Origin of the sequence: Pseudomonas sp. DWP3-1-3b3, from assembly GCF_049896305.1 — a bacterium.
Classification (GTDB): Bacteria; Pseudomonadota; Gammaproteobacteria; order Pseudomonadales; family Pseudomonadaceae; genus Aquipseudomonas; species Aquipseudomonas azotoformans_A.
In genome coordinates this window covers 111008-166333 of the sequence record NZ_JAFCUA010000009.1, presented here as the reverse complement: position 1 = coordinate 166333, position 55326 = coordinate 111008, and the positions used below count along the sequence as shown (strand labels likewise).

56 protein-coding genes (2 of these 56 only partly in view) are annotated in these 55326 nt (G+C 60.6%); 35 read left to right on the top strand and 21 right to left on the bottom strand.

The window, feature by feature from the left end; genetic code table 11:
- On the top strand, nucleotides 1-63 hold the 3' end of the coding sequence (gene rluB, locus ACP7BX_RS24810) for a 23S rRNA pseudouridine(2605) synthase RluB (RefSeq protein ID WP_010208149.1). The gene continues 1149 nt to the left of window position 1, outside the view; only the last 63 of its 1212 coding nucleotides appear in the window; its start codon lies off the left edge, out of view; its stop codon occupies nucleotides 61-63.
- Nucleotides 64-123: 60 nt separating this feature from the next.
- Here rluB and ACP7BX_RS24805 read toward each other — a convergent pair whose 3' ends face one another.
- Nucleotides 124-1083, bottom strand: a complete 960-nt coding sequence (locus tag ACP7BX_RS24805; protein WP_177053466.1) for a leucyl aminopeptidase — start codon at nucleotides 1081-1083, stop codon at nucleotides 124-126.
- Between the two features lie 73 nt (nucleotides 1084-1156).
- The gene (locus ACP7BX_RS24800) at nucleotides 1157-1294 is read right to left on the bottom strand and encodes a hypothetical protein (protein WP_003175756.1); all 138 of its coding nucleotides are present in this window, start codon (nucleotides 1292-1294) and stop codon (nucleotides 1157-1159) included.
- Between the two features lie 638 nt (nucleotides 1295-1932).
- On the opposite strand from ACP7BX_RS24800, the gene ACP7BX_RS24795 reads away from it, so the two are divergent.
- From ACP7BX_RS24795 to arfB, 4 genes are all read left to right on the top strand, one after another.
- On the top strand, nucleotides 1933-3354 hold the full coding sequence (locus ACP7BX_RS24795; protein ID WP_033896340.1) for an amino acid permease: 1422 nt from the start codon (nucleotides 1933-1935) through the stop codon (nucleotides 3352-3354).
- A gap of 100 nt (nucleotides 3355-3454) precedes the next feature.
- On the top strand, nucleotides 3455-4138 hold the full coding sequence (locus ACP7BX_RS24790; protein ID WP_177111162.1) for a pentapeptide repeat-containing protein: 684 nt from the start codon (nucleotides 3455-3457) through the stop codon (nucleotides 4136-4138).
- 108 nt (nucleotides 4139-4246) lie between these two features.
- Entirely contained in the window at nucleotides 4247-5401 is a 1155-nt protein-coding gene (locus tag ACP7BX_RS24785) for a hypothetical protein (protein WP_426130903.1), read from the top strand.
- Nucleotides 5402-5463: 62 nt separating this feature from the next.
- The gene (arfB, locus tag ACP7BX_RS24780; protein ID WP_017737978.1) at nucleotides 5464-5877 is read left to right on the top strand and encodes an alternative ribosome rescue aminoacyl-tRNA hydrolase ArfB; all 414 of its coding nucleotides are present in this window, start codon (nucleotides 5464-5466) and stop codon (nucleotides 5875-5877) included.
- Here arfB and ACP7BX_RS24775 read toward each other — a convergent pair.
- The 3 genes from ACP7BX_RS24775 to ACP7BX_RS24765 form a co-directional block, all read right to left on the bottom strand.
- The gene (locus ACP7BX_RS24775) at nucleotides 5874-7070 is read right to left on the bottom strand and encodes an MFS transporter (RefSeq protein WP_178954480.1); all 1197 of its coding nucleotides are present in this window, start codon (nucleotides 7068-7070) and stop codon (nucleotides 5874-5876) included. The genes arfB and ACP7BX_RS24775 overlap by 4 nt on opposite strands.
- Before the next feature lie 104 nt (nucleotides 7071-7174).
- Entirely contained in the window at nucleotides 7175-7357 is a 183-nt protein-coding gene (locus tag ACP7BX_RS24770; RefSeq protein WP_095017413.1) for a hypothetical protein, read from the bottom strand.
- Between the two features lie 350 nt (nucleotides 7358-7707).
- Nucleotides 7708-8019 carry a DUF962 domain-containing protein gene (locus ACP7BX_RS24765; RefSeq protein WP_038851615.1) on the bottom strand — a complete coding sequence of 104 codons (312 nt, stop codon included), beginning with the start codon at nucleotides 8017-8019 and terminating at the stop codon, nucleotides 7708-7710.
- A 160-nt stretch (nucleotides 8020-8179) separates the two neighbouring features.
- On the opposite strand from ACP7BX_RS24765, the gene ACP7BX_RS24760 reads away from it, so the two are divergent.
- A complete protein-coding gene (locus tag ACP7BX_RS24760; RefSeq protein ID WP_426130906.1) occupies nucleotides 8180-9238 on the top strand; it encodes an AraC family transcriptional regulator in 1059 nt (352 codons plus the stop codon).
- Here ACP7BX_RS24760 and ACP7BX_RS24755 read toward each other — a convergent pair.
- The 7 genes from ACP7BX_RS24755 to ACP7BX_RS24725 all read right to left on the bottom strand — a co-directional run bounded on the left by ACP7BX_RS24755 (nucleotide 9195) and on the right by ACP7BX_RS24725 (nucleotide 16594).
- On the bottom strand, nucleotides 9195-10649 hold the full coding sequence (locus ACP7BX_RS24755) for a TrkH family potassium uptake protein (protein WP_028617711.1): 1455 nt from the start codon (nucleotides 10647-10649) through the stop codon (nucleotides 9195-9197). The two genes, ACP7BX_RS24760 and ACP7BX_RS24755, sit on opposite strands and share 44 nt — an antisense overlap.
- Nucleotides 10650-10758: 109 nt before the next feature.
- Nucleotides 10759-12102 (bottom strand): imelysin family protein, encoded by a 1344-nt coding sequence (locus ACP7BX_RS24750; RefSeq protein ID WP_028617710.1) that lies wholly within the window; start codon nucleotides 12100-12102, stop codon nucleotides 10759-10761.
- Between the two features lie 127 nt (nucleotides 12103-12229).
- Entirely contained in the window at nucleotides 12230-14281 is a 2052-nt protein-coding gene (locus ACP7BX_RS24745) for a putative bifunctional diguanylate cyclase/phosphodiesterase (RefSeq protein WP_426130908.1), read from the bottom strand.
- Nucleotides 14282-14474: 193 nt separating this feature from the next.
- Complete coding sequence (locus ACP7BX_RS24740; protein ID WP_055725970.1) at nucleotides 14475-14660, bottom strand: hypothetical protein; 186 nt, start codon at nucleotides 14658-14660, stop codon at nucleotides 14475-14477.
- Between the two features lie 152 nt (nucleotides 14661-14812).
- Nucleotides 14813-15409, bottom strand: coding sequence for a superoxide dismutase (locus ACP7BX_RS24735; RefSeq protein ID WP_033896332.1), 597 nt, complete (start codon nucleotides 15407-15409; stop codon nucleotides 14813-14815).
- 178 nt (nucleotides 15410-15587) lie between these two features.
- Entirely contained in the window at nucleotides 15588-16187 is a 600-nt protein-coding gene (locus tag ACP7BX_RS24730; protein ID WP_426130911.1) for a LysE/ArgO family amino acid transporter, read from the bottom strand.
- Nucleotides 16188-16192: 5 nt separating this feature from the next.
- Nucleotides 16193-16594 (bottom strand): ACT domain-containing protein, encoded by a 402-nt coding sequence (locus tag ACP7BX_RS24725; RefSeq protein ID WP_177111155.1) that lies wholly within the window; start codon nucleotides 16592-16594, stop codon nucleotides 16193-16195.
- A gap of 98 nt (nucleotides 16595-16692) precedes the next feature.
- Between ACP7BX_RS24725 and ACP7BX_RS24720 the strand changes: the two genes are divergently transcribed.
- From ACP7BX_RS24720 to ACP7BX_RS24675, 10 genes are all read left to right on the top strand, one after another.
- Nucleotides 16693-17586, top strand: a complete 894-nt coding sequence (locus ACP7BX_RS24720) for a LysR family transcriptional regulator ArgP (protein ID WP_426130913.1) — start codon at nucleotides 16693-16695, stop codon at nucleotides 17584-17586.
- 52 nt (nucleotides 17587-17638) lie between these two features.
- On the top strand, nucleotides 17639-18637 hold the full coding sequence (locus ACP7BX_RS24715) for an NAD-dependent epimerase/dehydratase family protein (RefSeq protein ID WP_314531207.1): 999 nt from the start codon (nucleotides 17639-17641) through the stop codon (nucleotides 18635-18637).
- Between the two features lie 114 nt (nucleotides 18638-18751).
- The gene (locus ACP7BX_RS24710) at nucleotides 18752-19597 is read left to right on the top strand and encodes an ATPase (protein WP_426130916.1); all 846 of its coding nucleotides are present in this window, start codon (nucleotides 18752-18754) and stop codon (nucleotides 19595-19597) included.
- 115 nt (nucleotides 19598-19712) lie between these two features.
- Nucleotides 19713-20972 (top strand): AGE family epimerase/isomerase, encoded by a 1260-nt coding sequence (locus ACP7BX_RS24705; RefSeq protein ID WP_426130918.1) that lies wholly within the window; start codon nucleotides 19713-19715, stop codon nucleotides 20970-20972.
- A gap of 104 nt (nucleotides 20973-21076) precedes the next feature.
- Complete coding sequence (locus ACP7BX_RS24700) at nucleotides 21077-22363, top strand: ABC transporter substrate-binding protein (protein ID WP_061449338.1); 1287 nt, start codon at nucleotides 21077-21079, stop codon at nucleotides 22361-22363.
- 79 nt (nucleotides 22364-22442) lie between these two features.
- Entirely contained in the window at nucleotides 22443-23351 is a 909-nt protein-coding gene (locus ACP7BX_RS24695) for a carbohydrate ABC transporter permease (RefSeq protein ID WP_033896325.1), read from the top strand.
- Nucleotides 23344-24189 (top strand): carbohydrate ABC transporter permease, encoded by an 846-nt coding sequence (locus ACP7BX_RS24690; protein ID WP_016975397.1) that lies wholly within the window; start codon nucleotides 23344-23346, stop codon nucleotides 24187-24189. Before ACP7BX_RS24695 ends, ACP7BX_RS24690 begins: the two co-directional genes overlap by 8 nt.
- Before the next feature lie 2 nt (nucleotides 24190-24191).
- Entirely contained in the window at nucleotides 24192-25352 is a 1161-nt protein-coding gene (locus ACP7BX_RS24685) for an ABC transporter ATP-binding protein (protein WP_426130920.1), read from the top strand.
- A gap of 85 nt (nucleotides 25353-25437) precedes the next feature.
- On the top strand, nucleotides 25438-26784 hold the full coding sequence (locus tag ACP7BX_RS24680) for a carbohydrate porin (protein WP_016975394.1): 1347 nt from the start codon (nucleotides 25438-25440) through the stop codon (nucleotides 26782-26784).
- A gap of 102 nt (nucleotides 26785-26886) precedes the next feature.
- Entirely contained in the window at nucleotides 26887-27732 is an 846-nt protein-coding gene (locus ACP7BX_RS24675) for a D-hexose-6-phosphate mutarotase (protein WP_314531227.1), read from the top strand.
- A gap of 163 nt (nucleotides 27733-27895) precedes the next feature.
- On the opposite strand, the gene ACP7BX_RS24670 is transcribed toward ACP7BX_RS24675, so the two are convergent.
- A complete protein-coding gene (locus ACP7BX_RS24670) occupies nucleotides 27896-28756 on the bottom strand; it encodes a MurR/RpiR family transcriptional regulator (RefSeq protein ID WP_174555598.1) in 861 nt (286 codons plus the stop codon).
- Nucleotides 28757-28976: 220 nt separating this feature from the next.
- Here ACP7BX_RS24670 and zwf point away from each other — a divergent pair, with 220 nt between their 5' ends.
- The 3 genes from zwf to ACP7BX_RS24655 are packed head-to-tail and all read left to right on the top strand — an operon-like array spanning nucleotide 28977 to nucleotide 31826.
- Nucleotides 28977-30443 carry a glucose-6-phosphate dehydrogenase gene (gene zwf / locus ACP7BX_RS24665; protein WP_033896321.1) on the top strand — a complete coding sequence of 489 codons (1467 nt, stop codon included), beginning with the start codon at nucleotides 28977-28979 and terminating at the stop codon, nucleotides 30441-30443.
- Nucleotides 30430-31143, top strand: a complete 714-nt coding sequence (gene pgl / locus ACP7BX_RS24660) for a 6-phosphogluconolactonase (RefSeq protein ID WP_426130923.1) — start codon at nucleotides 30430-30432, stop codon at nucleotides 31141-31143. Before zwf ends, pgl begins: the two co-directional genes overlap by 14 nt.
- Nucleotides 31144-31160: 17 nt before the next feature.
- Nucleotides 31161-31826 carry a bifunctional 4-hydroxy-2-oxoglutarate aldolase/2-dehydro-3-deoxy-phosphogluconate aldolase gene (locus ACP7BX_RS24655; protein ID WP_025858441.1) on the top strand — a complete coding sequence of 222 codons (666 nt, stop codon included), beginning with the start codon at nucleotides 31161-31163 and terminating at the stop codon, nucleotides 31824-31826.
- Between the two features lie 203 nt (nucleotides 31827-32029).
- Here the strand turns inward: ACP7BX_RS24655 and ACP7BX_RS24650 are convergent, their stop codons facing one another.
- The gene (locus tag ACP7BX_RS24650) at nucleotides 32030-33205 is read right to left on the bottom strand and encodes an aminotransferase class V-fold PLP-dependent enzyme (protein ID WP_426130925.1); all 1176 of its coding nucleotides are present in this window, start codon (nucleotides 33203-33205) and stop codon (nucleotides 32030-32032) included.
- 11 nt (nucleotides 33206-33216) lie between these two features.
- Nucleotides 33217-33453, bottom strand: a complete 237-nt coding sequence (locus ACP7BX_RS24645; protein WP_010208204.1) for a DUF3820 family protein — start codon at nucleotides 33451-33453, stop codon at nucleotides 33217-33219.
- Between the two features lie 205 nt (nucleotides 33454-33658).
- Here ACP7BX_RS24645 and ACP7BX_RS24640 point away from each other — a divergent pair, with 205 nt between their 5' ends.
- Nucleotides 33659-34126 (top strand): ferritin-like domain-containing protein, encoded by a 468-nt coding sequence (locus ACP7BX_RS24640; protein WP_010208206.1) that lies wholly within the window; start codon nucleotides 33659-33661, stop codon nucleotides 34124-34126.
- Nucleotides 34127-34250: 124 nt separating this feature from the next.
- Here the strand turns inward: ACP7BX_RS24640 and ACP7BX_RS24635 are convergent, their stop codons facing one another.
- The gene (locus ACP7BX_RS24635; RefSeq protein WP_010208208.1) at nucleotides 34251-34721 is read right to left on the bottom strand and encodes a MaoC family dehydratase; all 471 of its coding nucleotides are present in this window, start codon (nucleotides 34719-34721) and stop codon (nucleotides 34251-34253) included.
- Between the two features lie 57 nt (nucleotides 34722-34778).
- Entirely contained in the window at nucleotides 34779-35723 is a 945-nt protein-coding gene (locus tag ACP7BX_RS24630) for a lysophospholipase (protein ID WP_426130928.1), read from the bottom strand.
- A gap of 210 nt (nucleotides 35724-35933) precedes the next feature.
- Between ACP7BX_RS24630 and fadD2 the strand changes: the two genes are divergently transcribed.
- Together fadD2 and fadD1 are read left to right on the top strand one after the other, a co-directional pair.
- Nucleotides 35934-37622, top strand: coding sequence for a long-chain-fatty-acid--CoA ligase FadD2 (gene fadD2 / locus ACP7BX_RS24625; RefSeq protein WP_426130930.1), 1689 nt, complete (start codon nucleotides 35934-35936; stop codon nucleotides 37620-37622).
- A 432-nt stretch (nucleotides 37623-38054) separates the two neighbouring features.
- Nucleotides 38055-39746 carry a long-chain-fatty-acid--CoA ligase FadD1 gene (gene fadD1, locus ACP7BX_RS24620; protein ID WP_314535002.1) on the top strand — a complete coding sequence of 564 codons (1692 nt, stop codon included), beginning with the start codon at nucleotides 38055-38057 and terminating at the stop codon, nucleotides 39744-39746.
- A 44-nt stretch (nucleotides 39747-39790) separates the two neighbouring features.
- On the opposite strand, the gene ACP7BX_RS24615 is transcribed toward fadD1, so the two are convergent.
- Complete coding sequence (locus ACP7BX_RS24615; RefSeq protein WP_033896314.1) at nucleotides 39791-40168, bottom strand: hypothetical protein; 378 nt, start codon at nucleotides 40166-40168, stop codon at nucleotides 39791-39793.
- A 199-nt stretch (nucleotides 40169-40367) separates the two neighbouring features.
- Here ACP7BX_RS24615 and ACP7BX_RS24610 point away from each other — a divergent pair, with 199 nt between their 5' ends.
- The 3 genes from ACP7BX_RS24610 (at nucleotide 40368) to def (ending at nucleotide 42217) form a co-directional block, all read left to right on the top strand.
- Nucleotides 40368-40553: a CsbD family protein gene (locus ACP7BX_RS24610; RefSeq protein WP_028617689.1), complete on the top strand. Its 186-nt coding sequence runs from the start codon at nucleotides 40368-40370 to the stop codon at nucleotides 40551-40553.
- A 170-nt stretch (nucleotides 40554-40723) separates the two neighbouring features.
- The gene (locus ACP7BX_RS24605) at nucleotides 40724-41674 is read left to right on the top strand and encodes a YihY/virulence factor BrkB family protein (RefSeq protein WP_426130932.1); all 951 of its coding nucleotides are present in this window, start codon (nucleotides 40724-40726) and stop codon (nucleotides 41672-41674) included.
- A gap of 3 nt (nucleotides 41675-41677) precedes the next feature.
- Nucleotides 41678-42217 (top strand): peptide deformylase, encoded by a 540-nt coding sequence (def, locus tag ACP7BX_RS24600; protein ID WP_016975972.1) that lies wholly within the window; start codon nucleotides 41678-41680, stop codon nucleotides 42215-42217.
- 66 nt (nucleotides 42218-42283) lie between these two features.
- Here the strand turns inward: def and ACP7BX_RS24595 are convergent, their stop codons facing one another.
- Together ACP7BX_RS24595 and ACP7BX_RS24590 are read right to left on the bottom strand one after the other, a co-directional pair.
- Nucleotides 42284-43102 (bottom strand): class I SAM-dependent methyltransferase, encoded by an 819-nt coding sequence (locus ACP7BX_RS24595; protein ID WP_426130934.1) that lies wholly within the window; start codon nucleotides 43100-43102, stop codon nucleotides 42284-42286.
- Nucleotides 43103-43161: 59 nt separating this feature from the next.
- A complete protein-coding gene (locus ACP7BX_RS24590) occupies nucleotides 43162-43599 on the bottom strand; it encodes a GNAT family N-acetyltransferase (protein ID WP_426130936.1) in 438 nt (145 codons plus the stop codon).
- Between the two features lie 301 nt (nucleotides 43600-43900).
- Between ACP7BX_RS24590 and ACP7BX_RS24585 the strand changes: the two genes are divergently transcribed.
- From ACP7BX_RS24585 to ACP7BX_RS24545, 9 genes are all read left to right on the top strand, one after another.
- Nucleotides 43901-44830 carry a fatty acid desaturase gene (locus ACP7BX_RS24585; protein WP_426130938.1) on the top strand — a complete coding sequence of 310 codons (930 nt, stop codon included), beginning with the start codon at nucleotides 43901-43903 and terminating at the stop codon, nucleotides 44828-44830.
- A 9-nt stretch (nucleotides 44831-44839) separates the two neighbouring features.
- Nucleotides 44840-45631 carry a phosphate/phosphite/phosphonate ABC transporter substrate-binding protein gene (locus tag ACP7BX_RS24580; protein ID WP_426130940.1) on the top strand — a complete coding sequence of 264 codons (792 nt, stop codon included), beginning with the start codon at nucleotides 44840-44842 and terminating at the stop codon, nucleotides 45629-45631.
- A 108-nt stretch (nucleotides 45632-45739) separates the two neighbouring features.
- Nucleotides 45740-46249: a sigma-70 family RNA polymerase sigma factor gene (locus ACP7BX_RS24575; protein WP_016975977.1), complete on the top strand. Its 510-nt coding sequence runs from the start codon at nucleotides 45740-45742 to the stop codon at nucleotides 46247-46249.
- Nucleotides 46246-47190, top strand: a complete 945-nt coding sequence (locus ACP7BX_RS24570; RefSeq protein WP_426130942.1) for a FecR domain-containing protein — start codon at nucleotides 46246-46248, stop codon at nucleotides 47188-47190. The genes ACP7BX_RS24575 and ACP7BX_RS24570 overlap by 4 nt, the downstream gene beginning before the upstream one ends.
- Nucleotides 47191-47305: 115 nt before the next feature.
- Nucleotides 47306-49942: a TonB-dependent receptor domain-containing protein gene (locus tag ACP7BX_RS24565; RefSeq protein WP_426130944.1), complete on the top strand. Its 2637-nt coding sequence runs from the start codon at nucleotides 47306-47308 to the stop codon at nucleotides 49940-49942.
- Nucleotides 49943-49973: 31 nt separating this feature from the next.
- The gene (locus tag ACP7BX_RS24560; protein WP_038850570.1) at nucleotides 49974-50987 is read left to right on the top strand and encodes an ABC transporter substrate-binding protein; all 1014 of its coding nucleotides are present in this window, start codon (nucleotides 49974-49976) and stop codon (nucleotides 50985-50987) included.
- Entirely contained in the window at nucleotides 50987-51913 is a 927-nt protein-coding gene (locus ACP7BX_RS24555) for an aliphatic sulfonate ABC transporter substrate-binding protein (RefSeq protein WP_426130946.1), read from the top strand. Before ACP7BX_RS24560 ends, ACP7BX_RS24555 begins: the two co-directional genes overlap by 1 nt.
- Before the next feature lie 213 nt (nucleotides 51914-52126).
- Nucleotides 52127-53131, top strand: a complete 1005-nt coding sequence (locus tag ACP7BX_RS24550; protein WP_426130948.1) for an ornithine cyclodeaminase family protein — start codon at nucleotides 52127-52129, stop codon at nucleotides 53129-53131.
- Nucleotides 53128-54558, top strand: a complete 1431-nt coding sequence (locus tag ACP7BX_RS24545) for an aromatic amino acid lyase (protein WP_426130950.1) — start codon at nucleotides 53128-53130, stop codon at nucleotides 54556-54558. Before ACP7BX_RS24550 ends, ACP7BX_RS24545 begins: the two co-directional genes overlap by 4 nt.
- On the opposite strand, the gene gstA is transcribed toward ACP7BX_RS24545, so the two are convergent.
- Entirely contained in the window at nucleotides 54498-55100 is a 603-nt protein-coding gene (gene gstA, locus ACP7BX_RS24540) for a glutathione transferase GstA (RefSeq protein WP_426130952.1), read from the bottom strand. The genes ACP7BX_RS24545 and gstA overlap by 61 nt on opposite strands.
- Nucleotides 55101-55196: 96 nt before the next feature.
- Here gstA and ACP7BX_RS24535 point away from each other — a divergent pair, with 96 nt between their 5' ends.
- Nucleotides 55197-55326: the 5' end (the start) of a LysR family transcriptional regulator gene (locus tag ACP7BX_RS24535; RefSeq protein ID WP_426130954.1), read on the top strand. It continues 740 nt past the right edge of the window; the window shows 130 of its 870 coding nt (coding positions 1-130); its start codon is at nucleotides 55197-55199; the stop codon falls past the right edge of the window.

Sequence of the window (55326 nt, the reverse complement as noted above, 5' to 3'; positions counted from 1 at the left end):
CGCCGTGGCGCCCCGGCCGGTTCGGGTCAGCGTCCTGGTTTTGGCCGCAAGAAGCCGCAGTGATGTAAGGGCTGCACAAAAACGCCAACCCTCGGGTTGGCGTTTTTTTATGCACGGCATTTGTCAGAACGCAAAAGTCCCATCAAACACTGGCTTGTCATCCAACGCCAACACCCCGCTGGCAAAGATCAAATCCAGGTGATGGCTGCCTTTCTGCCCGCCGCCCAAACCCAGGTGCAGCCCACAGTGGCGCTCCTCAAACCCGGCGTTGCGCGCATACAGATCCTTCACGCCTTCATTGGTGCCAATCCCCAGTTCCTCGACGCGGCGGTTCGACGGGTTGGCATTCAGGTACTTGTTGAAATCATCTGCCAGCCCCGGCACATCACTGGCCACGCTGCAGATGGTCGAGTTCTCGATCCACAACTCCAGCGGTGACGCCAGCACGCCATATTTACGCGCAAACGGGATGGTGCTGAGAAAGGTGCCGACAAACCTCACTTGGCCATTGATGGCTTCACTGTGGGTGGCGATCTCGCCGGGGGCCAGGTCGTGGTTGCCGATGCCGTTGATATTGGTCCACTTCTTGATACTGCTCATCGGCGCTTCCAGGCGTGAGCCGTGCTTGTCGGTAAAGCTCAGCACCGTGGCCTGCGACATGCGCCGGATCAGCGTGGCGTTGAGGTCGGCAATGCGCTGGGGCTCGACACTGAAGGTGTCGTAGAAGTAGTCGCCGTAATCCTTGAACAGCAGGGATTTTTTCCAGTGCTCGGCCATCACACCCTGCAGGGCGCGGATAAAGTCCGGGCCTTCGGCGCGAGGGTTGGGCAGGGTGGAAGAGTCGTAGAGAAACAGGTAGAGGTCGCAGGCTTCGATGGCCTCAGCCAGGGTGTCGCTGGCGGCGAGGTCCAGGCGCTGCACCTGGAAGTTGAAGCGGGCGGCGCTGCTGTGGGTGATCGCCTGGGCGATGGCGTCGTAGCGCTCGGTATGGCCCAGCAGCACGGTGGGGCGACTCAGGCCATTCAGGGCCGGGTGGTGCGCGAGGTAGTAGAGAAAGTGTTCGACGGCGCGGGCCTTGTCCATGACGTGTTTCCTTCTGTGCCTTGGGTAAGGAGGCAGATGCCGTGCACAGCACCTGCCGGATGCCTGCCGATATTTAGAATGGCCACATCGCGGTGCCGAACGGCACAACGGCATCGGCTTGCATCATTTCAACGGCGGCCTCATGGGTCGGCGCTTCAAACCAATCGTCGAGTTGCAGTTCGGTTTCCAGGTCGTTTTCCAGTGCTTGCATGGTGTATCTCCTAGAGGACGTTGTTTGAGAACGGCTTGCCAACGGGCTTCGCTGGCAAGTGGAAAGAACCTAGAAGAGAGTGTTTCAGAATGCAAAAAATTTATTGACACGGTTTCATTTGGATTTTTTGTTCTGTTTTTTCGCTTTGATTTTTTCTTGAGGAAATTCAGGGAGCTGGCGCGGCTAAATTGTGGGAATTTTCCTAGCGACAAATTTTCTTCAGATTGCGGCTGTAACGTTAATTTTCCGTGCTGTAACGATTAATTTACGAGTAAATGGCGACATTATTGGTTGATCCTGCCCTGTAAGGATTACCTGACAGATCGTCGCACTCGTCTCTCGAGGGCGCCCCCAAGCGGGCGAGCGGTGTACAATCCGCCGCGTTTTACTGTGACCCCCTTGCGTAACCACGCAACAGGCCAAGACCTCAGGGTTTACCCGCCCTGATCACTCCGCCTGGCCACGAGCCGGACGGGTTCGATTTCGTCACAGATAAAAACAAACAGGTGACGCATGACCGTTAGAAAGACGCTGTACTCCTGGTGCCTGCGCTGGGGTTTGAGCGGCGCTGCTTGAGTCGGTAATTCAAGGCAGCAACCTGCATTCAACATCATCAAACCTTGCGTGAGAGCCTTTTCATGAGTGTTCCCCCTTCCTCTTCAGGCGAGCTGAAACGCGGCCTGAAAAACCGGCATATCCAGTTGATCGCCCTCGGTGGCGCCATCGGCACCGGCTTGTTCCTCGGCTCGGCCGGGGTGCTCAAATCCGCCGGCCCGTCGATGATCCTGGGCTATGCCATTTGCGGCTTCATTGCCTTCATGATCATGCGCCAGCTCGGCGAAATGATCGTCGAAGAACCGGTCGCCGGTTCCTTCAGCCACTTTGCCCACAAGTACTGGGGCGGTTTCGCCGGGTTTCTGTCGGGCTGGAACTGCTGGATCCTGTACATTCTGGTGGGCATGTCGGAGCTGACGGCGGTCGGCAAATATGTGCACTACTGGTGGCCGGAGATCCCGACCTGGGTCTCGGCCGCCGCCTTCTTTGTGCTGATCAACCTGATCAACCTGGCCAACGTCAAAGTTTTCGGTGAGGCAGAGTTCTGGTTCGCCATCATCAAGGTGGTGGCCATCGTCGGCATGATCGCCCTGGGCAGCTATTTGCTGGTCAGCGGCAGCGGCGGGCCACAGGCCTCGGTGACCAACCTGTGGGAGCACGGCGGTTTCTTCCCCCATGGCGTCGGCGGGTTGGTGATGGCCATGGCAATCATCATGTTCTCCTTCGGCGGCCTGGAAATGCTCGGCTTCACCGCCGCTGAAGCGGACCAGCCACGCACCGTGATCCCGAAAGCGATCAACCAAGTGATCTATCGCATCCTGATCTTCTACATCGGCGCGCTGGTCGTACTGCTGTCGCTGACCCCATGGGACAGCCTGCTCACCACCCTCAACGCCTCCGGCGACGCCTACAGCGGCAGCCCGTTCGTGCAGGTGTTCTCGATGCTGGGCAGCAACACCGCTGCGCATATCCTCAACTTTGTGGTCCTGACCGCCGCACTGTCGGTGTACAACAGCGGCACCTACTGCAACAGCCGCATGCTGTTGGGCATGGCCGAGCAGGGCGATGCGCCCAAGGCCTTGGCGAAGATCGACAAGCGCGGCGTACCGGTACGCTCAATCCTCGCGTCGGCGGCGATCACCCTGGTGGCGGTGCTGATGAACTACCTGATCCCGCAACACGCGCTGGAACTGCTGATGTCGCTGGTAGTGGCCACGCTGGTGATCAACTGGGCGATGATCAGCTTCTCCCACTTCAAGTTCCGCCAGCACATGAACCGCACCGGCCAGGTGCCGCTGTTCAAGGCGCTGTGGTACCCGTACGGCAACTATGTGTGCCTGGCATTCGTGGTGTTTATCCTGGTGATCATGCTGATGATTCCGGGGATCCAGGTGTCGGTGTACGCGATCCCGGTGTGGGTGGCGTTTATGGCGGTGTGTTACTGGGTCAAGAACAAGCGCAGTGCCCGCGCAGCCATGGGCACAACGGGGACGGTTCTGGAGTAGGACCTTTCCTCAAACAGAAAACCCGGCGCCGTGCCGGGTTTTTTGTGTGCAGGGGCAGGTTAGAATCGCCCCTCGTTTTTTCAGCGTGCCTGGAGGCCCCATGCAACACACCGACATCGACGGCGGCGCCTTGCAGCGCGATGAGCTGGAAGACCTGATCGACCAGCATGGTGGCCCCTTGCGCCTGATCGGAGTGGATTTGAGCGGCGCCGATCTGTCGCGCATGGCCTTGGATCATTGGGTGTTCGAGCGCTGCAGCCTGGTCCAGACCTCCTTTCTCGGTTCGCGCCTGGAAGGCACCCAATGGAAAAGCTGCCGCGCCAGCCTCGCCATTTTCGAAGCGGCGAACCTGTTGGAAGCGCACTTCCACAGCTGCGACCTGAACAACACCCGTTGGCAGCGCAGCAAGCTGTCCCAGGCGAGTTTTGAACACTGCAAGTTGACCGGCGCCAACTTCACCCATTGCGCCTCGTTGGGCTTGAGCTTCAGCGAAACGCGGTTGAACAGCGCCTTCTTGTCCGGGCTGTCGTTTGCCCGCACCGTGCTGAATAACCTGGATTTCTCCGACAGCGATTTGTCGGATGCCGACTTTCGCAAGGCCGAACTGATCGATTGCAGCCTGGCCCACGCCCGTATCAACGGCGCCAATTTTGCCGGCGCCGACTTGCGGGGGGCGGATTTAAGCGGGTTTCGCCTGAATGATGCCAAACTGTTCAAAGGCGCCGTGATTTCCAAAGCCCAGGCGTCGATGTTGTTGTCCGAGTTGGGCTTGTCCGTTGCCTGAATAAGCGGCTTGTTACAGCCAGTAACTCGTCACTGGGAACGCTATGTCGTGCTCTCCCAATAATTGGATGTTGGTTTCTAACAATATCTGAGTATTCGAGGCTTTCGTATGCGAGATCTGACTTCTACCAGCACGCAACCTTTCAACCCCCCCTTTAATCTCGAACCCGATTTTGATGCCGGGCACGATGCTACAAAACGCGCCATTCAGCCCTTCACACCCCACACCGGAGTATCTATCGCAGGGGAAAACTATTCCCCAGCTGAAAAAGATTTTCTGGTGAATGCCTTCGTCAAAGACACGTTGCAAAACTCTAACTATGAGAACAAAGGCAGCCTTGAGCGCCGGGCGAAGAATTTTTTCCGGCACATAGAATCGGAGATGGCTATTGGGTTGGGTGTTGAGAAAGATCTACAACGCAACGACTCTCCAGTATCACAGCTCTCATCGCACATGGCACATCTTGTTCGCGGCCTATGGACCCATTCGAAAAGCGATCCATCGTTCCGTGATGCGCTGCACAAGGAATTGCTGGCGCCGAGCAATGATCCTGGCAATGTTCTATTGGCGGGTGAGGGCAAAGGCGGTCTGTATTTAGGTATGAAAAATCTGCACGCCATGCTGGTTCGTGGTGAGCAGGGACCCTTAACCCGCGACGCAGCGCAGCAAGGCGCAGAAATGGCCTTTGGCATCAAGGCGATTGCGGAGGCGCTTAAAGAACATGACCCGATGCTCAGTGGCGTCGAGGCCTACACCTTCCAGCATCGTGTGGGGTCGAACCGGGTGGTGGAGGGTGTGAAGACCCATCATTTCACCAGCCTGCATGGCACGGACCTGCGCAACGACCTCGGCACTAAAGTGCGCGATGAGTTAGGCGTGCCTGTCATGCTGGGGACCTCGGGTGGCGCATCGGATGTCGCCTCGACCATTCGCCATGCCGCCCAATCGCAAAATCAATCAATGTGGCCAAGTGGCATGGATGAGAAAAACGGTCGGGAAGCTATGATGGGGTTGGTGTTCCATCTGATGCGTAACCAGGTCACGGACAATGCCCAAGGCTTCTACGACAAGATGCGCGATGAGTTGCACGGCTTACCGCCTAAAAAAGTCGACCCCGCGCTGATCTTTTCTCATTCCTACCCTGAAGTGGTGACAGGGGTCGAGATGACGCTGAACAATGAAAAAACAACGGATCGCCAAGCCATGATCCGGTCGACACAGATGGCCAAGACCCTGTTGGACAAGGCCTTTGCCAACCGCTAGCAGTGAGCAGGGCACGGTGCGGTTCGGGTATGCTGGACGCCCTGAACCGCGGATCTGCCTCAATGCTGGTGATTTCCAACAATGTGCAGCTGCCCGACGCCGAGATCGAGCTGACCGCCATTCGCGCCCAGGGCGCTGGTGGACAGAACGTCAACAAGGTGTCGAGTGCCGTGCACCTGCGATTTGATATCCCGGCGTCGTCGCTGCCGGAGTTCTACAAGGAGCGCTTGCTGGCGCTGCGCGACAGCCGCATCACCAGTGAAGGCGTGCTGGTACTCAAGGCCCAGCAATACCGGACCCAGGAGCAGAACCGCGCGGATGCGTTGGAGCGTCTGGTGGAATTGATCCTCAGCGCCACCAAGGTGGAGAAAAAACGCCGCCCGACCAAGCCGACCCTGGGCTCGAAAAAGCGCCGGCTTGAGTCCAAGACCAAGCGTGGCAGCATCAAGGCCGGGCGCGGCAAGGTCGACTTCTAGTCGCCACGTGCCTCACGGGCCTTGGGTGCCTGACGGTACAGGTACAGGCTCAGCAGCAAACCACCCAGGGCTGCAAGGGCGGCGAAGAGGAAGATCGACGCAAAGCCGAAGCCGGCTGCCACGGCCCCGGCGAGCGGTCCGGTGATGCCCAGTGACAGGTCGATAAACAGCGAGTAGGCGCCTACCGCCGAGCCGCGGCTGGAGGCCGGCACCAGGTTGACGGCCTCCACCCCGAGCGCCGGGAACACCAGGGAAAAGCCAAAGCCGCTCAACGCGGCGCCAGCCAGGGCCAGGTTGGCGTCCGGGGCCAGCCATAACAGCAGCAAGCCGAGGATCTCCACCGACAGGCAGGCAATCGCCACGCGAAAGCCGCCGATCCGGTTGATCAGGTTGCCGAACAACAACCGGGCGCCGATAAAGCTGGCGCCGAACAGGCTCAGGGCCCACACCGCGTTATCCCAGTGCTGGGTGGTGTAATACAAGGTGATGAAGGTGGCGATGGTGCCAAAGCCGATGGAACCCAGCGCCAAGGCACAGCCATGGGGCAATACGCGGCCGAGCACATTCATGAAGGGCAGGCGCACGCCGGCAACAATCGGTGCGGCGACTTTGTTCCAGGCCAGCAGCAGGCCGACGATGGCCAGCAAGATAATGCTGACGCCCATGCTCCACAGCCCGAAATTTCTTACCAGCAACACGCCCAGTGGTGCGCCGACGGCCAGCGCACCGTAGCTGGCGATGCCGTTCCAGGAAATCACCTTGGCGGTGTTCTGCGCGCCGACGCGGCCGATGCCCCAGCCGATGGCGCCCGAACCCACCAGGCTTTCCGCGCTGCCAAGGACCAGGCGGCCGATCAACAGGCTGCCCAGGCTCAAGGCCGGCAGGCTGGAAAACCACGCCGCGAGCAGCATGAACACACCGCTCAGGCCGCAGCCCACCAGGCCGATCAGCACGGCGCGCTTGCTGCCCAGGTTATCGATGATTTTGCCCGCGTACGGGCGGCTGAGCAGGGTGGCCAGGTATTGCACGCTGATCACCAGGCCGGCAATCACCGCGCCATAACCCAGCTCACTGTGGACATAACCCGGCAACACGGCCAAGGGAATGCCGATATTCAGGTAGCCAATGAAGGTGAACAACACGATGGAAACAACTTGCAGCGTGACCGCCATGGGGCGCTGGGTATCGGGCATGGGAAAGGTCCACTGTCGCGGCAGGTAAAGATAGGCTGCTAATGATACCGGTGGTTTGGCTTGCGCAGGGCGGTAAAACGCAAAAACCTCAGCTCAGAAAGACATCAGGCTTGGGTAGGGGCGAGCAGTTGGGTGGTGACCAGGGCGGCCAGGGCGTTTTCCTGGGTGCCGAAGCGCTTGAGCAGCAGCGCTTGTTTGTCGGCGCTGAGGCGGTTCCAGATCTCGACCATCTGCAAGGCAGCGTCGAGTACGGCGGTGTCCGGGTTGTCGGGGAGGGTATCGGTCATGGCGGGCGTCTCGATGGGTTCAGGCAGTGTGGAAAGCGCTCAAAGCTGCGCTTTCCACACGGTCTGGTACGGCGTCAGTCCTGGCTTTCGCTGTCGACTGGTTTTGCTTCTTTGGCCTCAGGCTGTTTATCACTGGCCTGCTGCGGTGTTGGCTGCTCTGTAGGGTGCAGGCTTGGGAAGGGGAGATTAGGTATCTCGTGCATCGTCGTCGCTCCTCGCAAGGTCTGTTTTTTCAATCGCAGGTGATTCCGCGCTCTCAAAAAGCCTTGGCAGGATACAGCACTGCAAATGACAAAAAGATTTTAATGTCGGCAGATGGATGAACTTTCATCGTTTAAACGGTCGTTCGGCTAGAACGGCACCTTGCCCAGGATCATGTCGCGGTACATCACAAAATCCCCCAACAGGCTGTAGAACGGGTGTTGAAAGGTCGCTGGGCGGTTCTTTTCGAAGAAGAAGTGGCCGATCCAGGCAAAGCTGTAACCGGCAATCGGCAAGGCGATTAACAGGAGAAGCGAACCTCTGCCGATGGCGTACGCCAGAATACCGATCACCAGCGTGGTGCCGATAAAGTGCAGGCGCCGGCACGTGCTGTTGGCGTGCTCAGCCAGGTAATAAGGGTAAAACTCAGCAAAGCTGTTGAATCGCTTGACGTTTTCCACGGTGACCGGCCCTTTGCTTGTTGTGCCGCCCAACAGATGTTCGGCGGGGAGCTTATTTGAGTCTAGAGTGATCAGTGGTAACAGCCAGTGACAATAGATGCCACTTTAGTATCCTTGGCTTCCTGGCTGCCGTTTGAGCCTGCTTTATTAAGAAGACGCCATGAGCGAACGAACAACTTCTGCAAGCTGGGCGATGGGGATAGTCAAGGCATTGGAAATGGACGGCCTGGATTGCCGCGCCTTGTTCAAGCAGCTCGGCCTCGACTATGCCGCCCTGAGCGATCCCGATGCGCGGTTTCCGCAGGACTCCATGACCCGCCTGTGGCAGCGGGCGGTGGAGCTGTCGGGTAACCCGGCAATCGGCCTGAACATGGGCAAAGTGGTGCGTCCGGCGTCATTTCATGTGGCCGGTTATGCATTGATGTCCAGTAACACCCTGGCCGAAGGTTTTATGCGGCTGGTGCGCTACCAGCGGATTATCGCTGAAAGTGCCGACCTGAGTTTCCGACTGATCCCCGAAGGTTATGCGCTGATTCTGACGGTACACGGTGACCACCTGCCGCCTACCCGGCAAAGCGCCGAAGCCTCGCTGGCCAGTGCCTTGGCCCTGTGCGGCTGGCTGACCGGCCGCACGCTGCAGCCGCGCAAAGTGGTGCTGCAAGGCGAGCAGCCGGCGGACCTGGCCCCTTACAAACAAGCCTTCCATGCGCCGCTGGAGTTCAATGCACCCTACGACGCGCTGATTTTCGAGCGGGCCGACATGGACGCGCCGCTGCCCACGGCCAACGAGGCCATTGCCTTGCTGCATGACCGCTTTGCCGGTGAATACCTGGCGCGCTTCTCGGAAAGCCGCGTGACCCACAAGGCGCGGCAGGTGTTGTGCCGCCTGTTGCCCCAGGGCGAGCCCAAGCGTGAAGTGGTGGCCCAGACGTTGCACTTGTCCCAGCGCACCTTGCAGCGGCGTTTGCAGGAGGAGGGCACGAGCTTCCAGACCCTGCTCGATGACACCCGCCGTGAACTGGCCGAGCAATACCTGGCGCAACCCAGCATGACCCTGCTGGAAATTGCCTACCTGTTGGGCTTTGCCGATCCGAGCAACTTCTTCCGCGCGTTTCGTCGCTGGTTCGATGTCACGCCCGGCGAATACCGGGCGCGGTTGTTGGACGCGTCGAGCGTCAGTGGCGCCAAAACGCCGGAATACACAGAACAAAGACCGTAATGATCTCCAGCCGGCCGAGCAGCATGCCCAGTGACAGGATCCACTTGGCCGCATCCGGCAGGCTGGCGAAATTGCCCGCCGGGCCAATGGTTTCGCCCAGGCCCGGGCCCACGCCCGAAACGGTACTCGCGGCGCCGGTCAAGGCGGTCATCCAGTCCAGGCCAAGCAGCGACAAGGCCAGGGCGATGGCGCAGATGGTGATGGCGAAGAAGAACGAAAAGGTCAGGATCGACCTTACGATTTCTTCGTCGAGACGGTGGCCGTTGTACTTCTGCTTGATCACCGCGCGCGGGTGGATCAGTTGGTTCAAGTTGGCCTTGAGCAGGATATACGCAACCTGGAAGCGGAAGATCTTGATCCCGCCGGCCGTCGAGCCCGAACAGCCGCCGATAAAGCCGAGGTAGAAGAACAGCATCAGTGAGAAATTGCCCCAGAGACTGTAGTCCCCCAGTGCAAACCCAGTGGTCGTCACCACCGACGTGACGTTCAGCGCCACATGACGCAGCGCGTCCAGCCAATGCAGGTTGGTGGTCCACCAGTACCAGGTGCCGAGCACCAGCCAGGTCACGATCAGCAAGCCGAGCAGGCCTTGCACTTGTTGGTCCTTGATCAATGCCCTGCGGTTGCCCCGCAGGGTGGCTACATACAGGGTAAACGGCAAGCTGCCGAGGATCATCACCACCACGGCTACCCAGTGCACCGCCGGCTGTTTCCAGTGCGCCAGGGATTCATCGGAGGTGGAGAACCCGCCGGTGGAAATCGCTGACATTGCATGGTTGATCGCATCGAACAGGCCCATGCCGGCCCACCAGAACGCCAGGCTGCCGAGGATGGTGATGCCCACGTAGGCCGCCACGATCAGCCGCGCCACCATGTGCGAACGGGGCATGACCTTTTCCGAGCGGTCCGAGGATTCGGTCTGGAACAGGCGCATGCCACCGATGCGCAGCAGCGGCAGGATCGCTACCGCCATGCCGATAAAGCCGATACCGCCCAGCCAGTGCAGCAGCGAACGCCACATCAAGATACCCGGCGACATCGCGTCCAGCCCGCTCAACACCGTGGAGCCCGTGGCGGTAATGCCGGACATGCTTTCAAAAAACGAGTCGGTGTAGCTGATGTGCTGGGTCAGCAGGAACGGCAGCGCGGCAAAGATACACACCACCACCCAACTGGTGACGGTGAGCAGGTACATGTCCCGCGGGCGCAGGTGCACATGCTCTGGGCGACCGGGAATCACCAGCGCCAGGCCTGCGATAAAGGTGATCATGCTGGCCCACAGGAAGGAGGGCAGGTCGCTGGTGCGTTCGAAGATCACCAGGGTTGCCATGGGCACGACCATCGCGATCGCGAGGGTGATCAGGAAGATGCCGATGATGAAACCGATGATGCGCAGGGTCGGCAACGCCATGAAATTCGCTCGAGATAGGGCAGAGGCGCCATTCTACCTGGGGTGCAGGGCATGTAAACCGCCCATGAAAAAGGCGACCCGAAGGTCGCCTCATTCAACTGCGCATTGATCAGAACTCGTGATCAGCGCTGTCCGGGTTCAGGTCGCTGATGCCCAGCTTACCCGCCGCCGCTTCGATCGAACCGGTCTGCTTGACCAGGGCGGCGATGGCGTCACGGACGATCTGGTTGCCCGCATCGTTACCGGCCGCGATCAGCTGGTCGTAGTGCTCACCCTTGTTGGCATGGTCAACCATGACCTGGATCTTCGCTTCGGTAGCCGCCAGGTCCGCTTTCAGCGCGGTGTCGGCTGCCGGGTCGGCCTTGGCCACCAGGGACGACAGGCTGGCGCCGGTCATTTTGGTGCCGTCGACGCGGGTGTACTCGCCCAGGTAGACGTTGCGGATGCCCTTGGCGTCGTAGAAGTGCGAGTTGTGAGTGTTGTCGCTGAAGCAGTCTTGCTCATCTTCCGGCGAGTTGGCTTCCAGGGAAACCTTCATGCGCTCACCGGCCAGTTCGCCCAGGGACAGGCTGCCCATGCCGAACAGCATTTTGCGCAGGCCGTCGGTGGCAGGTTCTGCCTCCAGGGTGGCGCGGTAGTTGTCTTCAACGTTGGGTTTCCAGTTGCCGACCATTTCTTCCAGGTCGCTGACCAGCAGTTGGGTCACGGCGCTCAGGTAGGCGCGGCGACGCTCGTTGTGGCCGCCAGTGGCGCCGTCGCCGGTCAGGTAGTCCGACGCAGGACGGTTGCCAGCGCCTGGGCCGGTACCGTTCAGGTCCTGGCCCCAGAGCAGGAATTCGATGGCGTGGTAGCCGGTGGCGACGTTGGCCTCGGAACCGCCCAGCTCGTTGAGGCTGGCGAGTTTTTCCGGGGTGATGTCTTTAACGTCGACCTTGTCTTCGCCGACCTGGATTTCGTTGTTGGCGATGATATTGGCAGTGGCGCCTGGGTTACCCAGGGCGTGTTCGTAGGACTTGTCGACATAGTCGATCAGGCCTTCGTCCAGCGGCCATGCGTTCACCTGGCCTTCCCAGTCGTCGATGATGGTGTTGCCGAAGCGGAACACTTCACTTTGCAGGTAAGGAACGCGGGCGGCGATCCAGGCGGTGCGCGCGGCTTTCAGGGTTTCGTCGTTCGGCTTGGCGAGGAACGCGTCGATAGCGGTTTGCAGGGTTTTCGCGGTGGACTCGGCATCGCTGTAGACCGCGAACACCATGTCTGCGTAATGCGCGACCACGGCCTTGGCAGCGGCTTCGTCGACCTGGCCGGCAGGGGTGGCAGCCGCTGGAGCGGTAGTGCTGGCAGCCGGGGTCGGCGCCTGAGGCGCGGCGGCCTTGTCTTTACCTTCGCCGCAACCGGCGAGAGAAATGGCAATGGCCAGCAGACTGGCGGTGGCCAGGGGCATACGAATCATGGCGAACATCCTGCTTCGGTTGTTGATGGGGCGCGCGGGGGAGCGCAAAAACTGCGACATAATGCGAAAGATTTGCATTTTGTGTAAAGGGTTATACGCGGGAAATATTCAGTATCGTTTTGCTGCATCAGAGAATCGCGGCGTTATTGCGCTCCGACTGCTTTAAAAAAGCCGCCAACTCCCGCGCCGGCAAGGGTTTGCTGTAGTGATAACCCTGACCTTCATGGCAGCCTTCGGAGATGATGTAGGCCTCCTGCTCGGCGGTTTCCACGCCTTCGGCGATCACCTGCATACCGAGGCTTTTGCCCAGTTGGATGATCGCCCGCACGATGGTGGCGTCGTCGTCATCATCCAGCAGGTCCTGCACGAAGCTCTTGTCGATCTTGATCTTGTCCAGCGGCAGGCTTTTCAAGTAGCTGAGGGATGAGTAGCCGGTGCCGAAGTCATCAATCGCAATCAATGCCCCGGAACGGCGCAGGCTCAGCAGGTGCTGGGCGGCGGTGCTGATGTCTTCCATCAGGCCGGTCTCGGTGACTTCCAGTTCCAGGCTGCGCGGCGGCAGGCGGTAGATCTGCATCAGGTTGTTGACCACCCGCGGCAACTCGGTGTGGTGCAATTGCACGGTGGACAGGTTGACCGCCATGCGCAACTCGGTGAAGCCCAGGTCGTGCCATTCACGCAATTGCCTGCAGGCCTGGTCGAGCACCCATTCGCCAATCGGGATGATGGTGCCGTTCTGTTCGGCCAGCGGAATGAACAGGTCCGGCGGCACCAGGCCATGTTCCGGGTGCTGCCAGCGGATCAGCGCTTCCACGCCGACCACATGGTGATCGCGGTAGCTGATCTGCGGCTGGTACACCAAGTGGAATTGGTCGCGGCTCAGGGCATCGCGCAGGTCTTTTTCCAGCTCGCGGCGACGGCGCATTTCGCTGTCGACGCTGGCGATATAGAACTGGTAACGGTTGCGCGACCGGGTCTTGGCCAGGGTCATGGTCTGTTCGGCTTTCTGCAGCAGCTTTTCGGTGCTGTCGCCGTCTTCCGGGAACAGGGTGATGCCGATGGTGGCGCGTAGGCGGATGCCTTCGTGGTCGAGGGCAAATTCCGCTTCCAGGTCATCGAGGATGCTTTGCGCCAGTTCGGCGGCCTCATAGGGCTGGTCGATATCGGCTTGTACCAGGGCGAACTGGTCGCCGCCCAGCCGGGCCAGGGCGCCGAGGCGGCCGCTGTGGGCGCGCAAACGGTCGGCCAGGGCCAGTAGCAGTTTGTCGCCGGCCTGGTAGGTGAACTGTTCGTTGACGCTCTTGAAGTCATCCAACCCCACGCACAACACGGCCACGCGCCGTTGGCGGCGACCGGCGTCGATGAGGATCTTGTCCAGTTGCTCCTGCAGTTTCTGGCGGTTCGGCAAGCCCGTCAGGAAGTCGTACTGGGCCATGCGCAGCAGACTGCTTTCCGCCTCATGGCGCAGATGGGTATTGCGTTCGATGGATTCGAGCAACTGGTTGGCGGTGTTGATCCACAGCCCCAATTCGTTGCGCTCGTGGCCCTTGAGTTGCGGGATCTTGTGTTCGCTGGGCCGGTCCGGGTTGATCGAGGTCAGGTGCTCAATAATCCGCGACAGCGGCTTGGTCAGCAGCCAGTGATACACCAGGTACAGCACCAAGCCCATCGCCAGGGCGCGCAAGACCCCGGAAATAAAGATGATCACTGAACTGACAATAAACCCCTTGCCGTAGGTGGCCGTGTCGAGGGTGATGCTCAGATCGCCGTAATACTCGCTGTAGGGGCCTTTGCCGACCAATGCGGTGGTGAATGTGCGTTCCTGGCCGAGTATCAGGTCGGTCAACCAGCGGCTGGGCGATTGCTGCAATGCGCGGCTTTTCTCGGCGAGCATGGTTTCGTTGGGATGGCCGATGGACGCCATGCGCACCGCGTCATCCTGGAACAGGCCCTCAATCACTTGCATGCCCATCTCGCGGTCCAGGCTGTAGACGGCCTGGGTCGAGGGGTCGCGGAACATGTCGAGGATGCGCTGGGCATCGCCGGCCACGGCCTGGCGCGTCTTGTAGGCATCGAAAACGATCTGCGCCACGCTCAGCGCTACGCCCACGATCAATGCCGACAGCAGCACAACCCGTAGCAACTTCACCGACAAGCTGTTCTTGAGTTCCAGCTTCAAAGGGGCATTCCTTGTCTCATGCGGGTGGCCTTCAATATGCCATGAGTATTGGCAATCCCGTGAGGGCAGTCAAAGGAACATTAGGGCCGCAGGCGTCTTGAGGCTGGATGCACAGAAAAAAACAGAAAAAAACGGCGGATTTGCTCCGCCGTCTGGGTACTCGACTGGCCTGTGGTCAGGCTAAGCCTTTGCATCACTGATAGGCGGAAACCTCGATCTTCGACGGCGCCGGCGGCATCATGTCCTCACCGGGCTTGCTGGGTGCACTGGCACCGCCGCCTTCGCTACCGCCACCTGCGCCACCGGCGAGGCCTTTCATAAGGCCGCTGATGAGTTGCATCGCCATCTGCCCGCCTGCTTTTCCGATTTCTTCCATCATTGATTCTCCAGCAGAGTGTGAAAGGGTTATTCCTCTCACTGCGTGGGTGGCAGATTCCCTTCTGCGGGTTCCACTATTCCGGTCCGGCCAGCGTTGTGGAGCGCCCACAAAAAAGCCCGGCAATGCCGGGCTTTTTCTACTGCAAGCGTTGCTTAGGCGGTGAAGGTCTTACCTTCGAACTGCTCAGCCACGAACTTCCAGTTGACCAGGTTCCAGAACGCTTCCACATACTTTGGACGCACGTTGCGGTAGTCGATGTAGTAGGCGTGTTCCCAGACGTCGCAGGTCAGCAGCGGGGTGTCGCCGTTGGTCAGCGGGTTGCCGGCGCCGATGGTGCTGGCCAGGGCCAGGGAACCGTCAGCCTTTTTCACCAGCCAGCCCCAACCGGAACCGAAGGTGCCGACGGAGGTCTTGGTGAACTCTTCCTTGAACTTGTCGAACGAACCGAACGCAGCGTTGATGGCATCAGCCAGTGCGCCGGTCGGTTGGCCACCGGCGTTTGGCGCCAGGCAGTTCCAGTAGAAGGTGTGGTTCCAGACCTGAGCGGCGTTGTTGAAGATGCCGCCCGAAGAGGATTTGACGATCTCTTCCAGGGTCTTGCCTTCGAACTCGGTGCCTGGCACCAGGTTGTTCAGGTTCACGACGTAGGTGTTGTGGTGCTTGTCGTGGTGGAATTCCAAGGTTTCCTTGGAGATGTGCGGCTGCAGGGCATCGTGTGCGTAGGGCAGCGGCGGCAATTCGAAAGCCATGATGATTCTCCTAATCAGGTCAGTTGCGGTGAGCGCAAGGCCGATCACGGGCGGCCAAACAAGCGCCGGGGAGTTTGTACTCTTTGCGGCGCAGGGTCCGGATCATAGCACCGGGGGTGCGGCAAAACCACGCAACAACTGTGTGGGATAGAGGTTCCAGAGCGTTTTGGAATATTCCCTAAGCCGCGATCAATTGATAGGCCACGCTGAACATCATCACCGCCACCAACAGGTCCAGCAGGCGCCAGGTTGCGGGGCGCGCCAGCCAGGGTGCCAGCCACGCCGCGCCGAGTGCCAGGGTGGCGAACCACAGGAACGACGCGCTGGCGGCACCGGCCACGTAGGCGCCGGGCTCGGTTTGTTGGGCGCCGAGTGAGCCGATCAGCAGCACGGTGTCCAGATAGACGTGGGGGTTGAGCAGTGTCACGGCCAACGCGCTCAGCATCACCGCGCGCAGTGAGCGCACCTTGAGGTTGTCGCCTTGGTCCAGGCTTTGTTTGGAACACGCTCGGCGTAGTGCACACGCGCCATACCAGATCAGGAACGCCGCGCCGCCCCAGCGCGCCACCGCCAGCAGCACCGGGCTTTGTGCCAGCACTGTCGCCAGGCCGAACACCCCGGCGGCCACCAACAGCGCATCACACACCACGCACAACGCGGCCACGGGCAAGTGATGTTCACGGCGCAGGCTTTGCGCCAGTACAAAGGCATTCTGAGTGCCGATGGCCATGATCAGGCCCAGCGCCACCAGCAAACCATTCAGATAACTCTGCCACATAGCATTTACTCCGCGTCTGCTGCCAGTTGCCGCAACACCTGCAGGGCGCGCTCGGCATCGGCACGCCCGACGAACAGGTGGTCGTGGTAATAACCGGCAATCACGTTGCAACTGATGCCGGCCTTGCCCAGCGCACTGGCGAAGGCGGCGGTGAGGCCCACGGCTTCCAGGGCCGAATGCACATTCAAGGTGATCCACGCGGCGACGTAATCAAAAGCCAGGCCGGCCTGTTCCGCTTGTTGGCGTTCGACGATCAGGGTCAAGCCTTCCTGCTCGCGAAAGCTGCCGATCACCTCGCAGCCAACAGGGATGCGGTTGTCGGGCACGGTGCAGAACACATAGTCGCCGTCATTGAGCTGGGGGCTCATGCTGCGCAGCAGGGTTGCCAGGGCGGTTTCGCCAGCCATGGGAGGTTCCTTATAAAGAGAAGAGCGATGCTGGCTATTCTCAGGGTGCAGGCTGTATAAGAAAAACCAATATTCCTGATCGCTCATTAGAGAAACTGATGTTCGACTATAAATTGCTTTCTGCCCTGGCGGCGGTGGTGGAACAGGCGGGCTTCGAGCGTGCCGCTCAGGTGCTGGGGCTGTCGCAGTCGGCCATCTCCCAGCGCATCAAGTTGCTGGAGGGACGTATTGGCCAGCCGGTACTGGTGCGGGCCACGCCGCCGACGCCCACTGATATCGGCCGTCGCCTGCTCAACCATGTGCAACAGGTGCGCTTACTGGAGCGTGACCTGCAAAGCCAGGTGCCGGCGCTGGATGAAGAGGGCATGCCCGAACGCCTGCGCATCGCGTTGAACGCCGACAGCCTTGCCACGTGGTGGGCCGAGGCCGTCAGCGGGTTTTGCGCCGAGCAGCATTTGCTGCTGGATCTGGTGGTCGAAGACCAGACTGTCGGCCTCAAACGCATGCGCGCGGGTGAGGTGGCGGCCTGTATCTGCGCCAGCGAGCGTCCGGTGGCGGGCGCGCGCAGCCTGTTGCTGGGCGCCATGCGGTATCGGGCGTTGGCCAGCCCGGCGTTTATCGCCCGGCATTTTCCCCAGGGCGTACGCGCCGATCAACTGGCGCGCACCCCGGCACTGGTGTTCGGGCCGGATGATTTCCTGCAGCACCGCTACCTGGCTTCTCTCGGCGTGGACGGTGGTTTTGAGCACCATTTGTGTCCATCGTCTGAAGGCTTCATCCGCCTCACCGAGGCGGGCCTGGGCTGGGGGCTGGTGCCGGAATTGCAGGTTCGCGACCAGCTGGAAAAGGGCATATTGGTCGAGTTATTGCCAGATAAGCCCATCGATGTGCCGTTGTACTGGCATCATTGGCGCAGTGGCGGGCAACTGTTGGGCTTGCTGACCGACCATCTGGCCCAGGCCTGTGGTCAATGGTTGGTGCCGTTGGAGTGATGGCGTGCGTCAAGGCAACAGCGATGAAAAACGTAAGAACATGGGGTAATACATGAAGATTCTGGTCACCGGCGCAAGCGGCTTCATTGGCGGGCGCTTTGCGCGTTTCGCCCTGGAGCAGGGCCTGGACGTGCGGGTCAACGGGCGACGTGCCGAAGGTGTGGAGCACCTGGTCAGGCGCGGCGCCGAGTTTATCCAGGGTGATCTGAATGACGCCGACCTGGTGCGACACCTGTGCCGCGATGTCGAGGCCGTGGTGCACTGCGCCGGCGCCGTCGGCTTGTGGGGCAAGTATCAGGACTTTTACCAAGGCAACGTGCAGGTCACCGAGAACGTCGTCGAGGCCTGCCTCAAGCAGCATGTCGGGCGTTTGGTGCATCTGTCGTCGCCCTCCATTTACTTCGACGGTCGCGACCACCTGGGCCTGACCGAAGAGCAAGTGCCCAAGCGCTTCAAGCACCCTTATGCGGCCACCAAATACCTGGCCGAGCAGAAGGTGTTCGGAGCCCAGGAGTTCGGCCTTGAAGTGATTGCCCTGCGCCCGCGATTCGTCACGGGGGCCGGTGACATGAGTATCTTCCCGCGCCTATTGAACATGCAGCGCAAGAACCGCCTGGCCATCGTCGGCGACGGCCTTAACAAGGTCGACTTCACCAGTGTGCACAACCTCAACGAAGCCTTGCTCGGCAGTTTGCTCGCGCCAGGCTCCGCGTTGGGCCGGGCCTACAACATCAGCAACGGCACGCCAGTTCCGGTGTGGGATGTGGTGAACTACGTGATGCGTCAAATGCAATTGCCCCAGGTGACGCGTTACCGGTCCTACGGTTTGTCCTACAGCGTAGCGGCGCTCAACGAAGCGTTTTGCGCGATGTGGCCCGGGCGCCCGGAGCCGTCACTGTCGCGCCTGGGCATGCAAGTGATGAACAAAGATTTCACCCTCGACATCAGCCGCGCCAGGCATTATCTGGACTACGAGCCCAAAGTCAGCCTGTGGACCGCCCTCGACGAGTTCTGCAGTTGGTGGAAAGCCCAGGATCCGGGGTTCAAGTAAGCACACAAGCGGCAACACTTCGGGAACCGAATCTGGCGTTCCGGGTCGATCAGTGCGCCGGGAACGCGGTTTATACTCCCGTCGCTCGCCACTTCACCGATTCAGGGTTGATACATGCGCAACGATGCTAAAGACGACTTCGACAACGTTCCCAGCCTGCGGGCCGATGTCGGGGATGACGATGATTTCGAACCGACCCCGGCCACCTCGGTGCGCTCGCGCAACACCAAAGTGGTCAAGGTTAGGAGTGCCAGCACCGGGCCGTTATGGGCCTTGATCGGTGCGCTGCTGATCGCCTTTGCGGGCCTGGCCTGGTGGAGCTTCCAGCAGATTTCTCTGATGGGCCAGCAGTTGGTGGCCACCCAGGAAAGCTTCGCGCGCATCAGCGAGGAAGCAGCGGGGCGGCTGCAGGACATTTCCGGCAAGGTCGTGGCCAGCGAGGCCAGCGTCAACAACGGCAGCGAAGCGCTGAAACTGCAGATCAAGCAGCTTGAAAGCCAGTTGCTGGAGCAGGGCAAGCAGCAGGTGGGCGTGGCCGGGCAAGCCACCGAGTTGGATAAGCGCCTGGCGCAAATGACCGCCAGCACCACCGACCTGTCCAACGCCAACAGCAAATTGCAGGGCCAAGTGCAGGCGTTGACCGACGCCGTGGCGACGCTCAAGGCGGCGCAGGGCGATGCCGGCAAGCGTGATACTGAAATCAAGGAACTCACTGCGGACGTGGCCGCCTTGAAGAAACAAGGCAATCCAAGCGCTGCCATCGCCCGAATCGAGCAGGACCTTGTGGTGCTCAAGAGCGCCCAGGACAACCAGCCGGCCAACAGCGATGCGCCGACCAATAAAGAGTTCGACGTGTTCCGTATCCAGACCACACGCAATATCACTACGCTGCAAAGCCAGGTTCAGAACCTGAACCAGCAACTTAACGCACCGGCGAAGATCACTCCGCTCGGGCAATAAAGTGGGTGATGGAAATGTCACTGCTTGGTGACATTTCCCATCCCCTTCGTTACTTGCCGTCGCCGCGCCCTTGTTTAGACTCCGGTCATCCCACAAAAAACAATAAGGGCCACCCATGACCACGCAACCACTGCCTGCCAGCAGTTGGCTGAACGCGCCTGCCCACCACGCCTGGCTTGCGGCCGAGGGACAGCGCCTGCTGGCCTTCGCCAAGGCGTCGCGACTGCCCGACGGCTTTGGCAACCTGGACGACAAAGGCCAGTTACCGGCCGACGCCCACGCCGAAACCATGAACACTGCCCGCATGACCCACAGCTTCGCCATGGCTCACGCCCTAGGCCTGCCGGGGTATGCGGAGCTGGTTGCGCATGGCGTTGCAGCCCTCAGTGGCCCGCTGCGTGACAGTGAACACGGAGGCTGGTTTGCCACGCCCCACCCCCTCGATGGCAACCGTGGCAAGGCCGCTTATCTGCACGCGTTTGTTGCCCTGGCCGCCAGCTCGGCGGTGGTGGCGGGTGCGCCCGGTGCACAAAACCTTCTGACTGACGCCGTCCATATCATCGACCAGTTTTTCTGGAGCGAGGAGGAGGGCGTGATGCTTGAATCCTTTGCCCAGGACTGGAGCGGCGTCGAAGCCTATCGCGGTGCCAACAGCAACATGCACGCCACTGAAGCCTTCCTCGCGTTGGCCGATGTCACCGGCGATACGCGCTGGCTGGACCGCGCCTTGCGCATTGTCGAGCGGGTTATCCACACCCACGCGGCGGGCAACCAGTTCATGGTGATCGAACATTTCGACACACACTGGCAACCTTTGCTCGGTTACAACGAAGACAACCCCGCCGACGGCTTCCGCCCCTACGGCATCACTCCCGGCCACGGTTTTGAATGGGCGCGGCTGGTGCTGCACCTGGAAGCCGCGCGCCTGCACGCCGGGCTTGCCACGCCCGAATGGCTGGTGACCGATGCCAAGGGCCTGTTCGCCAGCGCCTGCGAATACGCCTGGTCGGTGGATGGCGCCCCCGGCATCGTCTACACCCTGGACTGGAACCAGCGCCCGGTGGTGCGCGAACGCCTGCACTGGACCCACGCCGAAGCCAGCGCCGCAGCCCAGGCCTTGCTCAAACGCACCGGTGAGTTGCATTACGAAACCTGGTACCGGCGTTTCTGGGAGTTTTGCGAAACCCACTTCATCGACCGTATTCGCGGCAGCTGGCACCACGAACTCAGCCCGCACAACCAACCCAGCAGCGTCATCTGGGGTGGCAAGCCCGACCTGTACCATGCCTGGCAAGCGGTATTGCTGCCTGCGCTGCCGTTGGCGCCAAGCATGGCCAGTGCCATCGGGGCTGGGCGCTATGTCACCGGTTGGTGACATTTGTCCATCCCTTTGTTACCTGCGCCTGAAAAATCCATGTTTAAACTCCGTGCAGCGCAAGCCTAAGACTTGCATGCATAACAACAAGAAAAGGTACTCAGATGAACGCGATTAATCGCCTCGCCGTTGCTATTTCCATTGCCTCGTTGTTTCCCCTCTCTGCATTTGCCGCCGACTCGAAAGGGACGGTTGAAGTTGTGCATTGGTGGACCTCGGGCGGTGAAAAGGCGGCCGTAGATGTCCTGAAGGCCCAAGTTGAGAAAGATGGTTTCGTCTGGAAAGACGGCGCCGTCGCAGGTGGCGGTGGCGCCACCGCCATGACCGTGCTGAAAAGCCGCGCGGTTGCTGGCAACCCGCCAGGCGTTGCCCAGATCAAAGGCCCCGACATCCAGGAATGGGCGTCCACTGGCCTGCTCGACACCGACGTGCTCAAAGACGTCGCCAAAGAAGAGAAGTGGGACTCCCTGCTCGACAAGAAAGTCTCCGACACCGTGAAGTACGAAGGTGACTACGTCGCCGTACCGGTCAACATCCACCGCGTTAACTGGCTGTGGATCAACCCGGAGGTCTTCAAAAAAGCCGGTATCACCAAGAACCCGACCACCCTCGAAGAATTCTACGCAGCCGGCGACAAGCTGAAAGCCGCGGGCTTCATTCCGCTCGCCCACGGTGGCCAGCCTTGGCAGGACAGCACCGTGTTCGAAGCGGTCGTTCTGTCGGTGATGGGTGCCGATGGCTACAAGAAAGCCCTGGTCGACCTGGATAACGGCGCGCTGACCGGTCCGGAAATGGTCAAGGCCCTGACCGAACTGAAGAAAGTCGCGACCTACATGGACGTCGACGGTAAAGGCCAGGACTGGAACCTCGAAGCGGGCAAGGTCATCAACGGCAAGGCCGGCATGCAGATCATGGGTGACTGGGCCAAGTCCGAATGGACTGCGGCCAAGAAAGTCGCTGGCAAGGACTACGAGTGCGTAGCCTTCCCAGGCACCGACAAAGCCTTCACCTACAACATCGACTCCCTGGCGGTGTTCAAGCAGAAAGACAAAGGCACCGCTGCTGGCCAGCAGGACATTGCCAAAGTCGTGCTGGGTGAGAACTTCCAGAAAGTGTTCAGCATCAACAAGGGTTCGATCCCTGTTCGCAACGACATGCTGAACAAAATGGATTCCTACGGCTTCGACTCCTGCGCCCAGACCGCTGCCAAGGACTTCCTGGCAGACGCCAAGACCGGCGGCCTGCAGCCAAGCATGGCGCACAACATGGCCACTACCCTGGCGGTGCAAGGTGCGTTCTTTGATGTCGTGACCAACTACATCAACGACCCGAAAGCCGACCCTGCCGACACCGCCAAGAAATTGGGCGCTGCGATCAAGTCTGCCAAGTAACGGTTGACCTTGTGGGGGACTCCCTAGCCCCCCACAAGGCTTGTTCCTGTAGTCCTTTTTCCCTGTACTGGATTTCCCCATGAGTTCTGTTGCTGTGTTCAGCAAAGCCTCGCCGTTCGATGCACTGCAGCGCTGGCTACCCAAACTGGTGCTGGCGCCCAGCATGTTCATCGTGCTGGTGGGCTTCTACGGCTACATCCTGTGGACGTTTGTGCTGTCGTTCACCAATTCCACGTTCCTGCCGACCTACAAATGGGCGGGCCTTGCGCAATACGCGCGGTTGTTCGACAACGACCGCTGGTGGGTAGCGAGCAAGAACCTCGCGGTGTTTGGCGGGATGTTCATCGGTATCACCCTGGTCATCGGAGTGACGCTGGCAATCTTCCTCGACCAGAAAATCCGTCGTGAAGGCTTCATTCGCACCATTTACCTGTACCCGATGGCGCTCTCGATGATCGTCACCGGTACCGCCTGGAAATGGCTGCTCAACCCAGGCATGGGCCTGGACAAACTCCTGCGTGACTGGGGCTGGGAAGGCTTCCGTCTCGACTGGCTGATCGACCCGGACCGCGTGGTCTACTGCCTGGTGATCGCCGCCGTCTGGCAAGCCTCGGGTTTCATCATGGCGATGTTCCTCGCTGGCCTGCGCGGTGTCGATCAATCGATCGTGCGCGCTGCACAGATCGATGGCGCGAGCCTGCCGCGCATCTACTGGAGCGTGGTGCTGCCCAGCCTGCGTCCGGTGTTCTTCAGTGCGGTGATGATCCTGGCGCACATTGCGATCAAGAGCTTCGACCTGGTAGCGGCGATGACCGCCGGCGGCCCAGGCTACTCGTCCGACCTGCCTGCGATGTTCATGTACTCGTTCACCTTCAGCCGTGGCCAGATGGGCATGGGTTCGGCCAGTGCCATCCTGATGCTCGGTGCGATCCTCGCGATCATCGTGCCTTACCTCTACTCCGAGCTGAGGACCAAGCGTAATGACTAGTCTCGCCTCCAAATCACCCATCAGCCTGAGTCGCATCGCGATCTACGCGGTGCTGATCCTCGCCGTGCTGCTGTACCTGGTGCCGCTGGTGGTGATGCTGCTCACCAGCTTCAAGACCCCGGAAGACATCAGCTCCGGCAACCTGCTGAGCTGGCCGACCGTGGTCACCGGCATCGGCTGGGTCAAGGCCTGGGCCACGGTAGACGGTTACTTCTGGAACTCGATCAAGATCACCGTTCCGGCCGTACTGATCTCCACCGCCATCGGTGCATTGAACGGTTATGTGCTGTCGTTCTGGCGCTTCAAAGGATCGCAGCTGTTCTTCGGCCTGCTGTTGTTCGGCTGCTTCCTGCCGTTCCAGACCGTGCTGCTGCCGGCGTCGTTCACCTTGGGCAAGATGGGCCTTGCCAGCACCACCACCGGCCTGGTGTTCGTGCACGTGGTCTACGGCCTGGCGTTCACCACGCTGTTCTTCCGTAACTACTACGTGAGCATTCCGGATGCGCTGATCAAGGCCGCGCGTTTGGACGGTGCAGGTTTCTTCACCATCTTCCGTCAGATCATTCTGCCGATGTCCACCCCGATCATCATGGTCTGCCTGATCTGGCAGTTCACCCAGATCTGGAACGACTTCCTGTTCGGCGTGGTGTTCTCCAGTGGTGACTCCCAGCCCATCACCGTGGCGCTGAACAACCTGGTCAACACCAGCACCGGGGCCAAGGAATATAACGTGGATATGGCGGCGGCGATGATCGCCGGGCTGCCGACCCTGCTGGTCTATGTGATCGCAGGCAAGTATTTCGTGCGCGGCCTCACGGCCGGCGCGGTCAAGGGGTAATCATGGCTACGCTTGAACTTCGCAATGTAAACAAGACCTATGGCGCCGGCCTGCCCGACACCTTGAAGAACATCGAACTGTCGATCAAGGAAGGCGAATTCCTGATCCTGGTCGGCCCTTCGGGGTGCGGCAAGTCCACGCTGATGAACTGCATCGCCGGCCTGGAAACCATCACCGGTGGCGCCATCATGATCGGCGACCAGGATGTGAGCGGCATGAGCCCCAAGGACCGTGACATCGCCATGGTGTTCCAGTCCTACGCGCTGTACCCGACCATGAGCGTGCGCGAGAACATCGAGTTCGGCCTCAAGATCCGCAAGATGCCCCAGGCCGATATCGACGCCGAAGTGGCGCGTGTGGCCAAGCTGCTGCAGATCGAACACCTGCTCAACCGCAAGCCGGGACAACTGTCCGGCGGCCAGCAACAGCGGGTGGCCATGGGCCGTGCCCTGGCGCGTCGGCCGAAGATCTACCTGTTCGACGAACCGCTGTCCAACCTCGACGCCAAGCTGCGCGTCGAGATGCGCACCGAAATGAAGCTGATGCACCAGCGCCTCAAGACCACCACGGTCTACGTGACCCACGACCAGATCGAAGCAATGACCCTGGGCGACAAGGTCGCGGTAATGAAGGACGGCATCATCCAGCAGTTCGGCACGCCGAAAGAGATCTACAACAACCCGGCCAACCAGTTCGTGGCGAGCTTTATCGGTTCGCCGCCGATGAACTTCGTGCCGTTGCGCCTGCAACGCAAGGACGGTCGCCTGGTGGCCCTGCTCGACAGCGGCCAGGCCCGTTGCGAGCTGGCGCTGAACACCACCGATGCCGGCCTTGAGGACCGCGACGTGATCCTGGGCTTGCGTCCGGAGCAGATCATGTTGGCGTCGGGCGAGGGAGACAGTGCGTCGAGCATCCGTGCCGAAGTCCAGGTCACCGAGCCGACCGGCCCGGACACCCTGGTGTTCGTGCAACTCAATGACACCAAGGTCTGCTGCCGCCTGTCGCCCGACGTGGCACCGCAGGTGGGCGAGACCCTGACCCTGCAATTCGATCCTTCCAAGGTATTGCTGTTCGACGCCAACACCGGCGAACGACTGGGCACTGCTTCTTCATTGCCCGCACAGGGGCATGCTGACAATGTGGCCCAATTCAAAGGCCGTTGAAGCAGATAAGTTGTTGTTTTAGATAAAAAAAGTAAACCGCGTTAGATAAAAACAGTTTAATAACAATAAAGACGAGGATGTAGGGATGAAAAAGCAACACAACAACACTCGGCTGATCTGCCAAATGTCAGCTGCGGCAGCCCTGGTATTGTCCGCCAATGCGATGGCGGCCGATGCATTCAGTGCTGATTCGAAATGGATGACCGGCGATTGGGGCGGTGAGCGTACCAAGCTGATCGAGCAAGGTATCGACATCAAGGCTGACTACGTTGGGGAGATGGGCTACAACGCCAAAGGTGGTTACAACAACGACAAGACCGGTCGTTACTCCGATCAATTCGGTCTGGGCGTAGCACTGGACCTGCAAAAGTTGTGGGGTTGGGATAACACCCAAGCCAAGATCCAGTTGACCAACCGTAATGGCCAGAATATCTCCAATGACCGTATTGGCGACCCGCGTGCCGGCACCTTGAGTTCGTCTCAGGAAGTCTACGGGCGTGGCCACATGGTGCGTCTGACCCAGTTCTGGATCCAGCACCAGATGTTCGACAACAAGCTGGACGTGAAACTCGGTTACTTCGGTGAAGGCGAAGACTTCAACACCTTCCCGTGCGACTTCCAGAACCTGTCGTTCTGCGGCTCGCAAGTGGGTAACTACGTAAACACCTGGTACAACTGGCCGGTCAGCCAGGCGGCGATCCGCGTGAAGTACAACATCACGCCTGAGCTGTATGCGCAAATCGGTGCGTACAACCAGAACCCGTCGCAGCTGGAGCACGGCAACGGCTTCAAACTCAGCGGCAGCGGCACCAAGGGCACCGTGATTCCGGTGGAATTGGTCTGGTCGCCGAAGGTCAACAACCTGCCGGGCGAATACCGTGTGGGTTACTACAAAAGTGCCGCCGATGCTTCGGACGTTCGTGAAGACATCAACGGCAACGATGCAGCGACCACTGGCGCGGCTTACCGTACCCGCAGCAGCAAGAAAGGCTACTGGTTCGTTGCCCAACAGCAACTCACCACGCATAACGGCGACGCTTCCCGCGGCCTGAACATCGCGGCCAACGCCACCTTCCACGACAAGGAAACCAACCTGGTCGACAACTACCAGTCGATCATGCTGGTGTACAAAGGGCCATTCGACGCGCGTCCAAAAGATGACGTCGGTATCGGTGTCGCTCGCCTGCACGTCAACGATGACGTGAAGAAGAACTCCGAACTGCTCAACGCCGCCAACGGTGTGAGCGACTACGACAACCCGCTGTACACGCCGATCCGTGAGACTGAATACAACGTCGAACTCAACTACGGTTTCCACGTCACCAACTGGCTGACCGTGCGTCCAAACCTGCAATACGTCGTGCAACCTGGCGGCGTGGATAAAGTCGACAACGCGTTGGTAGCCGGCCTGAAAATTCAGTCTACGTTCTAACGTTGTTGCGATAAGCTCCTTCTCTCTGTGCGCATTTTGCGGGTAGCCATGGCTACCCGCTTTTTTTGGGCGGCACCGTGAAGACATTCAGGACTGTGGCACATGCATGAGCAACCGCTGCAACGCTTTTTCAAATCCCTGCGCGAGCGTCCGGTGTTCGCCTGGGAACGCTTCCAGATGCGTGACGTGTTGGTGATCGACCATCCGCTGTGCCAGGCGGTGTTCAGCCGCCAGGGCGCGCAATTGCTGCACTTTCAGCCTACCGGCCAGAAACCTTGGCTGTGGTGTGCGGCCAAGTGGCCGCAAGTCGGCGCCATCCGAGGTGGCATACCGGTGTGCTGGCCGTGGTATGGCCGTCACCCGAGCGAAAATGCCTGGCCGTCCCATGGCTGGGCGCGGCTGATCGACTGGAAACTGCTCGACAGCAGCACCGACGACGACGGCGTACGCCTGCACTGGCAATTGCAGCTCTGTGACTGGCAAGTCGACCTGCACGCGCACCTGGGCGAAACCCTGGAATTGCGCTTGAGTACCGAGCATCAGGACGAGCTGCCGTGCCAATTGAGCCACGCTTTGCATGCTTACTGGCGTATTGGTCACGTTGATGAGGTAGCGCTGTCTGGGCTTGAGGGCGCGCAAGGTTACGACCAGCTCAATCGCCAGGTTTGCCAGCAGGAAGGCGAGCTACGCGTGGAAGGTGGTTGTCAGCGGGTGTTCCAGCATGACGGTGAATTGCAGCTCAAGGACCATGCCTGGCAGCGTGAGCTGTGCATTGATACGGGCGACAGCGCCGACACGGTGGTGTGGCACCCAGGCAGCCGGCCACTGTTGGGCGTGAGCTTCAACGAGGCATCGGGGTTTGTGTGCGTGGAGTCGGCGATGGCCGGGGCCAGCCTGGCGCCGGGAGAGCGGGCGCATCTCAGTTTGCAGGCTAGGGCCGGCGTTTAAGGGCTGGCTGGCCCTTGTGGCGAGCGGGCTTGCCCCGGCGTTGGGCTGCGAAGCAGCCCCAATCAAGCAAAATGCGGTGTATCAGTTACACATCAGCGCCTGGTTTTAGGGCTGCTACGCAGCCCAACGCGGGGCAAGCCCGCTCGCCACATGGTGCAAGGCGTCAGTTGAACTCATCCCCCACCGGATACCGACTGTCATTCAAGCTCTCTTTGATCTTGCGCAAATGCGGCTGGAAATCCACGCCACGGCGCAAGGTCATGCCGGTTGCCAGTACATCCAGCACCGTCAGTTGGATGATCCGCGAGGTCATCGGCATGTAGATGTCAGTGTCTTCCGGCAACGGAATGTTCAGGCTCACCGTACTGGCCTTGGCCAGCGGTGAGTTCTCGGCGGTCACGCCCAGCACGGATGCGCCGTTTTCCCGCGCGATGCGCGCCACTTCCACCAGCTCACGGGTGCGCCCGGTGTAGGAAATGATCACGAACAACTCGCCCGTGTGCGCCACCGAGGCGATCATGCGCTGCATCAGTACATCGGCATGCGCCGTCACTGCCAGGTTGAAGCGGAAGAACTTGTGCAGCGCATCCATCGCCACCGGGGCCGAGGCGCCCAGGCCGAAGAAGTGGATCTGCCGCGCCTGGATCAACAGGTCCACGGCTTTGCTGATCAAGTTCGGGTCCAGCGCCTGGCAGGCACTGTCCAGGGACGCAATGGCACTGCCAAAGATCTTCTGCGTGTAAGCCTCCGGGTTATCATCGGCCTCCACTGCACGGCTGACATACGCGGCACCACTGGCCAGGCTTTGCGCCAACTGCAATTTCAGCTCAGGGTAACCGCTCACGCCGAACGAACGGCAGAAACGGTTGACCGTCGGTTCACTGACCGAGGCAGCCTGGGCGAGGGCGGCGATAGAGAAGCGGGTCGCCTGCTGCGGGTTGAGCAGGATGACCTCGGCGACTTTTTTCTCAGCCTTGTTCAATTCTTCGAGGCGGTTCCGGATCTGTTCCAGAAGATTTCGCACGCGGTCCATTCAGTCTTTCCTTCGGGCGACGATGCAAATAAAAAGGTGGCAACCAATCGACGAGTGGCCTTTTGCGGTGGCCTATCCTACTGAGGGTAGCTGAACACCACCACTCGGAATGCGTATTTCGGGAAAATGTTGTGGTTATTACTACATTTTTCCTTGAGTGATGCCTTGAAAAAAGGTATTTGTAGCTTAACTTGATAAAAGAACAAACATCATGCCTTCGATAACCGTAGAACCCTGCACCTTTGCCCTGTTTGGCGCCTTGGGTGATCTGGCGCTGCGCAAGTTATTTCCTGCCCTCTATCAACTCGATGGCGCCGGACTGCTGCACGACGATACGCGCATCCTGGCCCTGGCCCGTGAAGCCGGTTCCGAGCAACAGCACCTGGCCCATATCGAACACGCCCTGCGCGAATTCGTCGGCAAGGAGCTGGACGAAGCCATTGCCCAGCGTTTCCTGGCACGCCTCACTTATGTGCACGTCGATTTCCTGAAGGCCGATGACTACGTGGCCCTGGCGGACATCGCTGGCACCGAGCAACGCCTGATTGCCTACTTCGCCACCCCGGCGGCGGTGTATGGCGCGATCTGCGAGAACCTGTCCAAGGTCGGCCTGGCGGAAAACACCCGCGTGGTGCTGGAAAAACCCATCGGTTCGGACCTGGAGTCCTCGCGCAAGGTCAACGACGCCGTGGCGCAGTTTTTCCCGGAAAACCGCACCTACCGCATCGACCACTACCTGGGCAAAGAGACGGTCCAGAACCTGATCGCCCTGCGTTTCGCCAACAGCCTGTTCGAAACCCAGTGGAACCAGAACTACATTTCCCACGTGGAAATCACCGTGGCCGAGCAGGTCGGTATTGAAGGCCGTTGGGGCTATTTCGACAAGGCCGGCCAGCTGCGGGACATGATCCAGAACCACCTGCTGCAGCTGCTTTGCCTGATCGCCATGGACCCGCCGGCCGACTTGTCCGCCGACAGCATCCGCGACGAGAAGGTCAAGGTGCTCAAGGCCCTGGCGCCGATCAGCCCGGACGGCCTCACCACCCAGGTGGTGCGCGGCCAGTACATCGCGGGCTACAGCGCCGGCAAACCGGTGCCGGGTTACCTGGAAGAAGAGAACTCCAACACCCAGAGCGACACCGAGACCTTCGTCGCCCTGCGTGCCGATATCCGCAACTGGCGTTGGGCCGGGGTGCCGTTCTACCTGCGTACCGGCAAGCGTATGCCGCAAAAGCTGTCGCAGATCGTCATCCACTTCAAGGAACCGTCCCACTACATCTTCGCCCCGGAGCAGCGCCTGCAGATCAGCAACAAGCTGATCATCCGCCTGCAACCGGACGAAGGTATTTCCTTGCGCGTGATGACCAAGGAGCAGGGCCTGGACAAGGGCATGCAACTGCGCAGCGGTCCGCTGCAACTGAATTTTTCCGACACCTACCGCAGCGCCCGGATCCCGGATGCCTACGAGCGGTTGTTGCTGGAAGTGATGCGCGGCAATCAGAACCTGTTTGTTCGCAAAGATGAAATCGAAGCCGCGTGGAAGTGGTGTGACCAGTTGATCGCCGGGTGGAAGAAATCCGGTGATGCGCCCAAGCCGTACGCGGCGGGGTCCTGGGGGCCGATGAGCTCGATTGCACTGATCACGCGGGATGGGAGGTCGTGGTATGGCGATATCTGATTTGAAACTGCCCCAGGGCGTAACTCCCCACGAGTACCGCACGCCGGTGCTGTTGGCGGAAGGCCTGGCGACTGACGTGGCCGAGCAACTGCGCACGGCCATCAGCGCCCGTGGCGAAGCGACCCTGGTGGTCTCCGGTGGCCGCAGCCCGGTGGCGTTTTTCCAGCACCTGGCCAAGCAGGGCCTGGATTGGTCCAAGGTCACCATCACCCTGGCAGACGAGCGCTGGGTGCCGGTGGAACATGCCGACAGCAATGCCGGTTTGCTCAAGCATCATCTGCTGCAAGGTCCGGCGGCCAAGGCCAAGTTCTTGAGCCTGTACAGCGCTGCGGCCAACCTTGAAGACGCTGCCGAGCAGGCCGATCGCCTGCTGGGCGAATTGCCAGCCATTGATGTGTTGGTGCTGGGCATGGGCGATGACGGCCACACTGCGTCGCTGTTCCCCAACAGCCCGAACCTCGCCGAAGCGCTGAAGGCCGACGGTACCCGCCGTTGCTGGCCGATGCTGGCGCCGACCGTGCCGCACCAACGCCTGACCATGAGTCGCGCGTTGCTGGCCACGGCGAACTACACCGTGCTGTCGATTTCCGGCAGTTCGAAATTGACCACCTTGAGCGCCGCGCTGGCCAGTGACGACGTCGCTGCCATGCCGATTCGCGCGTTTCTGCAACCTACATTAGAGATTTACTGGTGCCCATGAGCCAAGGATCAGCCGCTATGAAAAGCCCTCAACCGACCGTGTCCATGGCGGATAAAGTTGCCTTGATCGACAGCCTCTGCGCCAAGGCGCGGATCCTGCCGGTGATCACCATCGCCCGCGAACAGGACATCCTGCCGCTGGCCGATGCCCTGGCAGCCGGTGGTTTGACCGCATTGGAAGTGACCCTGCGTTCCGAGTTCGGCCTCAAGGCCATTCAGGTGCTGCGCGAGCAACGCCCTGAACTTTGCACCGGTGCCGGCACCGTGCTCGACCGTCACATGCTTGAAGCCGCCGAAGTGGCTGGCTCGCAGTTCATCGTCACCCCAGGCATCACCCGCGACCTGCTGGAAGCCTCGGTACACAGCCCGATCCCGCTGCTGCCGGGCATCAGCAATGCCTCGGGCATCATGGAGGGTTATGGCCTGGGCTATCGCCGCTTCAAATTGTTCCCGGCTGAAGTCAGCGGCGGCGTGGCTGCGATCAAGGCCCTGGGTGGCCCGTTCGGCGAAGTGAAATTCTGCCCGACCGGCGGCGTCGGCCCGGCCAACATCAAAAACTACATGGCGTTGAAAAACGTGATGTGTGTGGGCGGTAGCTGGATGCTCGACCCTGAGTGGGTCAAGAACGGCGACTGGGCCCGCATCCAGGAAGTCACCGCCGAGGCGCTGGCGCTGCTGGATTGATCTGATTTACCGAATCGTTGTTGCTGTGCTTAACGGCATTTTTGCGGTGCACTTGGTCGGTGTACCGCTTTTTTTTGTCTGTGGAAAACCTCAAGAACACTGATGTTCAAATGTGGGAGCTGGCTTGCCTGCGATAGCGGTCTTTCAGCTAAGGCAAGGGTGACTGGCCCACCGCCATCGCAGGCAAGCCAGCTCCCACAGTTCTAATCGGTGCTCAGTTCGGTGATGGCGTGGACCAGTATGTTGATGTCCGCTGCCTGAGTCACCAACCCTGGCGTCACACGGATACAGGTGCCAAACGACGCACCTACACGTGTCGTGGTGAACAGGTTGTAGTCCTTGAGCAAACGCTCCGTCATCACCTGCTGATCCTTCCCAATGAACTTGAACGCCGTAATCCCGCAATACAGGCGTGGATCATCCGGCGTCAGCACCTCGATCCCCGGCAATGCCCGTACCTGGCTGACCCACAAGTCCCGCAAGTAATTCACTCGCGCGCCCTTGGCCGCCGCGCCGCCCAGTTGCCGATGTTCTTCAAGCACCAGCGGCAAGGTCATCAGCGCCGGGAAATTCGGCGTGCTGTAGGGCGTACGTGCGCGAACGTCGGTGGCGGGGTAGTGGAATTCGCCCATGTCCGGGTCGATGTCGGCCAGGCGCTCGGGAGCGATGTACAGGAAACCCAAGGTCAGCGGGGCGCCAATCCACTTGTGCAGGTTGAAGCCAGCAAATTGGATACCCAGTTCGGCCAGGTTGAATTCGATCTGGCCCAGGGCATGGGCGCCATCGAGGATCACATCGATACCCTGCTCGCGCGCCGCCTGAGCAATCACGGCCACGGGCATGACCAGCCCGGTGCGGTGGGTCACGTGGGTCAGTGCCATCAGTTTCAAGCGCGGGTACTGCACGAATGCATCGCGATACGTCTGCACCAGGCTGTCGAAACTCGCCGGGTGCGTGTGGGACAGTTCGATGACTTCCACGCCGCGATAGCCTGCCAGCCAGCGCATGGCGCCTTTCACGGTGTCGTACTCGAGGTCGCTGATCAGCACCTGATCGCCCGGTTGCAGGCGGTTGTAGTTGCGGATCAGCGATTGCAGGGCTTCGGTGGCATTGCGGGTGAAGGCTACGGCGGCGGGATCGGCATCGATCAGCTCGGCCACTTGGCGGAGGATCGCCTCGTTTTCACCGCGCTCGAATTGTTGGCGCACATGCAGCGAATTGCTGCGGTTGATAAACGCCACGTGTTCCAGGTACTGCGCCTGTACCGCTTGGCTCATGCGGCCGAAGTAACCGTTTTCCAGGTTGATCGGGCCGGGCTCCAGCGCATAGCGCTGGGCGATGGCGTGCCAGTGGTTTTCGTTGTCTGCATTCCTTGGCATGGCATGACTCTTTAATGGCGAGGGGCGGGTTTGCCGTGTTTGGCGCGCAGCGGTTCGAGCAATTCAGACAAGCCGTTGCTGTCGATTTCCTGCATCAGGGCCAGCAGCCCCCCCAGCTCGCCGTGGGGGAAACCTTCGCGGGCAAACCAGTTCAGGTACGGGCCGGGCAGGTCAGCGATGATCCGTCCCTTGTATTTGCCGAAGGGCATTTCGCGGGTGATCAGCAGTTCGAGTTTTTCGGGATTCATGAAGGCTCAGGTGTGTGTATCGAGAGCTTGGAAAATACAGGCATTCTGCATGAAGGCCAAATGACAGATCATGCAAATAACGTACATACAGATGGTTCAATTTATCGTAACTAATTGAAATTAAAGGATAAGTTGTTTTGTTAAAACCTGGCACGGGCGCTGCAACCATTAAGACAACCTTCTAACCCGTACAAGGAATTGAAAAATGACTGACATCAATAAAGAATCGATCTCCGTACTGAACGACCTGATCGAGACCAGCATCGACGGCCAAAAGGGTTTCAAGGAGTGCGCTGAAGACATCAAGCACCCAGAACTCAAAGCCCTGTTTGCCAAGCGTTCCGCCGACTGCGCCACCGCCGCCGCTGAACTGAAAACCGCCGTACGTGCCTTGGGCGGTGATCCGGAAGATTCCGGCAGCGTGGCCGGTGCACTGCATCGCGGCTGGGTCGACGTCAAGTCGATGCTCACCGGCAAGGATGAAGAAGCGGTGCTGAACGAAGCCGAGCGCGGTGAAGACCACGCCCTGAAGGCTTACAAAGAAGCGATCGAGAAGATCAACAAGCACAACCTGTTGGGTATTCGTGACCTGGTTGAGCGTCAGTACCACGGTGTACAACGCAACCACGACCAGGTGAAAGCCCTGCGTAACCAGGCTCGCGCTCAGTCGTAAGTCCTACGCTGTACCCAATGTGGGAGCGGGCTTGCTCGCGAAAGCGGTAGATCAGTCAATGATACATCGACTGGTAAATCGCATTCGCGGGCAAGCCCGCTCCCACATTTGTTTTGCGTACTGGTTAGCCAATGCTGATCGGCGGCAACTCGGTCAAGGTCACGACTTGCTGCTTACGCGGCGCCAGGATCTCTGCCTCGCCGTCCACCACCAGCTCATCACGCTGGTTGAACACACGGGTGGCGATACGAACGCGGAATTTCGGCAGCTTCTCGAGGATTTCCAGGCGCACGGTCAGGGTGTCGCCAATCTTCACCGGCTTCTGGAAGCTCATCTGCTGGCCGATGTAGATGGTGCCCGGCCCAGGCAACTCGCAGGCCACGGCCGCGCTGATCAGGGCGCCGCTGAACATGCCATGGGCGATACGCTCCTTGAACATGGTCGCCTTGGCGTACTCGGCGTCCAGGTGCACCGGGTTGTGGTCACCGGACATCGCGGCGAACAGCTGGATATCGCGCTCTTCCACCAACTTGCTGTAGCTGGCGGTCTGGCCGACTTCGAGGGCTTCGTACGGGGTGTTGGTTACCTGGGTCATCTAAAGGTGCATCCTGTGGCTAATCGGTAATTTAATTGACTGATTTTAAACGATAAATTATTCGCAGCGGGCCGGCCTGCGCAGTGTCAGCGCCTGGTCGAGCCACGCCAGCACATCCGCTGTGACAGCGTCGCGGTTGGTTTCGTTGAACACTTCATGGCGCGCCTGCGGGTAGACAGTCAGCTGCAGGTGCTGGCAGCCGGCGTCGCGCAAGGCGTCGGCCAGACTGTTGAGACGCTTGCCCTCACTCACCGGATCACATTCGCCGCCCATCACCAGGATCGGCAGGCCCGGATCGATCTGCGCGAGATTGGACGCTTTGCTGATCTGCTGCAAGCCGCCGAGCAGGTCGATCCAGAGCTGATTGGTGCAGCGGAACCCGCACAGGGGGTCGTTGATGTACTTGTCCACCTCATCCGGGTCACGGCTGAGCCAGTCGAACGCGGTGCGATTGGGCTTGAAGGCTTTATTGAACGAGCCAAACGACAGGAATTCGATCAGCGCACTGCGCCCGCGCAAGCCCTGGCGCAGGCGCTCTATGCGTGCGATCACCCGAGCGGCGCGATAGAGCGCCACGGGTTGGAAGTTCGAGCCGCTGAGAATCGCCCCATGCAGGCTGGCGCTGTGGTGCAGCAGGTAAGCCTGGGCGATATAGCTGCCCATGCTGTGGCCCAGCAGAATGATCGGCAACCCCGGCTGCTGCTGGCCGATATGCTGGTTGAGGCTGGCCAGGTCGCCCACCACTTTGTTCCAGCCATCCGTCTCGGCGTACAGGCCCAAGGTGCCTTCGTCGGCGGTACGGCCATGGCCACGCTGGTCCAGCGCATACAGGCCGTAGCCGGCACCGCACAGGGCCTCGGCCAGGCGTGCATAACGCCCACTGTGTTCAGCCATGCCGTGGGACAGCATCACCACGGCCTTGGCGGGGCCCTCGGGCATCCATTGATTGACGTACAGGCGGCTGCGGTCATTCGCGGTCAGCCAGAAGGTGCTGTGGTTCATGGCGCTTCCTTTGCTCAGGGTCGTTGCAGTGTATAGCTCATCTATTGAGGGGGCGGGTATCAGCCTACGCATCAGCGGCAAGATTCATACAATCAATGACACGATTTAGCGTATTTGCCTGTTTGGCCATAGCTGCTAACGTCCCCAAAGCTCCGCTTTTTATAGCGTTAGGAAAGCGGCCGGACACACTCAGGTAAGAGGACAAGAATAATGCAACCTGATTTCTGGAATGACAAACGCGCGGCGGGCGTTCCCAATGACATCGACCTGTCGGCCTACAAGTCGGTGATCGAGGTCTTCGAGCGTTCCTGCAAGGCTTTTGCCGACCGTCCGGCATTCAGCAACATGGGCATCACCCTGACTTACGCTGAGCTTGAGCGCCAGAGTGCGGCGTTCGCCGGCTACCTGCAACAGCACACCGACCTCAAGCCGGGCGACCGCATTGCGGTGCAGATGCCCAACGTGCTGCACTACCCGATTGCCGTGTTCGGCGCCTTGCGCGCCGGGCTGATCGTGGTCAACACCAACCCGCTGTACACCCCGCGCGAGATGCGCCACCAGTTCAAGGACGCCGGCGTGCGTGCGCTGGTCTACCTCAACCTGTTCGGCTCGCGTGTGCAGGAGGTGTGCAGCGACACCGAGATCGACTACCTGATCGAAGCCAAGATGGGCGACTTCATGCCCGCCGCCAAGGGTTGGCTGGTCAATACCCTGGTCGACAAGGTCAAGAAGATGGTCCCGGCCTACAGCCTGCCGCGCGCGGTGTCGTTCAAGCGCGCCTTGCACATGGGCGCGGGCCTGGGCGTGACGCGCCACCCGGTGACCCTGGACGATATCGCCGTGCTGCAATACACCGGCGGCACCACCGGCCTGGCCAAGGGCGCGATGCTGACCCACGGCAACCTGGTGGCAAACATGCAGCAGGTGCGCGCCTGTATGTCCCAGACCGGTGAGGACGGCCACCCGCTGATCAAGGAAGGGCAGGAGGTGATGATCGCGCCGCTGCCGCTGTACCACATCTATGCGTTTACGGCGAACTGCATGTGCATGATGGTCTCAGGCAATCACAACGTACTGATCACCAATCCACGGGACATCGGCGGCTTTATCAAGGAGCTGAAAAAGTGGCGTTTCACCGGGCTGCTGGGGCTCAACACGCTGTTTGTGGCGTTGATGGACCATCCTGACTTCAAGTCCCTGGATTTTTCCCACCTCAAGCTCACCAACTCCGGCGGCACCGCACTGATCAAGGCCACCGCCGAGCGCTGGGAGCAGATCACCGGTTGCGCCATCGGCGAGGGCTACGGTCTGACGGAAACCTCTCCGGTGGCCAGTACCAACCCCTACGGCAACAAATCCCGCCTGGGCACCGTGGGCATCCCGGTGCCGGCCACGGCGATGAAAGTGATCGATGACCAGGGCGTTGAGTTGCCACTGGGCGAGCGCGGCGAGTTGTGCATCAAGGGCCCGCAGGTGATGAAGGGCTACTGGCAGCAACCGGTCGCGACCGCCGAGGCGCTGGACGCCGAAGGTTGGCTCAAGACCGGTGACATTGCAGTGATCGACGAGGATGGCTTTGTGCGCATCGTCGACCGCAAGAAAGACCTGATCATCGTATCGGGCTTCAACGTCTACCCCAACGAGATCGAAGACGTGGTGATGGCCCACCCGGCGGTGGCCAACTGCGCGGTGATCGGTGTGCCGGACGAGCGCACGGGGGAGGCGGTGAAGCTGTTTGTGGTGGCGCGGGCCGAGGGGGTGAGCCTTGAGGAGTTGAAGGCCTACTGCAAGACCAACTTCACCGGGTACAAGGTGCCCAAGCATATTGTGCTGCGCGAATCGTTGCCGATGACGCCGGTGGGCAAGATTTTGCGGCGTGAACTGCGCGACATCGCCTGACCATGAATTGAAATGCAATAAAAGTGTGGGAGCGGGCTTGCTGTGGTGAGCGGGCTTGCCCCGCGCCGGACTGCGCAGCGGTCCTCATTGATTTGCGGTGAACCTGTCGGGGGACAAGCCCCCTCACCACAGCAAGCCCGCTCCCACATTCGTCTTGTGTTGCCATGAAAACCCTATTCCAGAGCGTTTTTCGTAGGCAATTAGGTGTTGTTTAAAGTGTGACCGAATATTGTAGGACAGTCGCGTTTATGACCACAGGGCCCACCTTTGGCTCTAGGCGACCCTTGGCAAAGCTGCTACTCTCGGCGCGCTTTGTGACGTCTCGGCCTGCTTGAAAGCGCCAGATTCACCTAAAAAAACATACACCAATAATAATCGCATCAAATGCGATGATGAATTCGCGTCGCTGACGTCGCTGAGGAGTGGGCTTCCATGAACGAAGACTTTTGGAAGGATAAGTACCCCGCCGGGATTGCTGCACAAATCAATCCAGACGAGTATCCGAATATTCAGGCGGTACTGAAGCAGTCCTGCCAGCGCTTCGCCAACAAACCGGCTTTCAGCAACCTGGGCAAGACCATCACCTACGGTGAGTTGTACGAATTGTCCGGCGCCTTCGCCGCGTACCTGCAACAGCACACCGACTTGAAGCCCGGCGATCGCATCGCCGTGCAACTGCCCAACGTCCTCCAGTACCCGGTTGCCGTGTTCGGCGCCATCCGTGCCGGCCTGATCGTGGTCAACACCAACCCGCTGTACACCGCGCGGGAAATGGAACACCAATTCAACGACTCCGGTGCCAAGGCCCTCGTCTGCCTGGCCAACATGGCGCACCTGGCGGAAAAGGTCGTGCCCAAGACCGCCGTCAAGCACGTGATCGTCACCGAAGTCGCCGACCTGTTGCCGCCGCTCAAGCGCCTGCTGATCAACAGCGTCATCAAGTACGTGAAGAAGATGGTCCCGGCATATCACTTGCCCCAGGCGATCAGGTTCAACGATGTGCTGGCCAAGGGGCACGGTCAACCGGTCAACGACGTCAGCCCGGCCAGTGGCGATGTGGCTGTGCTGCAATACACCGGCGGCACCACCGGCGTGGCCAAGGGCGCGATGCTCACCCACCGCAACCTGGTCGCCAACATGTTGCAGTGCAAGGCGCTGATGGGGTCCAACCTCAATGAAGGCTGCGAGATCTTGATCACGCCGCTGCCGCTGTATCACATCTATGCGTTCACCTTTCATTGCATGGCGATGATGCTGATCGGCAACCACAACATCCTGATCAGCAACCCGCGCGACCTGCCGGCGATGGTCAAGGAACTGTCGAAGTGGAAGTTCAGCGGCTTTGTCGGCCTGAACACCCTGTTCGTGGCGTTGTGCAACAACGAGGCGTTCCGCAAGCTGGACTTCTCCGCGCTGAAAGTCACCCTGTCCGGCGGCATGGCCCTGCAATTGGCTGCAGCCGAGCGCTGGAAGGCCGTGACCGGCTGTGGCATCTGCGAAGGCTACGGCATGACCGAAACCAGCCCGGTGGCCACGGTGAACCCGATTCAGCACATCCAGATCGGCACCATCGGCATTCCGGTGCCGTCCACCGTGTGCAAAGTCATCGCCGACGACGGCACTGAACTCGCCCTGGGTGAAACCGGCGAGCTGTGCGTGAAGGGCCCGCAAGTGATGAAAGGCTACTGGCAGCGTCAGGACGCCACCGACGAGATGCTCGACAGCGAAGGCTGGCTCAAGACCGGTGACATCGCGATCATCCAGCCTGACGGCTATATGCGCATTGTCGACCGCAAGAAGGACATGATCCTGGTCTCGGGCTTCAACGTGTACCCCAACGAGCTGGAAGATGTACTGGCAGGCCTGCCGGGCGTGTTGCAGTGTGCGGCCATCGGTGTGCCGGACGAGAAGTCCGGGGAACACATCAAGCTGTTCATTGTGGTCAAGCCGGGCGCGACCCTGACCAAGGACCAGGTGATGGAGCACATGCGCGCCAACGTCACCGCCTACAAGGTGCCCAAGGCCGTGGAATTCCGCGATGCATTGCCGACCACCAACGTGGGCAAGATCCTGCGGCGTGAGTTGCGTGATGAAGAGCTGAAGAAGCTCGGTCTTAAAAAGTAACCCATAAAAAACCCCGCCGAAGCGGGGTTTTTTATTGAAGGGGGTTACAGGGCGAAATGCGCGAAGCTCACGTTGGCACCTGTTGGCCGCACATCCTTCAAGAACGAGTCCTTGTCGGCACTCAGCTCCAGCGTGATCTCCGGCTTGCGCTTGTTCGCATTGCGCACCACCAGCCCTTCGATGTGCTCACGCAAAAACGCGGTCGGCACCTTCAGGTGCAGCAACTGGTCGGTCTCGGCGTTGTGCATCAACAGATGGATCCACTCGTACTGGCCCACGGCAATACGGCCCACCGGCAAGTCGAACCACCAGATGTTGCGTTTGCGGTCCAGGTCGGTGAAATGGCAGTTGTTGACGCCGAGTACGGCACCGCCCAGTTCGGTGTTTCGGCGGGCGATGGCCTGTGCTTTATTGAGTTTCATAACCTTCCTACGGATCTGTTATTCAGCAGTTGAGCCTGAATGTGCCGGGCATTCTCAGGGGTTGGCGGCAAAACATAAAGCCAAAACTGCGGCCGGCGATGAAATGCGTGGGCAAAAATAATTGAAACTCTGCCGAACGGCCTCGGGTCAATCTCTAGGTAATGACCAAAACCCTTGATTGTTCTTTCGGAGAAATACCATGAGCAGCACATCTGACAAGGTTAAAGGCGTGGCAAACGAGGCGGTCGGCAATATCAAGCAAGGTGTCGGTAAAGTCACCGGCAACGACAAACTGCGCGCTGAAGGTGTGGTTCAGGAAAAGAAAGGCGAAGTGCAGAAAGCGGTGGGCGACACCAAGGACGCCGTGAAAAAAGCGACCAAGTAAACGCGCTTTCAAGCAGTCCAAACGGCCATCCACGGATGGCCGTTTTTATGTCACATGCTGTGATTAAAGTTTCGAAATTGTTTCAAGGTCGCCAAATAGGCTACCTTGATGTAGAAAACGGCCCCTGAGTCGCCCACGAACTCAACCTTTTTGCGGCGAAAGGAGACGCTATGATTTTTCCGGTTCTCGATGGGCTCAAGCTGCATAAAGTGCTGCTGCGCACCGTCAAGGAATTCGTCGATGACGAAATGCCCACCTACGCCTCGGCACTGGCCTACCAGATGCTGTTCTCGCTGTTTCCCTTCCTGCTGTTCCTGATTGCCCTGATCGGTTTCCTGCACCTGCCGGACTTCTTCACTTGGCTGCGCCTGCAGTCGGAACTGGTGTTGCCGCCCCAGGCCCTGGAGCAGGTCAACCCGGTGATCGACCAGTTGCGGCAATCCAAGGGTGGCCTGCTCTCGGTAGGTATCGTGATCGCGCTGTGGACGGCCTCGGCCGGCGTGCGCCTGATGATGAGCGCGATGAACGCCGCTTATGACGTGGTTGAAGGCCGGCCGATCTGGAAGCGCTTCCCGCTGTCGATTTTCTACACCGTTGGCATCGCCGGCATGTTGCTGGCCGCCGCCGCGCTGATGGTGCTGGGCCCGCAGGTGATGGAATGGCTGGCCGGTCAGATCGGCATGCAGGAATTCGTGGTGACCTTGTGGACCATCCTGCGCTGGCCGTTGATCGTGATTCTGCTGATGTTCGCTGTGGCCCTCATGTACTACGTGATGCCCGACGTCGAGCAGAAATTCCGCTTCATCACCCCAGGCTCGGTGCTGGCGGTGGTGGTGTGGATCGTCGCGTCGCTGGGTTTTGGCTACTACGTCAAAACCTTTGCTGACTACAACGCCATGTATGGCAGTATCGGCGCAATCATCGTGTTGCTCCTGTACTTCTACATTTCCGCCGCCGTGCTGTTGCTGGGTGCGGAGATGAACGCGGTGATCGAGCACATGTCCGCCGAGGGCAAGGATCCGGGTGAAAAAGAATTCGATGAGCCCGGCCACACCGATGAAAAACAGCACGTCTCAGGCCTCGGCCGGGACCACTCCAAGCCCACTGTCGATGAAGTCTGAGCGATGATCCGTGAAATCCTGAAAATGGGCGACGAGCGCCTGCTGCGCATCGCGCCTCCGGTCCCGCCGGAAATGTTCGACAGCCCCGAGCTGTGGCAATTGATCGACGACATGTTCCAGACCATGGAACACGTGGGCGGCGTCGGCCTGGCCGCGCCGCAGATCGGTGTCGACCTGCAATTGGTGATCTTCGGCTTCGAGGCCAGCGAACGCTACCCGGACGCGCCGCCGGTGCCGCAGACTATCCTGATCAACCCGCTGATCACGCCGTTGAGTCCGGTGCTGGAGGAGGGCTATGAAGGCTGCCTGTCCGTGCCGGGTTTGCGGGGGGCGGTGGACCGTTACCAACAGATTCGTTATGAGGGTTTTGACCCAAAGGGCGAGCCGATTGTGCGCATCGCCGAGGGCTTTCATGCGCGGGTGGTGCAACATGAGTGCGATCACCTGATCGGCCGGTTGTACCCGTCGCGGATTACCGACTTCACCAAGTTCGGATTTATCGAAGTGATGTTCCCGGACATGGATCCCACGGCTGACGACTAGCTTTCAAGCCCAATGTATTCCAACTGTGGGAGCCAGCTCCCACAGTTGGAATACATTACAAACGGATTACTGGGTGGGCTTTATGAACCGCAACGTCATCCGATCCGACTCCCCGATCGCCACATACTTCGCCTTATCCTGCTCGCCCAATCTCAGCGTCGGCGGTAACGTCCACACGCCAGCCGGGTAATCCTTGGTGTCCTTCGGATTGGCATTCACCTCGCTCTGTCCCGCCAGCTTGAACCCGGCATCGGTCGCCAGTTTCACCACCTGTGCGGTGGTCAGGTAGCCGCTGTCCTTGATCGCTTCCAGATCCGCCCCATCCTTGGCCCGGTGATCTTCCACGCCCAGCACGCCGCCCGGTTTCAGTACCTGGTAGAACGCACTGAACGTGGCCGGCGCAGTGCCTGCCTCGACCCAGTTATGCACATTGCGGAAGGTCAGTACGGCATCCGCCGACGCCGGCTTGCCGAACACCGGCGCCTTGGGGTCGAACTCGACCACCTCGGCCTTGGCGTAGCGAGCCGGATCAGCCGCGAATTTCTTTTTCAGGTTCTCTTCAGACGTACGCGCGTAGGCGCTGCTGCTCGCCGCCTGCACCGCTGCGACGTAATGCCCATGCTCATTGAGCAACGGCGCCAGCAGTTCGCTGTACCAACCGCCACCGGGGGTAATTTCGATCACCGTCTGCTTGGCGCCCAGGCCAAAGAACTCCAGCGTCTGTTGCGGATGGCGATAGCTGTCGCGGGCGCTGTTGGCCGGGTCGCGCCAATTGCCGGCGAGCGCGCTCTGGTACTGCTGGGCGGTGATGGGTGCGTCGGCTGCCTGGCTCAAGACCGGAACGAGCAGGGCGGTGAGGGAAAGAGCTGCAAGCGTCGTTTTCATGATCATCCTGTAAAGGGCCACTGTGCCGCCGAGGCTAGCATGGGGCCTGCAGGCGCCGATCACACATTATCTGCGGTCGACCTTACCAAACGATCTAAGCCCATCGCGATCATGGGTTTGTTGCGCTTGTAGCGTACCAAGCGTTCGCTGAGGGATTGCGGCAGCACAGTGTCCTGGGTGAAGCCCATCCGGTGATACAACCCTTCCAGGTCCGGATGACACAGCAACCACAGGGTGCCGTCGACATCGGCAACCGCGGCCTCAATCACCCGCGCCGCCAGCCCTTGGCCGCGATAGGCCGGGTCAACGAACACCCCGGTCAGCCATTGCCCTCCCACCACCGGCGTCAGGCACAACCCGGCGACGATCTCTGCGTCCCGCGCCACCCACAAACGCCCACCCTTGAGGGCCTTCATCGACGAATTGTGGTAGCGGTAAAACTTGTTCAGCAGCGGCCACAGCGGCTCTGCCAGCGGTTCGATGTTCAATTCGGGCATGGTGTTCAGGCAGCGTTATCCAGGGCCTTGGATTATAAGCGCCTTCTGCCGGGCAATAGGTGGTATACCCAGTGCTACATCCCCTGTCAGTGGAGCATGCATCATGGCCAAAGGTATGGATTCAAAGAAAGCCGCGAAGAAAAAACCGGCAAAGACCGCCGATGAAAAACGCGCAGACAAAAAGGCCAAGAAGTCTGAAACAGGCCTGTTCGGTCACTGAGTTACAAGCTTAGAACCAAACGATCTGCAAGATTTTCCCGCCTCATTGCACAGAGCAGGAAACACCTGCTCTGAGCGGCTGATGGCAAACTACCTTGATCTGACCCAACGCCGGGAAATCGAAGCCCTGGCCAGCACCTTTATCGCAAGAACCGAATGGCCGACATGGCTGCTGCTGATCGGCGTTTACGCCGGTTGGTTTGCCGTAATCCTGGGCAGCCATTGGCTGGGCCTGGGGTTGAGCCTCTTGTTGCTGATTCCAATCGTGACGCTGTGGCTGTCGGTGCAACACGAATTGCTCCACGGCCATCCCACCCGTTCGTTGCGGCTCAATAAACTGCTTGGTTACGCGCCCTTTGCGGTGTGGTACCCGTACACGCTGTACCGCGACAGCCACTTGCTGCACCACAACGACGAAGACTTGACCTTGCCGGGCATCGACCCGGAAAGCCGTTACCTCAACCAGCAACAATGGGACACCAGTTCGTTGTTCGAGCGTGGCGTGCATTGGCTGACCAAGACGGTTCTGGGTCGCTTTGTGTTGGCCGCCCCCTTGGCAATCGGGCGTTTGGCCCGGCATGAATTCCGGCGCCTGCCCCAAGTGTGGCCGATGTGGCTGGCCCATGGCGTCGTCACCGTGTTGATGCTGAGTTTCATCGCCCACTACAGCGCGCTCTCGGTGTGGCATTACCTGTTGCTGGTCAGCGTGCCGGCCTTGTCCCTGGCGTCGATCCGTTCCTACTATGAACACCGCCCGCACCCGCAGCCGGAGCAACGCACCGTGCTCAACGAAGCGTCCTGGCCGTGGACCTGGCTGTTCCTCAACAACAACCTGCACCTGGTGCACCACGACCTGCCGAAACTGCCCTGGTACTTGCTGCCCACGGTCTACCGTGCCCGACGTGAGCAATGGGTGGCGCGCAGCGGCGGCTTCCTGGTGCAAGGCTACGGCCAGTTGATCAGCCGCCACGGCCTCAAGGCCATCGACAGCCCCCGGCACCCTTTTGCGTGAGAGATGACCATGAGTGACCACTATGCCGAGCTGCTGATGTACGTCGCGCCCGAGCCGATCGAGCAGGCCAACCAGCAGTGGATTGCGCGCATCCTCGACCACCTGAACCTGGGGCGGCGCAATGCCGATCACCTCGACCTGCACGGTCTGTGGCTTGCGCCTGAATTGCTCCTGACCCAGACCTGCGGTTATCCGCTGATGACCCAGCTGCGCGGCCAGGTCCGCGTCATCGGCCGCCCATGCTACGCGCTGCCCCATAGCAGCCAAGGCGAGCATTGCAGCCTGTTGCTGACCCGCGATGACAACCCACGTCACACCCTGGCGGATTTCTACAACAGCCGTGGCGTGATCAACGGCCACGATTCCAACAGCGGCATGAACCTGCTGCGCGAACGCCTGGCACCCTTGCAACGCGACGGGCGCTTCTTCGCCAACGTCGCCATCAGCGGCGCCCACCGCGAGAGCCTGCGTTGGCTGCGCGAAGACCGCGCCGACCTGGCGGCCATCGACAGCGTCACCTACGACTACCTCGCCCGTTTTGCGCCGCAGGAAGTGGCGGCGCTGCGTATCGTCACGCGCAGCGCACCGAGCCCGACCTTGCCCTATATCGGCCCGGTTGGCTTGAGCGATGAGCAGGTGATTCAGATCCGTCAGGCCATGAACCAGGCACTGCAGGATTTACCGCAGGTGGCCGAGACATTGGGCCTGCAAGCCGTACTGCCCGCCAGCGAAGACGACTACCAAGTGCTGTTGGGCTATGAGCGACAGGCCGCCAGCGCGGGCTACCCAGTGCTTCAATAAGGTTATATAAAAATACCTTTTAAATATTATTAAAGAATAAGCAGCCTTGTTAGGATCGCTCCACCGGAACACCGGACATAACGCGCAACCTACTCAGATGGAGCCACTATGTCCGGCGCCGACACTTCTCACAGCGATTACGTGGGCGGATTGTTCCGCAGTCATTACGACTGGCTGTGCAGCCGTTTGCACCGCCACCTCGATTCTCGTGCCCACGCCGAAGACATCGCCGCCGACACCTTCGTCCAGCTGCTGAGTGCGCCGGGTGTGGTGCCCATCCGCCAGCCGCGTGCGCTGCTCACCACCATCGCCCAGCGGCTGATGTATCAACTGTGGCGCCGGCGTGATCTGGAACGGGCCTACCTCGACGCTCTGGATAACGACGAAACCTCCACCGCGCCGTCTCCCGAAGAGCTGGCGCAAATGCTCGAAGCCCTGCAAGCCATCGACCAGTTACTCGACGGCTTGCCGGCCAAGGTCAAGGCGACCTTTTTGCTCTCGCAACTCAATGGTCTGACCTACCCGGAAATCGCCAGCGAACTGGGGATTTCCCAGCGCTCGGTCAGTGACTACATGACCCGCGCCTTCAACCGCTGCCTGCGGCTGTGCCTGGAATGAGCGACGAACTGATCGACAGCGCCACGCGCTGGTACGTGCTGTTGCGCTCCGGCCAAGCGTCGACGGGCGACTGGCAGCGCTATGAACAATGGCGCGCCGCCGACCCGCGTCATGACGCCCTGTGCCGACAGTTGGAAACCCGCTTGGGGGTGTTCCAGGTTCCCCAGGCGCAAGGGGTGAGTGGCAAGGTGTTGCAGCAGGCGCTGGAGGCACCGTCCAGTCGACGGCATGTGTTGCAGGTCGCGCTGGCCGGTGCTGGTGTAGCAGTTGGCGCGGTCTTGCTGGCCAAGCCGCTGGGCTTGCCATTGACTGAACTGACGGCGGATATCCGCACCGGCACCGGCGAGCGCCGCACCGTCGCGTTGGACGATGGCAGCGAATTGCTGCTCAACGCACAAAGCGCGGCCGACATCCAGTTTGATCCGCAACGCCGCCTGATACGTCTGCGCGAGGGCGAGTTGCTGGCCAAGGTCGCCAGCGACCGCATCCGACCTTTTTTGATCCAGACCGACCAGGCGCGTCTGCGCGCCTACGGCACCCGTTTCCTGGTGCGTGAACGGCAAGGGCAGGGCCAGGTGGTTGCCCTCAACGGCGCAGTGGAAATTGACGACCAGCACGGCGAACGCCTGCAACTCGCCGCCGGCCATGAAGTGCATTACGACCGCGCCGGATTCGGCCCGGTGCAGGCCAGTTCCTCCGGGGCCACGGCCTGGGTCGATGGCTTCCTGCAAGTGCGCGACCGGCCACTGGCCGAAGTCATCGACGCACTGCGGCCCTATCACAATGGCGTGCTGCGCCTGGACCCCGCTGTGGCGGGCCTGCGTGTCAGCGGCTTGTACCGGCTCGACAACCCCCAGCAAATCCTCGACACCCTGGCGCGCACCTTGCCGATCCACATCACCCGCCGCAGCGGTTTTTGGGTGACCGTCAATGCTGCGTGACCTCGGTTCTATCGACATAACCAAACGATCTGCAAGTTTTCCCCCCGCCGTCCCACATCACTCCCGTAAGCGCTGCGGGGAGCAGCGCCGTCGAGTTTCCTTGGGGGGAGCCAAAGTGAATCAGTTCAACCGTGTGCCGCTTCGAACCTTTGCCCTGGTGCCGTTCGCCAGCCTGTTGTTGTCGTTTGCCGCGAGTGCCGAAGAGGTGCGCCAGGTCTATCACATTGCACCTGGCCCGTTGGATGAAGTGCTGCTGAACATCAGCCGCCAAAGCGGCCAGGTGATCTCGTTTACGCCGCAATTGGGTAACTATTCCTCGGCCAGCGTGGACGGTTCTCTGTCGGCGCAACAGGCGGTGGACGCCGCGCTCAAGGGCACCGGCCTGCAAGTCCAGGTGAGCCCGGACGGCGCGTTCATCATCAAGGAAGGCGCGAGCAAAAACGCGACCAGCAACGTCAACGCGCAAACCCGTGCAGCTCAAGCACCGACCCTGGACCGCGTGGTCGCCATCGGCACCCGGCGCAGCGACGCCACCGCCTTGACCAGCGCCGCGCCGGTGGATGTGATCAACGCCGAAGAACTCAAGCAGACCGGCGCCACCAGCCTCAACCAGGCGCTGTTCCAACTGCTGCCGTCGTTCAACTTCCCGCAGAACCAGAGCGCCACCCGTGGCCAAAACCCCAAGGGTGCGTCCCTGCGTGGCTTGGCGCCGGACCAGACGCTGGTGCTGATCAACGGCAAGCGCCGCCATGCCTCGGCGGTGGTGAACATCTCCGGTGGCGTGCCGTTCATTGGCGCGCAGCCGGTGGACCTGGACATGATCCCCATCAGCAGCATCGACCACGTCGAAGTGCTGCGCGATGGCGCCTCGGCGCAATACGGCTCGGATGCGGTGGCGGGCGTGGTCAATATCGTGCTCAAGGAGCGTGACAGCGGCGGCCAGGTCAACACCCAACTGGGCAAGTACGCACAGGGCGACGGTTTCAGCAAAACCACTGACGGTTGGTACGGCCTGGGGTTGCCGGGGGATGGTTTCCTGACCCTGAGCTTCAACACCCTCAACAATAAACCCACCGACATTGGTGACAAATACGTCGCCGACGGCCAACTGCAAGACCCGCGCTGGGGCGGTGCCGGGCGCGATAAATTCAACCTGGCGGCCAACGCCGAAGTCGGCCTGAGCGACCAATGGCGCCTCTACAGTTTCGCCACCTTTGGCCAGGACAAATCGGTAAACAACACGCCGCCGTTGCTGGCGAATAATCCGAATAACGTGCCGGGCATTTACCCCAACGGCACCATTCCCAAATACCGCTACCGCTATGAAGACGGCGCACTCACCGTCGGCACCCGCTATGAAGACGACACGCTTGGCCGCTTTGACCTCAGCGCCACCTATGGTCGCGATAAACACGATGAGTTGGCTTTCAACACCGTCAACCCGAGCTACGGCCTGAACAGCCCGACCAAGTTTGACGTGGCGACACTGGTCAACGAGCAGACCAACCTTGGCCTGGATTACGCCAAGGACCTGGACGTCAACTGGTCGAGTCATCCGCTGACCGTCTCGGCGGGCATTGCCTACCGCCATGAGCAGTATCGTCTGGAGGAGGGCGACTACGAGTCCTACTCCTTTGGCGGCATCAACGGTGTGCAAGTCGGCGCGGTGCAAGCCTCCGGTCTCACACCAGACGACGCCGGCACCTACAAGCGGGATGTCGGCGGCGTTTACTTTGGCCTTGAGCACCAGCTCACCGAAAAATTCCAAGTCGGCCTGGCGGGGCGTACCGAGCACTACTCGGACTTCGGTTCGGCCACCACCGGTAAGCTGTCGGCGCGGTATGACTTCACGCCGCAGGTGGGCTTGCGCGCCACGGTGAACAACTCCTTTCGTGCGCCGACCCTGGGCCAGATCGGCACGTCGTGGACCACCACCACCAACGTCGACATCAACGGCAACCCGGTGCTCACGCGCATGTTGCCCGCCGACAACCCGGCTGCCCGTGCGCTGGGCGCCGAGCCGCTCAAACCGGAAAAATCCACCAATTACTCCTTGGGCCTGGTGTTGCGCCCGGTCGAAAACGCTTCGTTGACCATCGACGCCTACCAGATCTCGATTCGTGATCGCCTGCTCTACAGCGGCGGTATTTCCGGGCCGCGTGCCGAACAGATCCTGCAACAAGCCGGGTTTGGCCAGTACACCTGGGCGCAGTTCATGACCAACGCGGCCAACACCCGCACCCGTGGCGTCGACATTGTCGGCAAGTACAACCTGGACCTGGCGCAGTACGGCGCATTGAGCCTGTCGGCCGGCTACACCAAGGCGCGCACCACGATCGAGAAGGTCCACGAAAACCCCAACGGCTTCGACATCCTCACCCGCGAAGCCCGTGGCTTTCTCGAACACGGTTACCCCGAAGACAAGCTGGTGCTCGGCGCGACCCACCGCATCGGCGCATGGACCATCGCCCTCAGCGAAACCCGCTACGGCGAATACCGCAAATACGCCGCCAGCGAAGCCAACGCCCAGTACGACCAGACCTTCGGCGCACAGTGGAACACCGACCTGGACGTGAACTACGCCTTCACTAAACAACTGCGCTTGTCAGTCGGCGCCAACAACCTGTTCGACAGCAAGCCCGACGACTTCAACACCCGTCTGCGCCAGACCCCGGGCCAGCAGTACAGCTACCTGTCGCCGTCGGCGCCGGAAGGGGCGTTTTACTACACGCGGCTCAGTTATGACTTTTAACGAACATCACCGCACAACTATGAGGTTGCCGATGAAGCATCTGAAAAAACTCCTGGGCGGTGGTCTGCTGGCCCTGAGCCTGCTGACCCCAGCCGCCCACGCCGCCGAAGCTGTCAAACCCATTCACTTCGGTGACATCACCTGGGAAAGCGGCAGCCTGATCACTGAAGTGCTGCGCCTGATCGTCGAGAAAGGCTACGGCCTGCCGACCGACACCTTGCCCGGCAGCACCGTGAGCCTGGAAGCCGCCCTGGCCAAGGACGATATCCAGGTGATCGGTGAAGAGTGGGCCGGGCGCAGTCCGGCGTGGGTCAAGGCGGAAAACGAAGGCAAAGTGTTTGGCCTCGGTGACACGGTCAAAGGCGCCACCGAAGGCTGGTGGGTGCCGGAGTTCGTGATCAAGGGCGATGCCGCGCGCGGTATCAAGCCGCTGGCGCCGGACTTGAAGTCGGTGGCCGACCTGCCGCGCTACAAGGATGTGTTCCGCGACCCCGAAGACCCGAGCCGTGGGCGCTTCCTCAACAGCCCCACCGGCTGGACCTCGGAAATCGTCAACAGCCAGAAACTCAAGGCCTACAAACTCACTGACAGCTTCGTCAACTTCCGCACCGGCTCCGGCGCGGCGCTGGATGCCGAAGTGGCGTCGTCGATCCGTCGTGGTAAACCCGTGTTGTTCTACTACTGGTCGCCGACGCCGCTGTTGGGCCGGTTCAAGCTGGTCAAGCTGGAGGAGCCGCCCTTCAACGCCGAAGCCTGGAAGACCCTGTCCGACGCGAAAAACCCCAACCCCATTGGCACCCGCTCGATGCCGGCGCGCCTGGCCATTGGTGTGTCGGCACCGTTCAAGGCGCAGTACCCGCAACTGGTGAGCGTGTTTGAAAAGGTCGACCTGCCGATTGACCTGCTTAACGGTATCCTCGGGGAAATGAGCGAGAAACGCACTCCGCCCCGCCAAGTGGCTGAAGCCTTCCTCAAAGACCATCCAGACGTCTGGCAACAATGGGTGCCAGCCGATGTGGCGGCCAAGCTGAAGGGGGCGCTCTGATGCTTAAAATATTCGCTGCTGCGGTACTTTCACTGGTTGCCGCTCAGGTGCTGGCGGCTGAACCGGCCACGCTGCGCATCGGCTACCAGAAAAGCTCGGTGAGCATGGTGCTGGCCCGTGAGCACAAACTCTTCGAGGACGCGTTGCCCGGTACCCAGGTGCAGTGGATCGAGTTCCTCGGCGGCCCGCCGCTGATCGAGGCGCTGAACGGCGGCAGCCTGGACATCGGCAATATCGGCGATATCCCGCCGATCTTCGCCCAGGCCGCTGGCATCGATTTGCAGTACTTCGCTGTGGAACCCAACGAAGGCAAGACCGAAGCGGTGTTGGTGCCCAAAGCCAGCAGCGTGCAGAGCGTGGCCGAACTCAAGGGTAAGCGCGTGGCACTGCTCAAGGGCTCCAGCGCCCACAACCTGTTCCTGAAAAGCCTGCTGCGCGCCGGCTTGCAATGGAAGGATGTGAACGTGGTGTACCTGTCGCCGTCCGATGGCCGCGCTGCGTTCGAGCAAGGCAAAGTCGACGCGTGGGTGGTGTGGGACCCGTACTACTCCGCGGCCGTGGTCGACGGTTCCGCCCGCGTGTTGGGCGACGGCCAGGGCCTCAATCCGGCGGGCAGTTTCTTCGTGGTCAGCAGCCCATTTGCCAAGCAATATCCGCAGTCCATTGGCGCGATCATCAAGACGTTGGCCAAGGCGCAGCGCCTGTCCCTCGACCAGCCCGAAGAAAGCATCGCACTGATGGCCAAGACCCTGGGCCTGCAACCGGCCGTGGTCAAAAGCTACTTCGAACACCGCTCGCCCGCGCCGATTCGCCCGTTGGAAGCGGTTGACGTCGGCAACCAACAACGCACCGCCGACCTGTTTTTTGCTAACGGCCTGATCCCGAAAAAGGTCGATGTGCAGCAGGCGGTATTCAAGGCGCCCTGAATAGTCTGTGACTGCTTTCTGTGGTGGAAAAGGTTTGTTGTGGCGAGCGGGCTTGCCCCGCGTTGGACTGCGGAGCAGACCCAAAACTGTCACCACAGTGTGCCTGACGCACCGCGGTGGCTTGGATAGGGGCCGCTTCGCAGCCCAACGCGGGGCAAGCCCGCTCGCCACAAGGTAAAGCGCACTCATCCAAATTTAATCAGTGAGCAGACCATGCAACCGATCTACATCGATTTTCTCAACGGCCTGGACATCGACGAACTGGGCCTCACCAACGACGAGATCCTCACCGCCATCGAAGCCAGCCTGGCGATCCAGGGCCGGGGCGAGGCGGTGATCGAGCCGCGTACCCACCTGATTCCCGGCGGCGAGATCAACGGCCACTTCAACGTACTGCGCGGTGTACTCGGCGGCGATATTGGCTATGCGGGCGTCAAAGTGGTGGGGGATTTTGTCGACAACTACCGCAGGGGCTTGCCCTCGGAATTGGCGATCCTCAACCTGCTGGACCCGGCCACCGGGATTCCCAAGGCGATCCTGGATGCCTCGGCGATCACCGATATGCGCACCGGTGCCATTACGGCCATCGGCGCCAAATACCTGGCCCGGCCCGACAGCAAAGTGCTGGCGCACATTGGCGCGCGTGGTACGGCGTATTGGAACGTGCGCTTGCTGGATCACCTGTTCGACTTCGACGAAATTCGCGTGCACTCACGTCGCAGCGAAAGCCGCGAAGCCTTCGCGGAGCGCCTGCGCAAGGACCTGGGAAAACCCGTGATCGTCACCGACGATTGGGAGTCCACCGTGCGTGGCGCCGACATCGTGGTCGAGGCGTCGAGGCTGGATCAGCCCGAGCCCTTGTTGCGCACCGAGTGGATCAAACCCGGCGCCTTTGTGGTGCCCTACGGCACCATGAGCGCGGTGGAATTGTCGCTGACCGACATCATGAGCAAGCTGGTAGTCGATGATTGGGGCCAGTGCAAAGGCGGGCTTTTTGGCGCGCTACGTGCTCATGTCGACGCTGGCAAACTCAGTGCCGAAACCCTGCATGCCGAGCTGGGCCAGATCGTGGCCGGCTTGAAAACCGGCCGGGAAACCGCCGAGGAAACCATCCTGTTCTGGCACCGTGGCCTGAGCCTCAGTGATATCGCGCTGGGCCATGCACTGTTGGAGAAAGCCAAGCGCCTGGGGATTGGCCAGCGGTTGCGCTGGGCATGATTCACTTCGATCCCCAAGGTTTAGCCCTGGCAGATTTGCTTGCGATTGCCCGGCAGGATGTGCCGGCGGATTTCTCTGTGCAGGCCCGTCAGCGCATCGATGAAGGCCACCAGTTGTTGGTGAAACTGGCGGCTGAAGGCACGCCAATTTACGGCGTAAACACCGGCCTCGGTGCAGCGGTGGATACACCGGTGGCGCCCGTGCAGGCGAGTATTCCGTTGGGGCGCGCGGTGGGTGTCGGACGTTTGGCCAATCGTCAGGAGCTACGCGCCATTACCGCCGCGCGGCTGGCAGGATTGGCTCAGGGGCGTTCGGGTATTTCAGCGCAAGCTGCGCAGGCGTTGCTGGATTTACTTAACTCGGGTGCCGAACCGCAAGTGCCGTTACTCGGCTCGTTGGGCGAGAGCGACCTGGCGCCCTTGGCACACTTGAGTCTGTCGCTTTCGGTGCCATTGACCGGAAAGGACGGGCTGGCGCTGGTCTCGGCAAATGCCGCCAGTGTCGGGCTCGGCGCATTGCTGGTCGCCGAGGCACAGCAAGTGTTGGCAGCGGTGCTGGCGGCGCTGGCGTTATCGTGCGAGGGCTATCGGGCCAACCTCAGTCCGTTCCAGCCATGGGCTTCGCGCCTGCGGCCGGCACCGGGGCAAACCGAGCAGTCGGCGGTGTTGTTGCAGTTGCTGGCGGGCGGTGAGCTGGCGGACAGCCCGCGTCGTCTGCAGGACCCCTTGAGCTTCCGCTGTGCCACGGTGGTCCAGGGTGCGGCGCAGCAGGCGTTGCAGCAGTTGCATAAGCTGGTCGAACTGGAATTGCGCAGCGGTGCGGATAACCCGGCGTTGATCAGCGAAGAGGCGCTTGTGTTAGCCACGGCGAATTTCGACAGCACCCACTTGGCGCTGGCCGCTGAAGGGTTGGGCCTGGCGCTCAATCGAGTGGCCGCGTGCAGCGCCGAGCGGATTGCCAAATTACTATCTCCAGCTTCGAGTGATCTGCCGCGTTTCCTGATCACTCAACCCGGTCATGTCGGTATGGCCGCCTTGCAGCGCACCAGTTCAGCGTTGGTCGCGGAAATCGGGCACCTGGCCAATCCACTGCCGGCGGTGAGCGTGCCGGTGGCGGACCGTGTTGAAGACTATGCGGGCCAGGCGCTGGCCGTGGTCGACAAGACCCGTCGCTTGACCGAGCGGGTGTTGTGGCTGGCCAGTATTGAACTGATTGTTGCCGCGCAGGCGGTGGACTTGCGCGGCGAGCTACGTTTAGGTGAAGGCGCTCGGCAGATCCATGAAACCGTGCGTAGCCAGGTGGCCCACCTGGACCAGGATCGCTCGGGTTCGGTGGATGTGCTGGCGTTGAGTGCCTTCATCTCGACTCATGGGTTTTCGGCGGCCAACGCCGCAATCACCGCCGGTCGCTCACCCACCCGCTGCTGAAACGCCGCCAGCGCCGGCCACTCACCCAAATCAATCGCATGAAACGCCGCCCAACGCAGCACCACGAACAGGTAGGCATCCGCCACCGAGTACTGCGCACCCAACAGGTAATCCTGGCGCTCCAGCGTCTGCACCAGCACCGCGAAGCGCTTGAACAGGGTGGCCTGGAATGAGGCCTTCACCTCGCCCTGGATCGCGCCGTTGAAGAACACCGCCAAGCCGCCATGAATCTCGGTGGCGATGAAGTTCAGCCATTCCTGCAGACGCACGCGTTCCCAGCTGCCAGTGGCCGGCGCCAGGTCAGCGGTGGGTTTCAGGTCGGCCAGGTATTGCAGGATCGCGCTGGCTTCGGTCAGCACCTGGCCGTTGTCCAGTTTCAGCGCAGCAACGTAGCCCTTGGGGTTGATCTGCAGGAAGTCGTCGCCGTCGGCGGTGGTCTTGGCTTGGTTATCCACCAGGACCAGGTCGAACGGCAGCGCCAATTCGCGCAGCACGATATGCGGGGCGAGGGAACAGGCGTGGGGGAAGAAATACAGTTTCATCTGGGGCAGCTCCGTTGAATTTGCGCCAGTCTCGCGGGCGTGGCACCGTGCGTAAAATTAAACGTTCAGACCCCCGCCATAAGGACAGCTACTGCCATGATGAACCTGATGCACTGGCGCTTGCTGGTGGCCGTGGCCGATCACGGCAGCATCACCGCCGCCGCCGAACGGGTGGGCATGACCCAATCCGCCGCCAGCCAGGCCATGGCCGGTATGGAGGCGACGC

Excerpts from the sequence above, each read along its gene's own strand:
- ACP7BX_RS24650 (WP_426130925.1), bottom strand. The coding sequence starts at position 33,205 with ATGCCAAGGAATGCAGACAACGAAAACCACTGGCACGCCATCGCCCAG.
- ACP7BX_RS24615 (WP_033896314.1), bottom strand. The coding sequence starts at position 40,168 with ATGAAACTCAATAAAGCACAGGCCATCGCCCGCCGAAACACCGAACTG.
- ACP7BX_RS24755 (WP_028617711.1), bottom strand. The coding sequence starts at position 10,649 with ATGGCGTTGCCGACCCTGCGCATCATCGGTTTCATCATCGGCATCTTC.
- ACP7BX_RS24760 (WP_426130906.1), top strand. The coding sequence starts at position 8,180 with ATGAGCGAACGAACAACTTCTGCAAGCTGGGCGATGGGGATAGTCAAG.
- ACP7BX_RS24690 (WP_016975397.1), top strand. The coding sequence starts at position 23,344 with ATGACTAGTCTCGCCTCCAAATCACCCATCAGCCTGAGTCGCATCGCG.
- ACP7BX_RS24685 (WP_426130920.1), top strand. The coding sequence starts at position 24,192 with ATGGCTACGCTTGAACTTCGCAATGTAAACAAGACCTATGGCGCCGGC.
- ACP7BX_RS24630 (WP_426130928.1), bottom strand. The coding sequence starts at position 35,723 with ATGAACCACAGCACCTTCTGGCTGACCGCGAATGACCGCAGCCGCCTG.
- ACP7BX_RS24585 (WP_426130938.1), top strand. The coding sequence starts at position 43,901 with ATGGCAAACTACCTTGATCTGACCCAACGCCGGGAAATCGAAGCCCTG.
- fadD2 (WP_426130930.1), top strand. The coding sequence starts at position 35,934 with ATGCAACCTGATTTCTGGAATGACAAACGCGCGGCGGGCGTTCCCAAT.
- ACP7BX_RS24730 (WP_426130911.1), bottom strand. The coding sequence starts at position 16,187 with ATGTGGCAGAGTTATCTGAATGGTTTGCTGGTGGCGCTGGGCCTGATC.
- ACP7BX_RS24680 (WP_016975394.1), top strand. The coding sequence starts at position 25,438 with ATGAAAAAGCAACACAACAACACTCGGCTGATCTGCCAAATGTCAGCT.
- ACP7BX_RS24635 (WP_010208208.1), bottom strand. The coding sequence starts at position 34,721 with ATGACCCAGGTAACCAACACCCCGTACGAAGCCCTCGAAGTCGGCCAG.
- ACP7BX_RS24560 (WP_038850570.1), top strand. The coding sequence starts at position 49,974 with ATGAAGCATCTGAAAAAACTCCTGGGCGGTGGTCTGCTGGCCCTGAGC.
- ACP7BX_RS24800 (WP_003175756.1), bottom strand. The coding sequence starts at position 1,294 with ATGCAAGCACTGGAAAACGACCTGGAAACCGAACTGCAACTCGACGAT.
- ACP7BX_RS24775 (WP_178954480.1), bottom strand. The coding sequence starts at position 7,070 with ATGCCCGATACCCAGCGCCCCATGGCGGTCACGCTGCAAGTTGTTTCC.
- ACP7BX_RS24640 (WP_010208206.1), top strand. The coding sequence starts at position 33,659 with ATGACTGACATCAATAAAGAATCGATCTCCGTACTGAACGACCTGATC.
- ACP7BX_RS24790 (WP_177111162.1), top strand. The coding sequence starts at position 3,455 with ATGCAACACACCGACATCGACGGCGGCGCCTTGCAGCGCGATGAGCTG.
- ACP7BX_RS24700 (WP_061449338.1), top strand. The coding sequence starts at position 21,077 with ATGAACGCGATTAATCGCCTCGCCGTTGCTATTTCCATTGCCTCGTTG.
- ACP7BX_RS24675 (WP_314531227.1), top strand. The coding sequence starts at position 26,887 with ATGCATGAGCAACCGCTGCAACGCTTTTTCAAATCCCTGCGCGAGCGT.
- ACP7BX_RS24605 (WP_426130932.1), top strand. The coding sequence starts at position 40,724 with ATGATTTTTCCGGTTCTCGATGGGCTCAAGCTGCATAAAGTGCTGCTG.
- ACP7BX_RS24555 (WP_426130946.1), top strand. The coding sequence starts at position 50,987 with ATGCTTAAAATATTCGCTGCTGCGGTACTTTCACTGGTTGCCGCTCAG.
- ACP7BX_RS24715 (WP_314531207.1), top strand. The coding sequence starts at position 17,639 with ATGAAGATTCTGGTCACCGGCGCAAGCGGCTTCATTGGCGGGCGCTTT.
- zwf (WP_033896321.1), top strand. The coding sequence starts at position 28,977 with ATGCCTTCGATAACCGTAGAACCCTGCACCTTTGCCCTGTTTGGCGCC.
- ACP7BX_RS24610 (WP_028617689.1), top strand. The coding sequence starts at position 40,368 with ATGAGCAGCACATCTGACAAGGTTAAAGGCGTGGCAAACGAGGCGGTC.
- ACP7BX_RS24710 (WP_426130916.1), top strand. The coding sequence starts at position 18,752 with ATGCGCAACGATGCTAAAGACGACTTCGACAACGTTCCCAGCCTGCGG.
- ACP7BX_RS24785 (WP_426130903.1), top strand. The coding sequence starts at position 4,247 with ATGCGAGATCTGACTTCTACCAGCACGCAACCTTTCAACCCCCCCTTT.
- fadD1 (WP_314535002.1), top strand. The coding sequence starts at position 38,055 with ATGAACGAAGACTTTTGGAAGGATAAGTACCCCGCCGGGATTGCTGCA.
- ACP7BX_RS24550 (WP_426130948.1), top strand. The coding sequence starts at position 52,127 with ATGCAACCGATCTACATCGATTTTCTCAACGGCCTGGACATCGACGAA.
- gstA (WP_426130952.1), bottom strand. The coding sequence starts at position 55,100 with ATGAAACTGTATTTCTTCCCCCACGCCTGTTCCCTCGCCCCGCATATC.
- pgl (WP_426130923.1), top strand. The coding sequence starts at position 30,430 with ATGGCGATATCTGATTTGAAACTGCCCCAGGGCGTAACTCCCCACGAG.
- ACP7BX_RS24570 (WP_426130942.1), top strand. The coding sequence starts at position 46,246 with ATGAGCGACGAACTGATCGACAGCGCCACGCGCTGGTACGTGCTGTTG.
- ACP7BX_RS24735 (WP_033896332.1), bottom strand. The coding sequence starts at position 15,409 with ATGGCTTTCGAATTGCCGCCGCTGCCCTACGCACACGATGCCCTGCAG.
- ACP7BX_RS24720 (WP_426130913.1), top strand. The coding sequence starts at position 16,693 with ATGTTCGACTATAAATTGCTTTCTGCCCTGGCGGCGGTGGTGGAACAG.
- ACP7BX_RS24695 (WP_033896325.1), top strand. The coding sequence starts at position 22,443 with ATGAGTTCTGTTGCTGTGTTCAGCAAAGCCTCGCCGTTCGATGCACTG.
- ACP7BX_RS24705 (WP_426130918.1), top strand. The coding sequence starts at position 19,713 with ATGACCACGCAACCACTGCCTGCCAGCAGTTGGCTGAACGCGCCTGCC.
- ACP7BX_RS24590 (WP_426130936.1), bottom strand. The coding sequence starts at position 43,599 with ATGCCCGAATTGAACATCGAACCGCTGGCAGAGCCGCTGTGGCCGCTG.
- ACP7BX_RS24740 (WP_055725970.1), bottom strand. The coding sequence starts at position 14,660 with ATGATGGAAGAAATCGGAAAAGCAGGCGGGCAGATGGCGATGCAACTC.
- ACP7BX_RS24725 (WP_177111155.1), bottom strand. The coding sequence starts at position 16,594 with ATGGCTGGCGAAACCGCCCTGGCAACCCTGCTGCGCAGCATGAGCCCC.
- ACP7BX_RS24655 (WP_025858441.1), top strand. The coding sequence starts at position 31,161 with ATGAAAAGCCCTCAACCGACCGTGTCCATGGCGGATAAAGTTGCCTTG.
- arfB (WP_017737978.1), top strand. The coding sequence starts at position 5,464 with ATGCTGGTGATTTCCAACAATGTGCAGCTGCCCGACGCCGAGATCGAG.
- ACP7BX_RS24805 (WP_177053466.1), bottom strand. The coding sequence starts at position 1,083 with ATGGACAAGGCCCGCGCCGTCGAACACTTTCTCTACTACCTCGCGCAC.
- ACP7BX_RS24595 (WP_426130934.1), bottom strand. The coding sequence starts at position 43,102 with ATGAAAACGACGCTTGCAGCTCTTTCCCTCACCGCCCTGCTCGTTCCG.
- def (WP_016975972.1), top strand. The coding sequence starts at position 41,678 with ATGATCCGTGAAATCCTGAAAATGGGCGACGAGCGCCTGCTGCGCATC.
- ACP7BX_RS24795 (WP_033896340.1), top strand. The coding sequence starts at position 1,933 with ATGAGTGTTCCCCCTTCCTCTTCAGGCGAGCTGAAACGCGGCCTGAAA.
- ACP7BX_RS24580 (WP_426130940.1), top strand. The coding sequence starts at position 44,840 with ATGAGTGACCACTATGCCGAGCTGCTGATGTACGTCGCGCCCGAGCCG.
- ACP7BX_RS24645 (WP_010208204.1), bottom strand. The coding sequence starts at position 33,453 with ATGAATCCCGAAAAACTCGAACTGCTGATCACCCGCGAAATGCCCTTC.
- ACP7BX_RS24575 (WP_016975977.1), top strand. The coding sequence starts at position 45,740 with ATGTCCGGCGCCGACACTTCTCACAGCGATTACGTGGGCGGATTGTTC.
- ACP7BX_RS24770 (WP_095017413.1), bottom strand. The coding sequence starts at position 7,357 with ATGACCGATACCCTCCCCGACAACCCGGACACCGCCGTACTCGACGCT.
- ACP7BX_RS24750 (WP_028617710.1), bottom strand. The coding sequence starts at position 12,102 with ATGATTCGTATGCCCCTGGCCACCGCCAGTCTGCTGGCCATTGCCATT.
- ACP7BX_RS24545 (WP_426130950.1), top strand. The coding sequence starts at position 53,128 with ATGATTCACTTCGATCCCCAAGGTTTAGCCCTGGCAGATTTGCTTGCG.